Origin of the sequence: Pseudomonas sp. WP18 (assembly GCF_036689585.1) — a bacterium.
Lineage (GTDB): Bacteria > Pseudomonadota > Gammaproteobacteria > Pseudomonadales > Pseudomonadaceae > Aquipseudomonas > Aquipseudomonas chlororaphis_E.
In genome coordinates, this window is sequence record NZ_CP144758.1 from 57,672 (window position 1) to 114,852 (window position 57,181).

Here is a 57,181-nt window from a genome sequence, read left to right on the forward strand (position 1 = left end):
GAACACCGCCGGGCGCCAGGTGGCGTTGGGCAGCCTGCTGTACAAGCTGATCGGCCTGCTGCTGATCATCCCGGTCCTCGACCCATTGGTGGGGTGGCTGGACAGCCTGGACTTCAGTCCCCAGGAAACGGTGATCGGCTTTCACCTGCTCTACAACACCGTGCGCTGCCTGGTGTTGCTGCCCAGCGTCGCGCCGATGGCCAGGCTCTGCGCCTGGTTGCTGCCGGAGCGACCCGAGACCAACGGCACGGCCAAGCCCCGGCACCTGGACCTCACCGCCCTCACCACACCGAGCCTGGCCTTGGCGAATGCCGCCCGGGAAACCTTGCGTATCGGTGATTTGATCGAAGCCATGCTCGAAGCCATGCTGGACGTGCTGCATGGCCAGCAGACGGCGGTCACCCAGGACGTGCGGCGCATGGGGGATGACGTCGAGGTGCTGTGCGGCGCCATCAAGTTGTACCTGGCGCAGATGCCCCGCGAAGACCTCAGCGAACAGGACAGTCGCCGCTGGGCGGAAATCATCGAGCTGGCGATCAACCTGAAGCTGGCCAGTGACCTCATCGAGCGCATGCTGCGCAAGGTCCAACAACAGAAAACCGCACAACGCCGCTCGTTCTCCGACGTGGGCCTGGAAGAGCTGGCCGGGCTGCACAGCCAGTTGATCGCCAACCTGCGGCTGGGTCTGTCGGTGTTCCTCAGTGCCGACCGGGAAAGCGCCCGCCAGTTGCTGCGTGAGAAACGGCGCTTTCGGGCGCAGGAACGGCGAATGGCCCACGCCCACGTCAGCCGCCTGCAACGCAAGGTTTTGCAAAGCCTGGAGACCAGCGCCCTGCACCTGGAGCTGATTGCCGACATGAGGCGTCTGAATTCGCTGTTCTGCGGCAGCGCTTACGTGGTGCTGGAGACCGCTGAAATCGGTGCGCTGGCGGCCGATGAAATATCGGACATCACCCATTCGCCTTGAACATCTGGCGCATTGTCCAGTCAGTAGGATTGGACTGTCAGTCGCAGGAAGCCGTTTATGCGTGGTCTGTTATTCGCCCTTTTCTTGCTCGGCGCCTTGCCTGCAGTTGCCCTGGACCGGTTTCAGGTCGAGGGCTACGCCTTGCCCAACGGGATGCAACTGGTGCTCAAGCCGGGCAGCGAGCGCGGGCATGTGGCCATTCGCCTGGTGGTCGGCGTAGGCCTGGATGACTTCAGCTGCGCCGATAAGGAACTGCCGCACCTGCTTGAGCATTTATTGTTCAGCGGCGTTGACGAAACGGGCGAAGGCGGCCTGGAGGAACGCATGCAGAGCCTGGGCGGCGAATGGAACGCCTTCACCAGCAACGCCGACACCACGTTCGTCATCGAGGCGCCGGCCAGCAATCAGCGCAAGGTCCTGGACCTGCTGATGGCGTTGCTGACCCGCACCCGCATCGACGAAAAAGCCCTGGAGGCGGCCAAGCGCGTGGTGGAGCGAGAGGACGGCGGCCATTACACCCACCTGCAACGCTGGCTCGACCGCCAGGACCTGGGACACAAGGCCAGTAACCAACTGGCAGTGGAAATGGGCCTGCGCTGTGCGGAACGGGCCGAGGTCGAGCACCTGACCCTCGCCCGCCTCGAGCACGTGCGCAAGGCCTGGTATGCACCGAACAACATGACGCTGATCGTGGTCGGCGACCTCGATCGGCTGCTGCCGGCCTACCTGGAGCGCACCTTCGGCCAACTTGAACCGGTCGAACCCAGCCAACACGAGCCGCTGCCGCAGATCCGCTACAGTGCGGTCACCAAGCGCAACCTGATCCACGGCCTGGTCGGCAACGGCGCCAAGCTTCACTGGCTGTTCCCCGAGCCGGTGCTGGACGAGCAGCACGACGAAACCTTCGACCTGCTCAAGGATTACCTGGACTGGGCGCTCTATCGCCAACTGCGCCTGGCCCGCAGCCTGTCTTACGGGCCGTGGACGGAGCGCGAGGTGTTCGGCGGCGTCGGTTTCTTCAGCTTGAACGCGGACCTGGCCCGCGAGGACCTGCCCCAGGCCGAGGAAGCGCTCGAAGAACTGCGCCAGAACCTGCTCAAGGACGGCCTGGACCCCGCCAGTTTCATGCGCATCAAGCGTGCGGCCATCGCGCATCAGTCCTGGGCGGTCCAGGGCAACAGCGCCCTGGCCGATTACTACTGGGGCGCCCTGGGCGACTACGAGGACGGCCGCTTCGCCAACCCGGCGCTGCGCTTGCAGTCGGTGAGCCTGGACCAGGCCAACCTGGCCCTGCGCGAACTGCTCAAGGACCCCGGCTACCTGCGCATCGAGAAGCCGTTGCTCAGCGATGATGAGTTCGTGTGGGGCGTGGGCGCGCTGCTGGCGGTGTTGGTGCTGGGGCTGGTGGCGTGGCGATTGCGCCGCCGGGCTTGAAACTGTTTCCAATGCCACGCGGGTCAGATGAAAGGCTGGCGACGCACACCATGATCCTCGCCACACCGCCCCCTGGACGATACTCTGTCAGGGATATTTCCTACGACTTACTGTGAAACCGCCTAATGCAAAGCCTGCCTCGTTTTATCCAGCGCATCCTTGAACTGATGAAGCGCTACCCAGGGGTCATTGCGCTCGGCGGTTTCATCTCCGGCGTCGGCAGTTTCATGCTGGTGGACCGCCAGCAGGGCCTGGCCACCTGGATCGCGGTCATGATGCTGGTGAGCTGGCTCTGGCTGATGGTGGAGAACAGCATGACCCGGCTGTTCACGCGGATTTTCAAGCGGGAAATCCCCCAGCCGCTGTTGCGCTACGCCACGCAGATGATTCACCAGGAAAGCCTGTTTTTCGTCCTGCCGTTTTTCTTCATCACCACCACCTGGAACAGCAGCCAGCTGATTTTCACCAGCCTGCTGGCGGCGGCGGCGCTGATTTCGATCACCGATCCGCTGTACTACAAATGGCTGGCACCCCGGCGCTGGGCGTTCCTGGCGTTGCACACCCTGACGCTGTTCGCCGCCCTCCTCACCGCGTTGCCGGTCATCCTGCACCTGACCACCGACCAGAGCTTCAAGCTGGCGCTGGGCATTGCCATGCTGTTGTCATTCCCCAGCCTGGCGTCGATCTTTCCGATCCGCACGGTGCGCAACGCCTTGGCGATCCTGTGCATCACCCTAGGCATCGGCGCTGCCGGCTGGGTGCTGCGCTCCTGGGTGCCGCCGGCCACGTTGTGGATGACCGAAGTGGCGATCAGTACCCAGGTGGAGGATCGCACCCCCGGCGCCAGCCTCAAGGAAGTCAGTGCGGAACAGATTCGTGGCAACGGCCTGTACGCCTACACCGCCATCAATGCGCCGCGAGGCCTCGATGAGCGGATCTATCACGTCTGGCAGTTCAACGGCAAAGAGGTGGATCGCATCGCCCTGGACATCCACGGCGGGCGCAAGGAAGGCTACCGTGCCTGGACCCACAAGCAGAATTTCCCGGACAACCCGGCGGGCAAGTGGCAAGTGCGGGTGCTGACGGAGAATGGGCAGATGATTGGGGTGCTGCGGTTCAATGTGACGGGGTCGGCAGGTGGTTGAACATCGTGGCGAGGGAGCAAGCTCCCTCGCCACGATGAATTTCACCGGACTTGCGCGCTGGCCTCAGCCAAAGAACCAGTAGCAGACCCCGATCGCCGACAAGACCCCGGCCAGTTCCGCCAGCAGCGCGCAACCCACCGCATGGCGCGCCCGCTGGATGCCGACCGCGCCGAAATACACCGCCAGCACGTAGAACGTGGTCTCGGTGCTGCCCTGGATAGTCGCCGCCACCAGCGCCGGGAAGCTGTCCACCCCTGAGGTCTTCATGGTTTCGATCAGCATCGCCCGGGCGGCGCTGCCGGAGAACGGCTTGACCATGGCGGTCGGCAGGGCATCGACGAAACGCGTGTCCCAGCCGGCCCATTGCACCAGATGGCGAATGCCGTCCAGGCCGAAATCCAGCGCCCCGGATGCCCGCAGCACGCCGACCGCGCAAAGCATCGCCACCAGGTACGGCAGCAGGTTCTTGGCGACGTCGAAGCCCTCCTTCGCCCCTTCGACGAAGGCCTCATAGACCTTGACCTTGCGCAGCGCCCCCACCACCAGGAACAGGATGATCAGGCCGAACAGCGTCAGGTTGCCGAGGATCGACGACAAGCCCGCCAGCGCGGTGGCCGACAACGTGGCCAGCAGCGCCATGAAGCCGCCAAGGGCCAGCGCCCCCGGCACCAGGTAAGCCAGCACCACCGGATCCCATAGGCGCAGGCGTTGCATGAACGCCACCGACAACAGCCCCGTGAGGGTCGAGCCCGTGGTGGCGATCAGGATCGGCAGGAACACCAGGGTCGGATCCGGCGCGCCTTGCTGGGCGCGGTACATGAAGATGGTCACCGGCAGCAGTGTCAGCGACGAGGCGTTGAGCACCAGGAAAAGGATCTGGGCGTTGCTGGCGATGGTCGGGCTGGGATTGAGGTCTTGCAGGGCGCGCATGGCCTTGAGGCCGATGGGGGTGGCGGCGTTATCGAGGCCCAGGCCGTTGGCGGCGAAGTTGAGGGTGATCAGGCCGATGGCGGGATGGCCGGCCGGTACTTCCGGCATCAGGCGCAAGAACAGCGGCCCCAGGGCCTTGGCCAGCCAGTCGACGATGCCGGCCTTTTCGGCGATCCGCAAGAACCCCAGCCACAGCGTCAGGGTGCCGAACAGCAGGACCATCACCTCCACCGACAGCTTGGCCATGGCAAAGATGCTTTCCACCATCGCGGCGAAGATCCCGGCGTTGCCGCCGATCAGCCACTGTCCCAGCGCCGACACGGCTGCCACGATAAAGAAGCCAAGCCACAGGCCATTGAGCATCGGTTAATCCCCTCGGAAGATGCCGCGAATGATAGCGGGGCTGGCAGAAACGACAAACCCCGGAGTGCTCCGGGGTTTGTGTTAATGGCTTTGACCTGGCATGCCCTCAGCGGCTGGAGGTTTCACCCGCCGGCAGCGGCTCTTTACTGCGCCAGTGCGGCAGGGAGTTCCAGTAGCGCTGGCCCTTGGCGTCGTCGTACATGCCTTCCCAACGGGCGATCACCAACACGGCCAAGGCGTTGCCGATGACGTTCAGCGCGGTGCGGGCCATGTCCATGATGCGGTCGACACCGGCGATGAAGGCCAGGCCTTCGAGCGGAATGCCCACGCTGCCCAGGGTCGCCAGCAGCACCACGAAGGACACGCCCGGCACGCCGGCGATGCCTTTGGAGGTCACCATCAAGGTCAGCACTAGCAGCAGTTGCTGGCTGATGGACAAGTCGATGCCGTACAGCTGCGCGATGAAGATCGCCGCGATGCTCTGGTACAGCGTCGAACCGTCAAGGTTGAACGAATAGCCGGTTGGCACCACGAAGCTGCAGATTGCCTTCGGCGCGCCGTAGGCTTCCATTTTTTCGATCACGCGTGGCAGCACGGTTTCGGAACTGGCTGTGGAGTAGGCCAGCACCAGTTCGTCCTTGAAGATGCGCATCAGCTTGAGCACCGAGAAGCCGAACAGGCGGGCGATCAGGCCCAGCACCACGAAGGCGAAGAACGCGATGGCGACGTAAACCAGGATCACCAGTTTCGCCAGCGGCAGCAGGGAAGCGAAGCCGAAGTTGGCGACGGTCACCGCGATCAGTGCGAAAACGCCGATCGGGGCGTAGTTCATGATCATGTGGGTGACCTTGAACATGCTTTCCGACACGCCCTGGAACATCTTCACCAGCGGCTCGCGCAGGTCCGATTGCAGGCTGGACAGGCCCAGGCCAAACAGCACGGAGAAGAAAATGATCGGCAGCATCTCGCCACGCGCCATGGCGGCAAAGATGTTCGATGGGATCAGGTTGAGAATGGTCTCGATGAACGCGTGTTCATGCTGGACTTCCGCCGCCGTGGCCTGGTACTTGGAAATATCCACCGTCCCCAGGGTGCTCATGTCGATGCCATTGCCTGGCTGGAAGAAGTTGGCCAGCAGCAGGCCGACGACGATGGCGATGGTGGTGACGATTTCGAAGTAGATGATGGTCTTGAGGCCGATGCGCCCGAGTTTCTTCGCGTCACCGACCCCGGCAATGCCGACGATCAGCGAGGAAATCACGATCGGGATCACGATCATCTTGATCAGACGGATAAAGATATCGCCCGCCGGTTGCAGCACATTGCTGATCCACCAGGCCTTTTCGGCACTGAAATGGTTGAGCAGAGCGCCCAGTGCAATCCCGAGGACCAGACCGATGAGGATCTGCCAGGCGAGGCTTAGCTTTGCCTTCTTCATATCATTACCCTTACTTCAGTTGGACTCGGGCAGCGGCATGGACGATAAACATCCACGCATCTGCCCCCGTATAAGGTCACCCCGAGCGCGCTAGCGGCTTACTGGCAGGCGAAAAAAGGCGCAACTATTGCGATGCGGGATAGGCTCGTCTAATGCCGTAAACGCCTACCCTATGCCGAATCGGCATGAGATTTTCTAAACGAAACCCGCGTCCCAACCGGTTCGCGTAGGACATTTGTGCAGGCATAAGCGCCGTGAACCGGCCATTTCAGCGTAGCCGGGCTTCCTCCATAAGGCTTGTAGAACCGATGAGAGGACCGCGGCCAGACACGTGCTGCAAAAGAAAACTGCTGCCGCGCTTCTCCGATATACGGTCGGAAGCGGGAAATGACTGGAGTGTCTGGAGACAAAATGCCGCAGTCGCGGGCCGGTGACGGGACTCCATCCACCAGCCGCTCTGGCACAGGCATTTTATAAAAGCGAAGCCCTGCGCAGGTTCGCCAAGTCGCCTGGACTTTGCGAACCTGCGTCGTAGCTTTTTCCTGACCCGGCCCTTTCGCAGGCACCCCTTGTGCCCGTAGGTCACTCCGACTCGATCAGCCAGAACGTCCCAGCCCCCTGGTCATGCATCGGCCCTCTTCGGGCTGTGCAGAAGGGAAAGGCAGGGTTGCCTTTCCCGTTTTCAGATTCAGTACCAGTTCGGATCTTTCTTGAGTTGTTCCATTAACAATTTCTGCATACCTTCATCGGGCTTGCCGAGGAAACGGTAGTCGGCATGTCGGGTCGGCGACTTGTCGGCCGGCAGGCCGGCGGGCACTTCCACCAACATGGCGTAGGCTTCGTCCTTGTCAAAGCTGAAGGCGACGATCAGGCGTTTGCTGCGACAGGTCGCCTGGGTCTCGCACAGGGGGCCGACCAGGTACTTGTCGCCGTCTTCCTCGACCGCGTTCATCTGCTCGGCATCGCCCGATAGGTTCATCACCCATTCCGGCAAGCGCTCTTCTTTCTTGACCACGTGCTGCCAGGTCTCGCGGTACTGCGGGTCGGCGGTCAGTAGTTCATTGGCGCGCATCTGCCCGTCATTGGCAGCCATTGCCACGGCACTGCCGCCCAGCAACAGGGCGGCGGCCAGTCCTTTAAGGGAAACGCTCATGGTCAGCCTCGGCCGCGACGGCCAAAGAAGAAGGAAGCGATGAACATCACCAGGAATACGACAAAGAGAATCTTGGCGATGCCCGTGGCGGTGCCTGCGATACCACCGAAGCCCAGTACGGCGGCGATGATGGCAATGATCAGGAAGGTAATTGCCCAGCTCAACATGGTGATTCTCCTTACACTTTTCTATTTAGTTAGGGTCTGGCGGTTGATGGTTCCGGTGCGACAGACGACCGGTCCATCGGGGTTAAAACACCCAGCGCTCCTGACGGGGCAGGTCGGCCACAGGCTGGGCCTGGTCGACGTCCATCATGCGCATCGAAGCGGCTGCTTCTTTCATGCTCGTGCTGCTGACGGCGCTGAAATGGGTTTGGGGAGCACGTTGAATCGACACATGCGGCGTTTCGGGCTGTTGGCTTTCTTGCCAAAGCATCCACTGCTGACCGACGACGAGCGTGATCAGCAGCGCCAGCGCGGCCCACAAGCCCTGTTGGATATGCAGGGAAGTCATGCGAAACGAGGCGGCACTTTGACGATTCATCCTGAAATTCCTCCCAGCCGGGTGTCGTGATCGGGTTACGGCGCTGGAACGCCATGTTGTTCGAGATATTGCAGACGTCATGCCAGAATTTTTAAACGAATAAAATCGTTTAAAATCAATAAGTTATGAAATGTAGAAAAGAGGCTAGAGGCGCATCCTGCACGATGGCCCCGGCGGGAGTCGTGCGTATTGCACGAACGGAAGAGGGGAGGCGTTAGATTCTTTTTGAATTGCCCGTCGCAAACCGCTGTCGGAATGAGCGAGCCGAGCCCCTCGAAACCGGCGAAACGGAAAAAAACGGACTCAAATCAATCTTTTAGCCAACTGACGTCCACAGGGTCCCTCTCGGTGGGTAATATTCCCTCGGAAACGACCATGCAACTTGCCCGATTTTTCTGACACTAACCATCATCATTCATTAAGGAGCGTAGGAAAAATGGAATCCGCCACTGAGCACCAAGGCCGCATTCTGCTGGTAGACGACGAGTCTGCCATCCTGCGTACCTTCCGTTATTGCCTGGAAGACGAGGGCTACACCGTCGCCACCGCCAACAGTGCGGCCCAGGCCGATGCGCTGCTGCAACGTCAGGTGTTCGACCTGTGCTTCCTCGACCTGCGCCTGGGGGAAGACAACGGTCTGGATGTGTTGGCCCAGATGCGTATCCAGGCACCGTGGATGCGGGTGGTGATCGTCACGGCCCACTCGGCGGTCGACACGGCCGTGGACGCGATTCAGGCCGGGGCCGCCGATTATCTGGTCAAGCCCTGCAGCCCGGACCAATTGCGCCTGGCGACCGCCAAGCAGTTGGAAGTGCGCCAGTTGTCGGCCCGCCTTGAAGCCCTCGAAGGGGAGGTGCGCAAGCCCAAGGACGGCCTCGACTCCCATAGCCCGGCGATGAAGGTGGTGCTGGAGACCGCTCGCCAGGTGGCCAGCACCGACGCCAACATCCTGATTCTCGGTGAATCCGGCACCGGTAAAGGCGAGCTGGCCCGGGCGATCCACGGTTGGAGCAAGCGCGCGAAGAAATCCTGCGTCACCATCAACTGCCCGTCCCTGACCGCCGAGTTGATGGAAAGCGAGTTGTTCGGCCACAGCCGTGGGGCGTTCACCGGGGCCAGCGAAAGCACCCTGGGACGAGTCAACCAGGCGGACGGTGGTACGCTGTTTCTCGACGAGATCGGCGATTTTCCCCTGACATTGCAACCCAAGTTGTTGCGCTTCATCCAGGATAAGGAATACGAACGGGTTGGCGATCCGGTGACCCGTCGCGCCGATGTGCGGATTCTGGCGGCCACCAACCTGAACCTTGAAGACATGGTGCGCGACGGGCGTTTCCGCGAAGACCTGCTCTATCGCCTGAACGTCATTACCTTGCACCTGCCGCCGCTGCGCGAGCGCGCCGAAGACATCCTGACCCTCGCCGATCGCTTCCTGGCGCGCTTCGTCAAGGAATATGCACGCCCGGCCCGGGGCTTCAGCGACGAAGCCCGCGAAGCGCTGCTTGGCTATCGCTGGCCTGGCAACATCCGCGAACTGCGCAACGTGGTCGAGCGCGCCAGCATCATCTGCCCACAGGAAAAAGTCGAAATCAGCCACCTGGGCATGGCCGAGCAACCAGTCAACAATGCCCCTCGCATCGGCGCGCCGCTCAGCCTCGATGAATTGGAAAAGGCGCACATCGGTGCGGTGCTGGCCACCGCCGACACCCTGGACCAAGCCGCTAAGACCCTGGGTATCGACGCCTCCACGCTGTACCGCAAACGCAAGCAGTACAACCTGTGAGCGACACCCTATGAAACTGGCGATGAAGCTGCGTACACGGCTGTTCCTCAGCATCTCGGCGCTCATTACGGTGGCGCTGCTGGGGTTGGTGCTGGGCCTGGTCAGCGTGATGCAGATGGCCCATACCCAGGAGCAATCGGTACGCAACAACTTCATCCTGCTGGACCTGGGGCTCAAGCTGCGCCAGACCCTGGGCGACCAGTTGATGATCATGCTCGACGACAAGCCCGACCTGGCCGCCCTGGAGGTATCCAAGAAACAGTACCTGGCGTTGATCGACGAGGGCATCGCCCACGAGCGGAGCCTGGACGAGGTGCCGGACAACTTCAGCAAGGCCAAGGCCGACTACCTCGACTTCTACGAGGCGTTTACCGCCTCTCGCCAGCAACCGAACCCGCTTTCCGCCATTCAGGAGCTCACCGATAAATTCAACGTGCTGCGCAACGGCCTGATCGAGAGTTATCGGCAGGCCCTGAACAACATCAGTGAAACCCAGACGCGTGCCCGCGAGCGGGCATTGTTGATCTCCGGGCTACTCGGGCTGGTGGGGCTGGCGGTGTTGATCATCGGTTTCGTCACCGCCCACGGCATCGCCCGGCGTCTCGGGGCGCCCATCGAGGCGCTGGCCGCGGCCGCGGATAATATCGGCCAGGGCAATTTCGAAGTGACGCTGCCGACGTCTTCCGCCGCCGAGGTCAACTTGCTGACACGGCGCTTCGGCATCATGGCCCAGGCGTTGCGCGAACACCAGGCCACCAATGTCGATGAGTTGCTCGCCGGCCAGCAACGCCTGCAAGCGGTGCTCGACAGCATCGATGACGGGCTGTTGATGATCGACCGGCAAGGCCGCCTGGAACACCTCAACCCGGTCGCCCAGCGGCAACTGGGCTGGGATGAGGAGCGCCTGGGCCAGGGCCTGGGCGAAGCATTGGGCCGCCCGGACCTGGATGACGAGCTGCAATTGGTGCTGCGTGGCGGGACGCTGGAGCGTGCGCCCGAGGACCTGAGCATCGAAGTGGACGGCGAGTCGCGGGTACTGACCTACAGCCTCACGCCGGTGAGCCATACCCAAGGCCATATCCTCGGCGCGGTGATGGTGCTGCACGACGTCACCGAGCAACGCGCCTTCGAGCGGGTCCGTAGCGAATTCGTGTTGCGTGCTTCCCATGAACTGCGCACGCCGGTGACTGGCATGCACATGGCCTTCGGCCTGTTGCAGGAGCGTCTGCATTTCCCAGCGGAGTCGCGCGAGGCCGACCTGCTCGACACGGTCACCGAGGAAATGCAGCGGCTGATGCAGCTCATCAATGACCTGCTGAATTTCTCCCGCTACCAGAACGGCCTGCAAAAGCTGACGCTGGCGCCGTGTTCCATCGAAGAGCTGCTGGAAGCGGCCCGGATGCGGTTCGCCGAGCAGGCCAGTGCCAAGGGCATCGAATTGCTCGTGGCGATCCAGGGCCCGCTGCCGCGCCTGCATGCCGACGCCGCACAGTTGGAGCGGGTGCTGGATAACCTGATCGACAATGCCATGCGGCACACCGGCGACCATGGCCAGATTCGCTTGCAGGCCCGCCGCCACGGCGAGCGGGTGATTATCAGCGTCGAAGACAACGGTGAAGGCATTGCCTACGGCCAGCAGGGACGGATCTTCGAACCTTTCGTCCAGGTCGGACGCAAGAAGGGCGGTGCCGGCCTCGGCCTGGCGTTGTGCAAGGAAATCGTCCAGCTCCACGGCGGTCGCATGGGCGTTTACTCCAGACCGGGGCAGGGCACGCAGTTCTACATGGCGTTGACGGTCTGACGGGCTTCAGGCTTCGTCGTCCAGGCGCCGGCCGAGCAAGCGTCGCCCGCGGGTAATCAGCTCGATCAACTGCACCGCACTGAGTGCATGGGCAAACAGCCAACCCTGACCGAACTTCACGCCCTCGCTGCTCAAGTAGGAGGCTTGGGCTTCGTGCTCGATGCCTTCGGCGATCACCTTGAGCTGCAACGCGTGGGCCATGCGGATGATGTGCGGGGCGACACCGCTGCTGGCGGCATCGTGGCCCAAGGCATCGATGAAGGCTTTGTCGATTTTCAGGCAATCCACCGGCAAGGTTTGCAGGTACGCCAGGCTGCAATAGCCAGTGCCGAAGTCGTCGATCAGCACTTGATGCCCGTTGTCGCGTAACGACTGCAGGTTGTCCCGGGCCACCAGCACATCGATCAGCCCGCGCTCAGTCACCTCGAAGGCAATCTGCCGGGCCGAGACCCGGTGCAGCGCCAGCAGGCGGGCGATCACTTCGCCGATTCGCGGCACCATCACGTCGCAGGCCGCCAGGTTGACCGAGATGTACAACTGCGGATTGGCCCGCAGCAACTGGCCCAGCTGATCGAACAGCCGTTGCAGCACGAAATCGGTGATCTGGCGGATCTGCCCGGTGTCTTCGGCCATCGGGATAAACAAGTCCGGGCTGGTCAGGGTGCCATCCGGCCGGCGCCAGCGCAGCAGGGCTTCGGCGCCGACGCAATTGCGGCTGTTGAGGTCGAAGATGGGTTGGTACAACACCTGCAATTCACCGCGCCGTATCGCGCCGTGCAGCTCGGCGTCCATGGACTGTCGCTGGCGGGCCAGCAGCAAGACCTGGACGCCGATGCCCAGCCCTAGCAGCAGGCTGATAGGCAACATCCACCAGGCGTTGGATGGCATGTTGAAACCCTTGCGCGGGGCGATCAGCACCAACTGATATTCCGGGTTATCGGTCGGCATTCGGTAGATCAGCCGGGTTTGCGTCACTTGCAAGGCATTGCGGCCTTTCGGCGGCCAGGGCTCCGTGGGCGGCCAATGCTGGTTGGTGCCCAGCACCGGAATGGCCCGCTTGCCGTGATCCAGGACCACCAACAGGCTTCCGCCCGGCGGCAGATCGACCACATCGGTCAAATGCCCGCGAGAGGTGGCCACCCGAAAATTACCGCGCCCCAGCATCAGTGCCGCGCGGTCTTCGTCAGGTTCGGTGGTGGTGTTGAGCCAGTAGCTGTAGGTCGGACCGCGCAGGTCGGGCAGGCGGGTTACCGACAATCCGCTCTGGAGAGGCCGGTTCGAACACGCGCCGCTGCCGTCGACATACACCGCTTCATAAACGAAGCGGTAATTGAAGCTCACCTGCCGCAAGGTCGCGATCATGTCATCGCTACAGCCCCGCAGCGGCTGGTTCTGCAGGTCATCGAGGCCTTCACGCAATTGCCCGAAAAGTTGTTCCAGCCGTTGCAGGAAGCGCTCGCCCTGGGCGTTCATCTGGTCGCTTTCACGCTGCTGGATCTGTTGGACGACCACAAACAGACTCCCGGCCAGCAACAGCAGCGTACTCAGGGCAGCCGCCATCGTCGCCAAGAAAAGAGGGCGATGGAGCCAGCTCTGCAACGTTTCGCGGGCAGCCGTCATCATGGGTAATCCTAAAGGTCCCAATGAGTTATAGCTGCTGTTTGGGATTTGGCCCTGTTCGTCAGACGGGCGTCATTATTTTGTCTGGTTGAGCACCTGCAAGATCGCCGCGCTTTGCGCGTCGGGCACGCCATCGAAGCGGGTCGGCCGGTAGTGCATCTGGAACGCGGCCAGCACGTGGTGAGTGGCCACGTCCCATTCGCCGGTCTGGGGCGTCGGGTAGCCCAGGCGCGCCAATTCGGCCTGGAACCAGCTGGCGCTGGGCAGTTGTGCGGCGAAGACGACCTGTTGGCGCGCGACGGCCTGTTCGTCAGGCCAGAGGCCCAGGCCTGCCTGGGCCAGGCGCTTCCAAGGGAACAGCGGGCCCGGATCCAGCTTGCGCAGGGGCGCGATGTCGCTGTGGCCGATGATGGCGCGTGGGTTGATGCCATTGCGTTGGATGATGTCCTTGAGCAACACGATCAAGGCCTGCACCTGGGCTTCGCTGTAGGGGTACCACAGGCGACCGGTAGGGGTGTCGACATAACCGGGGTTGACGATTTCGATGCCGATGGAGCTGGAGTTGAGCCAGGTGCGGCCTTCCCACTCGCTTTCCCCGGCATGCCAGGCCCGACGGTTTTCATCCACCAACTGATAGACGGTGGCGTTCTTATCGTCGCCGACCAGGTAGTGGGCGCTGACTTCGCCATGGGTCAGCAGGGCCAGGGAGCGTTCCAGGGAGGCCGAGGTGTAATGCACCACTACGAATTGGATGCGGCTGTCGTGATTGACCGATGGATGGCTGGTGTCGAGCCGAGGGCCGCTGGCGCAGCCGGCCAGGAGGAGCAGGGAAATGATGAACGGAGCGAATTTCATGGCAGGAGACGTTACACGTTGAAATTAATGCAACAGTGTAACGTATCGTTGCGCGATGAGCCGGGCCCGGCCGCCGATTAAACAAATTGGAACAATTGCCTTCAGCCCAGCTCCACCCGATTACGTCCGGCGCTTTTCGCCCGGTACAGCGCCTGATCGGCTCTTTTAAGCACAGAATCGCTGTGTTCTCCGGGTTTGAACGCCGTCAGCCCCATGGAAACCGTCACCGTGACAGGCTCGCCCTTGAAGTGGAATGGGCAGGCTTCGATGGCAGCACGCAGGGCCTCGGCCAACTGGGTCCCGGCTGTCAGGGGCGTGTCGGGCACCAACAGGACGAATTCCTCGCCGCCGAAACGGGCGATGAAATCGCTGCTGCGCAGGCGTTTGCGCAAAACCGAGGCAATCAGTTTCAGCACCCGGTCACCGGCCAGGTGGCCGTAGTTGTCATTGATCCGCTTGAAGTGGTCGAGGTCGAGCATGGCCAGCAACAAGCTGTTGCCGTGCTGTTGCCACTCGGCCACTTCCTTTTCAAGACGCTCGCTCCAGGCTGCACGGTTGGGCAACCCGGTGAGTGGATCGATCAGCGCCTTGAGCCGCTGCTCTTCCAGATTCTCGCGAACGATCAGGGCATCCTGTTCCATCAGCGCTACGCGCTCGGCGAGACTTTTCAGGCGCGCCGAGACTTCCTGTTCACGCTGCTCGCGTTGCTTCTGGTGCTGGTCCATCGTCCCCAGCAGGCCTTCCAGGTGGTTCTCAAGCACCTGCTTGAGGCTTTCCAGGTCATCGGCCTGCTGGACGCTGCTTTGCAGGCCATCGACGTGCTCGCGAATCTGGATGTCCATGTCCCGGGAAACCGAGAGATTTTCCGCATGGTCTTCGCTGGCGGCCAGCAAGCTGTTTTGGAACGCCTCCAGCCGATCGTTGAGGCGCTGCAGGTAGGCTTCGAATTCGTGCTGGCCGCTGTCGGTGATCGCCAGCATGAGCACCGCCAGATCGTCGAGAATCGGCAGTAACTCGTACCAGTTCAAACCGTTTTGCAGCTTCTCACGCATTGCCTCGGCTTGCGGTCGGTGCCGCTCGGGCAGTGTCAGGTCACCGAGCAGGCCCAGCAAGGTGTCTTCAATGTGCCGGGCCACCGAGCTGTAGGACGGTTCCGGGGAGTCGGGCAGGGCGTATTGGGCATCGGCCGCCTCGACAGCGGCCTCGGCGGCGTTGGCCTCTGCCTGTGATTCTGGCTCTGTCGCAGGAAGAGGCGCTGGCGTCTGCGGCAGCAGCTCATCGGGGTTCGCAGGCGTCGCTTGCGGGGTAGGCGGTTCAACGGTGGCCGGCTCGGTGGTGTCGTCCGGTTCGCTGGCCGGCTGCGGCTCTTCGGGTGCTGGCGCCGGAACAGGGGGCGCGGCAGGCGCCACGGGGTCAGCTTCCGGCGCAGCGACGGTTGCCGGTTCAGGCCGTACTTGAGCGGCAGGCGCGGGCTCTGCCGAGGGCGCTGGTTCCGAGGTCGGTGTGGGGGCGGGCTGCGGTTCCGAATCCGGCTCGACAGGTGCTATATCGGTCGCGCGGCGCTGCGGCGTGGGTGCGGCCTGCGCGACGGGGGCCGCGTCGACCTGGGCAGGCTCTTGCGGCGCATCCTCGTGGCCCTGGCCGCCAAACAGCCGCTGCAGCAGGCCGGGACGATGGGCTTCGGCAGGGGGTTCCAGCGCGCTCAGGGCCTGGCCTTGCAAGGTGCTCAGCTCGCTCAGCAACAGCGGGATCTCTCGGGTCTGGCCGACCCGGTCGTCCAGTCGCTTGGAAAATTTCTTCAGGGGCCGGCTGACGTCCTTGGGCAGCGGCAGGGTCTGCAACTGCGCCACCAGGGCCGTCAGTGCAGCGCTCATCTGCTCGACCCGGGTCTCGCGGCGCTGTTCGGAGTCGAGTACGGCTTTCTCCAGGCGCGGCAGCAGGGTGGCAAGGGCCGCATCCATGTCGTCGGTGCGGATCGCCTCACGCATTTCCTTCATGCATTCGTCGACCGCCCGGTCCGAGCCTTCGGCGGCCAAGGTGCTGCGGACCAGGCCGCGACGCAGCAAGTCGAGCCGGGCATCCCAGCGGCGCTCAAGCTTTTCCTGCTGTTCGAGACTCTTGAGGTACTTCTCTCTCCAGCGTTCGGCGTCGTCGCTCATTCATCGGATCCGCGAGGGGCCGGACTTAACGCAGGGAAGGCGTCGGCCGTGAGCGAACCCGGCAAACGAATCTCGACCGCGACCGGCAGGTGATCGGAAATGGGTTGGGCCAGCACCTCGACGCGTTCGAGGGTCAGGGTGGGGCTCAACAGGATATGGTCCAGGCAGCGCTGGGGGCGCCAACTGGGAAAGGTCGCTTGCAGTTGCGGCGCAAGCAGGCCGAGATCGCGCAGGGGCGAGGTTTGCAGCAGGTCGCTGGCGTGGGTGTTCATGTCCCCCATCAGCACCTGGTGCTTGTAACCGCCGATCAGCTCGCGGATGTAGGCCAGTTGCATCGTCCGGGTACGTGCGCCGAGGGCCAGGTGCATCATCACCACGATGAGCGCCTCCGGGCCTTCGCCGAACCGCGCCAGGATCGCCCCGCGCCCTTTGGGGCCAGGCAGCGGATGGTCTTCGATCGCCCACGGTCGCAGGCGACTCAGCACGCCATTGCTGTGCTGGCCGAAACGTCCGAGGTTGCGATTGAGTTGTTGGTACCAGTAGGGGAAGGCACCCAGTTGCGCCAGGTGTTCCACCTGGTTGACGTAGCCGGACCTCAAGCTGCCGCCATCGGCCTCTTGCAAGGCCACCAGGTCGAAATCCTTGAGCAGGTCGCCGATTTTCTGCAGGTTACCGGCGCGCCCGGTGTGGGGCAGCAGATGTTGCCAGCCGCGGGTCAAGTAATGCCGATAGCGCTCGGTGCTGATGCCGACCTGGATGTTGAAGCTCAGCAGTCGCAGGCGGCTGTCGGCGGGCAGGCCCGTGGAGGCGACATGATGTTCGTTGACCCGCGGTTCATGCAGGCCAACGAGGCGTTCGGTACTCCAGCGGGCCATGGGCGTGGGCCGCGCTTAGTTGGCAACTGCCTTGGTCGTCGCCCGTTCCTTGGCGATCAACTGGTCGGCCAGTTGCAAGGCTTGTTCCGCACCGCCGGCAGAGCCGATGTCGAAGCGATACTTGCCGTTGACGATCATGGTCGGTACGCCGGTGATCTCGTACTTCTTGGCCAGCTCCTTGGCTTTGACGATCTGGCCCTTGACGGCGAAGGAGTCGAAGGTCGCCAGGAATTTATCCTTGTCTACGCCCTGGGTTGCCAGGAAGTCGGCCATGTCATTCTTGTCGGTGAGTTTTTTGTGTTCTTTCTGGATCGCGTTGAAGACCGCCGCGTGAACCTGGTGCTCGACGCCCATGGCTTCAAGGGTCAGGAACATCTGGCCGTGGGCGTCCCATGGGCCGCCAAACATGGCCGGAATGCGAACGAAGTTGACGTCCTTGGGCAGCTTCTCGACCCATGGGTTGATGACTGGCTCGAATGCGTAGCAATGCGGGCAGCCGTACCAGAACAGCTCAACCACTTCGATCTTGCCAGGCGCTGACACCGGAACCGGGTTAGTCAATTCAACGTAAGGGGCCTTCGCCTCGTCGGCGGTGGCTTGGGCTGCCATGCCGAACAGGCTGGCGACGACGAGCGCGGCGCTGGTGATCAGATTACGCATGCTTTACTCCTGGACAATAAGGGGGCCTCGCGAGGTGTGTTTCTCAGACAGACCTTGGCGGGTTCAGTTTCGCTAGTGTAACGGCAGCGGCCACAAAAAAGGGCGGCCAAAGCCACCCTTTTGATGCTTGCATCGACAGATTAATCGAGCGTTAACGTTACAAGCGGTGTACACCCCTCATAACGTCGCCCGAGGACCTTAGTGCAGGCCCTGGATGTAGCTGGCGACGGCGGCGATGTCTTCGTCGCTCAACTTGCGAGCGATGGTACGCATGGTCATCGCGTCGCCGTCGTTGGCGCGGCCGGCTTCTTCCTTGCGGAAGTCGGTCAGCTGCTTGGCAACGTACTGGGCATGCTGGCCACCCAGGTGTGGGAAGCCGGCAGCGGCGTTGCCGGCGCCGTTAGGCGAATGGCAGCCGGTGCAGGCTGGCAGGCCCTTTTCCAGGTCGCCGCCGCGGAACAGCTTCTCGCCACGGGCCACGAGTTTTGGATCGGCTGCCCCGACGCTGCCTTTCTGGCTGGCGAAGTAGGCCGAGATGTCCGCCAGGTCCTGATCGCTCAGGTTGGTCAGCAAGCCGGTCATCTCCAGCACCGTGCGCTTGCCGGACTTGATGTCGTGCAGTTGCTTGTTCAGGTAACGCTCGCCCTGGCCCGCCAGTTTCGGAAAGTTGGGCGCCATGCTATTGCCATCTGGACCATGGCAGGCCCCGCATACCGCCGCTTTCGCCTGACCGGCAGCGGCATCGCCAGCGGCGTGGGCTACACCGGTCATCCCCAAGGTCAACAGCAGACTCACGATCAGTTTGTTCATCAGCTAATCCAACTACGGCTAAGGGTTAAAGAGTTATGGACCGGGATCACTCGCTCATCCACTGGATGATTGCTCGGTAATCCTCGGCACTGCAGTCCATGCACAAACCACGCGGCGGCATCGCCTTGAAACCCTGGGTCACGTGTTGCACCAGCGTCTCCATACCTTTCGCCAACCTCGGCGTCCAAGCTTCCTGGTCGCCCTTGCGGGGCGCTGTGGGGAGTTGGCCGGAATGACAGGCACCACAAACACGGTTGTACACAGCTTCCGGATCCTGTGTAGCCTGAGCGCTGTAAAGCGGCATCAAGACACCGGCAGCTAGCAGCCATTTCGTCATAAAACGACCTTTTCAGGGTTGAGAGCGAGCTGCGTTCTAGTGCGCAATTTCGGTCGATCGCTCCCGTGAGCTTCATCCTACGCTGGGACAAAGCGCACACAAAATCTGCGGCATTATATACTGGCGTCACTGAAACGGAAACGACACAGCTTGCCGCGTCCATTCCCGACGCCGCTCACATCGGAAATCCCATGCAACTGAAGAACCCCATCCTTGGTCTGTGCCAACAGTCCACCTTCATGCTCAGCGCCGCCAAAGTCGACCAGTGCCCTGACGACGAAGGCTTTGAAGTGGCCTTTGCCGGGCGTTCCAACGCCGGCAAGTCCAGCGCGCTGAACACCCTGACCCATGCGAGCCTGGCACGCACCTCGAAAACCCCAGGTCGCACGCAGCTCTTGAACTTCTTCAAGCTAGACGATGAACGCCGTTTGGTCGACCTGCCTGGCTACGGCTACGCCAAGGTGCCGATTCCGCTCAAGCAACACTGGCAGCGCCACCTGGAAGCCTACCTGGGCAGCCGCGAGAGTCTGAAGGGTTTGATTCTGATGATGGACATCCGCCATCCGATGACCGACTTCGACCTGCTGATGCTGGACTGGGCCGTGGCCAGCGGCATGCCGATGCACATCCTGCTGACCAAGGCGGACAAGCTCACCTACGGCGCGGCCAAGAACACCTTGCTCAAGGTGCAGTCGGAAATCCGCAAAGGCTGGGGCGACGCGGTCACCATCCAGCTGTTCTCGGCGCCCAAGCGCATGGGCCTGGAAGAGGCCTACACCGTGCTGGCCGACTGGATGGAACTGGCGGACAAGGGCAGCGAAGCGGCCGAATAAGCCAAATCGCAGGCAAAAAAAACCCCGGACTTCGTATGGGGAGGGGGAAGTTCGGGGTCCAAGTTCCGGACCGCTAGGGCGGGGTCCAGATATCTGCCAACACTTAACACAACATAGGAGCATTGAAGGGCTTCACCAGCCATTCAAAATCTCTGAGTGGCAATTCACGGGTTTAGTTCAGATTATTTTTGGAAATAACCGTAGGGCTTTTCCGAACTTAAACGTTTTTGCCGGTTGCGCAGTGCTTTCTGTGGCGAGGGAGCTTGCTCCCGCTTGAGCGCGAAGCGCTCACAAAATGTTGGGGGCGGCTGCGCCACCCAGCGGGAGCAAGCTCCCTCGCCACAGGCTGTTCTAGCGCCACCGGCAGACCTATCAGTGCGCCTCGTCCCAGTTATTACCCACGCCCACTTCCACCAGCAGCGGCACATCCAGCGTGGCGGCGGCGCTCATGTGCTGGCGAATTTCAGTGCTGACCTGGTCGACCAGGTCTTCGCGCACTTCCAGCACCAATTCATCGTGCACCTGCAGGATGACCCGGGCGTCCAGCCCTGAGTTCGACAACCAGCGGTCCACGGCCACCATGGCCTTCTTGATGATATCGGCGGCGGTGCCTTGCATCGGCGCGTTGATCGCCGTGCGCTCGGCGCCTTTGCGCAGGGCCGGGTTCTTCGCGTTGATGTCCGGCAGGTACAGCCGGCGGCCGAAAATGGTTTCGACGAAACCCTGCTCGGCCGCCTGGGCGCGGGTGCGCTCCATGTACTGCAACACCCCGGGGTAGCGGGCGAAATAGCGGTCGATGTAGGCCTGGGATTGCTTGCGGTCCACGCCGATCTGTTTGGCGAGGCCGAATGCGCTCATGCCGTAGATCAAGCCGAAGTTGATCGCCTTGGCGCTGCGACGCTGGTCATGGCTGACGGCTTCCAGCTCGACGCCGAATACTTCGGCGGCCGTGGCCCGGTGCACATCCAGATTGTTGCGGAACGCATGAAGCAGGCCTTCGTCCTTGGCCAGGTGCGCCATGATCCGCAGTTCGATCTGCGAGTAGTCCGCTGCCAGCAGCTTGTAGCCTTTGGGCGCGATGAACGCCTGGCGAATCCGGCGGCCTTCGGCGGTCCGGATCGGAATGTTCTGCAGGTTCGGGTCGATGGACGACAAACGCCCGGTCGCCGCGACGGCTTGTTGATAGTTGGTGTGCACGCGTCCGGTGCGGCTGTTGATCTGCTCCGGCAGGCGGTCGGTGTAGGTGCTCTTGAGCTTGCTCAACGAACGGTACTGCATCAGCACCTTGGGCAGCGGGTAATCCTGCTCGGCCAGTTCGGCGAGCACGGCTTCGGCGGTGGACGCCTGGCCCTTGGCGGTTTTGCTGAGCACCGGCAAGCCGAGTTTTTCGTACAGGATCACGCCCAGTTGCTTCGGCGAGCCGAGGTTGAATTCCTCGCCGGCGATGGCAAACGCCTCACGCTCCAGTGCCACCAGCTTCTCGCCCAACTCAACGCTCTGTACACCCAGCAGGTTCGCATCCACCAGCGCGCCCTGGCGTTCGATGCGCGCCAGGACCGGCATCAGCGGCATTTCGATGTCATTCAACACCGTGCCCAGGCTCGGCGTGGCGGCGAGTTTCTCCTGCAAGGCCTGGTGCAGACGCAAAGTCACGTCGGCCCCTTCGGCGGCATACGGGCCGGCCAGTTCCAGGGCGATCTGGTCGAAGCTCAGTTGCTTGACCCCCTTGCCCGCGATGTCCTGGAAATCGGTCTTGCTCTGGCCCAGGTACTTGAGCGCCAGGCTGTCCATGTCATGGCGAGTCGCGGTGGAATCCAGCACGTAGGATTCGAGCATGGTGTCGAAGGCGATGCCCTGGACGAAGATGCCGTTGTTCTGGTCCCCGCCGATGGCGCAGTTCGCCAGGATGTTGGTTTCGAACTTGGCGTGCTGGCCGATCTTGAGCTTGTTGGGGTCTTCCAGCAGCGGCTTGAGGGTCTTGAGTACGGTGTCGCGGTCCAACTGCTCGGGCACGCCCATGTAGGAATGGGTCAACGGAATGTAGGCCGCTTCAAACGGCGCCACCGCGAACGACAAACCGACCAGTTGTGAATGCTGGGCGTCGTTGCCGTTGGTTTCGGTGACGAACGCGAACAGCGGCGCCTTGTTCAGCTTGTCGAGCAACGCCTCGAACTGCGCCTGTTCAAGAATGATCTCGTACTGGGCCTCGGCGGCGCCGGGCTGTTCGTCGCTGACTTCGACGATCTCCTGGCCAGCGCGCTTGGCGTCCCGCTGGTTTTCCTCGAACCAGCTCTTGAACTCCAGCAGGGTGTAGAGCTCGGCGAGTTTCTCGTGGTCCGGCTCGCCCATCTGCAGGTCGTCCAGGCCAACGTCCAACGGCACGTCGGTCTTGATGGTTGCCAGCTCGTAGGACAGGAACGCCATTTCCTTGTGCTCTTCCAGCTTGGCGGGCAGGGTCTTGGCGCCACGGATCGGCAAGGTGGCGACGATGTCCAGTTGTGCGTACAGCTCGGTCAGGCCGCCGTTGACGCCCACCAGCAGGCCGGACGCGGTTTTCGGCCCGATGCCCGGCACGCCCGGGATGTTGTCGGAGGAATCGCCCATCAACGCCAGGTAATCGATGATCTGCTCCGGAGCGACGCCAAATTTCTCCTTAACGCCAGCCACGTCCAGCGCGCTACCGGTCATCGTATTGACCAAGGTAATGTGCCCATCGACCAACTGCGCCATGTCTTTGTCGCCGGTGGAGATCACCACCGGGCGATTGGCCGCCGCGCTGCTGCGGGCCAGGGTGCCGATCACGTCATCGGCCTCGACGTTGTCCACGCACAGCAGCGGGAAGCCCAGGGCCTTGACGCTGGCGTGCAGCGGCTCGATCTGCACGCGCATGTCGTCGGGCATGCTCGGGCGGTTGGCCTTGTATTCGGCGTACAGCGCATCGCGAAACGTCCCGCCCTTGGCGTCGAACACCACGGCGAACGGGCTGTCCGGATACTGCTTGCGCAGGCTCTTGAGCATGTTCAGCACGCCCTTGACCGCACCGGTGGGCAGGCCTTTGGAGGTGGTCAGCGGTGGCAGCGCGTGGAAGGCGCGGTACAGATATGAAGAACCGTCCACCAGGACGAGGGGGGCTTGGCTCATGAGCACGATCAACCTTTTCGGCGGGTCCGGGGCTAGAATAGCGGGACCGTTGACGACAAAGGGACAAGGTTATCATGCGCACACTCAATCGCCTGTTACTGGCTGGCTTGTTTGCAACCGTTCCATTGGCCGTCATGGCCGCGGACGATGCCCCAACGCCAGAGCCGGAAGTCACGATCCGCACGGAAGGGGACAAGGTCATCCAGGAGTACCGCCAAAACGGTTTCCTGTACGCGATCAAGGTTACGCCCAAAGGTGCGCCGCCGTATTTCCTGGTGCGCGCCGACGGGACAGATGCAAACTTCATCCGCTCGGACCAGCCGGACATGTTGATTCCGTCCTGGAAAATCTTCGAGTGGAAGTAGTTGCCTAACTTTAATCGGCGCCGCTGCACCGCGGCGCCAGAACTGAGCAGTTTTTAACCATGTCTGTGTTTACCCCCTTGGCCCGGCCCGAGCTGGAAACCTTTCTCGCCCCTTATGGGCTCGGCCGCCTGCTTGATTTCCAGGGGATTGCCGCCGGTAGCGAAAACACCAATTTCTTTATCAGCCTGGAGCGGGGCGAGTTCGTCCTGACCCTGGTTGAACGCGGCCCGGTGCAGGAAATGCCGTTCTTCATCGAACTGCTCGACGTGCTGCACGACGCCGACCTGCCGGTGCCATACGCCTTGCGCACCACCGACGGCGTCGCGCTGCGGGAACTGGCAGGCAAGCCTGCGCTGCTGCAACCGCGCCTGGCGGGTAAGCACATCAAACAGGCCAATGCCCAGCATTGCGCCCAGGTCGGCGAATTGCTGGCGCACCTGCACCTGGCCACCCGCGACAACATGATCAAGCGCAAGACCGACCGCGGTCTGGACTGGATGCAGGAAGAGGGCGCCAAACTGCTGTCGCACCTCGACGCCGAGGCCCGCCGGTTGCTGGAAGCCGCGCTGGAAGAAATCGCCCAGCAAAAGGTCGGCATCCTGGCGCTGCCCCGCGCCAACATCCACGCTGACCTGTTCCGCGATAATGCGATGTTCGAAGGCACCCACCTGACCGGCTTGATCGACTTCTACAACGCCTGTTCCGGGCCGATGTTGTATGACGTGGCCATTGCCCTGAACGACTGGTGTTCGGACGACGACGGCGTGCTCGACGGCCCACGGGCGCGAGCCTTGCTGGGCGCTTACGCGGCACTGCGACCGTTCACCGCCGCCGAGGCCGACCTCTGGCCGACCCTGCTGCGCGTGGCGTGCGTGCGCTTCTGGCTGTCGCGCTTGATCGCCGCCGAATCCTTCGCCGGGCAGGATGTGCTGATCCACGACCCGATGGAGTTTCAGCAGCGGTTGGCGCAGCGGCAGGCGGTTCGTGTGATGCTGCCGTTTGCGCTGTAGGCAGATGGGGCATCTGCTTTAATCGACTGGGCCTTGGAGCATTCAAGGCCTGTAGGTCGAGGGATGCTTCGAGTCAGATCATGGAGTCGACATCCAGCGCATAGGGTTTGCCAATGGAGTAGCCATGGGCATTTCTGAGCCCATCACCTTCGGCGTCCCGGGTCGGTGTAGGTGCCCATTGCACCATCCGCCGGTTCTGCGGGTGCGCCTGCCAACGGGTCAAACTTTGCGCCAACTGTTCGGGGCGCTCCGACACGCTGCCGTACACGTCTCTTTCACTGACCGACGCGGTGCGTAAAGTCGCCAGGCGAGCGTGCGTGGTGCGTAGTTTGTCGATCTCGTGGGTAAGTGCGTCGTTAATGGGAATGTGGCTGCGCCCGTTGGGAGCACCCTGTTCCATCGCACGGGTTTCGCTGCGCAGTTGCTGGGTAATCCGTGCCAATGCGTTGGCCACCCATTCATATTCTCGCTTTGTCACCAATGTGTCTCCGGCTGCTTGCGCTTGCTGCCAGCGACGCAGCGTTGCCCAGCACGCGGGAATGTAGCCCGGGACCATGAAGTGATTGCCGGTATGGACCAGTTGAGCCAGTAACGACGGGCGATCCGGCAAACCATGGCGGTGCTGTAAGGCCACCTGGCAGGCGGCTTGCTGGGTGATGGTGTCGCAACTGGGGGTCCATAGGATCGAGGACTTTTCCTGGCGACCGAATTCAACCGGTAGGAAATGTCGCAAGGTGCCGTGGTGCGCGTAGTTTTCGCCTGTCCAGTTGGTGATGCCCGCCACGAACACCGAAAGTCCAACCGGTACGTTGACGAAAGTCAGTGCTGCACCTGTGCCATAAACGCCTGCCCGGGTGTTCATCCAGCTTCCGGGAACGCTGGGTATCGGGTCGTTGTGGTTGACCATGCGGTGGTGCGCAAGGGGCTCGGCATTTTTTGTGAAGGTGGCATCAGCCGCACGGGGTGCGCCGTAAGTGTAGAGCTGGATGCGGTAGTCAAAGCCTGCTCGGCGACGCAGCATTTCAGAAAGTAACAGGGCTACGGCACCGCCCAGGCTATGACCGCAAATCAATAGCTGTTGCCCGGTATGGAACCGGTCCAGATAACTTGTCACAAAGGCCGCCGCTTTTTTGGCCGCGCCATAGAATCCGCGATGTACTTGGCCATCACCCTCTTCAAATGGCACTTGAAGTGCATCGGCATCGCGCAAACCGTCAGCGAGCATTTCCGATGTACCGCGCACGGCAATCAGGATCACTTCGTCATGGTGGGTAATGAACGCTTGAGTATCAGTAGCTTCCTTGCCGAGCGTACGATCATCCAGAAAATGGACCTTGGCAGGGTGCTCCTGCTCTTCACCCAATTTTGGGTCGTTCACCGCATAGAGTTCGATGTCGAACGGCACGATCTCCAGGCGTTTGGAGTAGGGAACATCTTCGTACAGCGGGTAGTAGCAGGGTTCTGGTTGCTCTGGGCCTAGCTTCCAGAGCTCCTCGGATTTGGCCAGGCCATCCGCGAACCAGTTGCCGACGCTGGGTTGGAGAGTGAAGCTTATCGGCGTGTTTATCGGAGGTTGGTCGGGTTTCTGGCCGAAGGGGCAATAGCTCAGTGTCGACATGAGGGCCAACTGATACAGGTTAAGCGCGCAGAATTCAGGAGTCAGTGATAACAAGGGCCGCAGGGCTCGCAACGGGCGCACTTCCAAAACCGTATGTTTTTCCGGCATCAAGGCCACGCCGAATTTGCCATGTTCGCCTAGCAGTCGTGCGGGGCCGCCGCGCAGCGGGTAATGACGATATACCTCGGGAGGCAGGTGAGCGGCGTGTTTGACCAGATGACGTACTTCCACCTGAAAGAAATCGTCCGCACTGGCTTGTGCAGGGTTTTCTCGGGTTCGGGTGGCATTGTTGTTCAGGTGACGGGTTTGTTCGGCACGGACTTGGAGTTCGGTGATTTCCAAGGGGTAGTGATCCCTGCCTTGAAGCGTTAAATAGAGCTCTTCGGGACCTCGATATTTTTGCTCAAAGATCAGGGCAACCGGTCCCGCATGGTGGTCATTGATCCTACCCATGCCGTTGGAGTCCAGGTTGTCCGTGTATTTTTGCCCTTCTGAATCGATTGCGACGTAAGTCAGTCCGGCGTAAGGCTCGCCAGAGCCGAACTCATCGACGAGTTGAAATCCAGTCCATTTTCCCTTCACGGGGCAGCTCAGAATGCGACTGCCCAGCCGGGATTCCAATTCCAATTGCATTGATGTCATGGTTGATGTCCTTATTCACTGCACCCTGGATAGAGGGTGCATTTCTGTCCGTCCGGCATCTGAAAGCCACTGAAGTCCTTGTGGTTTCCTAAACAGAATGCGTATGGATCCTCGAAGCTCTTGCCGAGGCAGCGCTTCCAGCCGTTAGGAAATTTCACCCAGGTGTCGCGCATGTAGGGCCGTTCCTCTTCCGCCAAGTTGATCCTCATCCTGAGCGTCTTGCCCGGTAGTTGATCCAGGGTATAAGCGGAGAACGGGCGACCAACTTGCAGCTCGCCTTGCGCATTGGTTTCCTTGCAGTCGAGGATCTTGACGATGCGACGCCTGGGCCCTGCGGTGCGGAACAGCCACTGGCATTGACCATAAAAGACACTTTCACCCGTTTCGCTGAAAGTGCCCTTGTATTGCGGCTCCAGCTCATCACGTATGGCAACGGTTGCGGCATCCCCGCTGATATCTCCCCAGTCGTCTCCGTAGGCCGAATTGATTTCGAGCTTGATCCTGTAAATCACCAGCTGGCAGCCGCTGACCCTTCGATACAGGGCGATTTTCGAATCTGGTTGGTAATGCTTTCGCCAGTGCAGGTTGTACCCAACTTCGGTATTTCTTCCACCCGGTACAGTGCAGGTTTGTCCTTTGGCAGGGACATATACGGCAATGGCCTGATAAGCAAAGTCAGGTGGCAGATCAGCGGTGAATGTGAAGGTATTGGATGGCTTGTAGATGCAGCCAGCCGTGATCGCCAGGCCCAAGCCAAGAATCGTTATCGGGAGGATCGTCATAGCGGTGCGCCTCCTTGCCAGAAGTCCGCCATCGATCGAACCCGGTCAAAATGCTCGTCGGGATCTTCGCCAGGACGTACGTGCCAGTACGGCGGCATCGGTTCGAGTGTGCGCAGGCGTTGGGTCAGCAAAAATTCCAACTGCCCAGGCGCCTGCCAGTTCCACGTTTCGGCCAGATCGAGTACGGATTGCAACCAGGTATCAGCGGCCTGCTGTTCGGCGAGTTCGGCATAGGCCTGGAGATGCTCGGCCAACAGAATCCGGTGTGCATTGAGCCGGCGGGCCTCCATCGCTTGCGGTCGTGGGAAGGGCACCTCTAACCAAAGCGGTGAGTCTGGCACCGGGTGCTTACCGGGGGCCGGGTTATCGACATTCTTCCAGCGCGTGCCCTGCCAGTAACATACGCTGATTGCTGGCCCGAGATAGGCGGGATAGGCCTCAAGGGGCAGGTGTTCAAGTGCCCGGCTCAATACCCGATTGTCATGAAAGCGATACAACGCCTGATGAGGGCGCGTTCCGACAATCATTCGCTCACGCCAGTGTTCGACCAGCCGGAAGAGGCTTCCCTTGGGCAGGCTGGCCAGCCATCCCCAGTGACTTTCTGGGCGCCTGAGCAGTTCGCTGACGTTCGGGTCGTCAGGTTGATCGAAACCAAAGACAAAGGGGCCGGCATCGTTGAGGTCGCTGGCCTCGGTTTGGCCATAGACGCTTAGGTACTGATCGGGTCGGCTGTTCTTGAGAAAGGCCTGGCGTGCCGGGCCCTCATTTTCCGAGTCCAGGACAACGCACAAACTGTGGCCAAGGTGTTGGTGCTCACTCAACCATTGATGGGGATAGGTTTGAGTCATGCGGCGACGGCTTCCGTACAGCAAATCCCTTCGCGGCAAGTCTCGCAAATCGGACAGAAGTCCAATCCCAGGGCTTTACTGGCGCTCATCAAGGCGCGCTGAGTAGGGGCGAGCGATCGAGGTGACTCTATCGGTGAAACAAGGGGGAGCGTTGTACCGTGCGTGTGTGATGAGGCGGGCGCAGCGGTTATCGGTGCTCCGCCGATCTGAATTTCACTGCTGCTGTAGATGCCGCCGTGGCCTATGACGATGTGCTGACCTCCAGCATTCAAACTCAGGGTCGTGCCTGCGTGCAGAACCAGATGAGCGCCTGCCTTTATATGCACTTGCTGGCCAGCTTCGACGATCAATGTTTGATCGACGTGGGTATGTCGGTTGGCCGCGTGCAGGTGATCGTCCCCCTCCACCCGGATCGTGCGGTTGGAGGCCGTGGTTCGATGTTCTTCGGCACGTAGCACGGTGGTGCTGTTGCCCATGACGGTTTCCAGCCTTTCGTTGCCCACTTCCAACCGGCTGTCATGTTCAATCTTCTGTTCCATGTCGCGCTGGGCCCGCAGGTAGATCAATTCCTGCCCTTCGCGGTCTTCCAGATGCAGCTCATTGAACCCCTTGCCGCCCGGCGAACTGCGGGAGCGAAGCACCGTGCGCGTCTTGAGTTCGGGCAGGGGGTAGGGCAAAGGGTTACTGCTGTTGGTCAGACATCCGCTGATCAAAGGCTTGTCGGGGTCGCCTTCCATGAAGGTCACCAATACTTCCATCCCCACTCTTGGAATCGTCACGGCGCCGTAACCGTTGCCTGCCCAATTGGACGCGACGCGCAGCCAGCAACTGCTGCCATCGTCCAGAGGATCCGCGCGATCCCAGAAAAACCTGACCTTGACCCGACCGTAATGGTCGCAGTGGATGTCTTCGCCCTTGGGACCGGTAACCACGGCGGTCTGGCTACCCGCTATACAGGGTTTTTGATAGACACGTCGTGCGCGAAAGATCACATCCCAAGGGGTCGCGACGAAGCGATTGCGATAACCCTGGTCGAAGTCTCCGGCGTGCGTGGAGGGGGCGCCAGCGGCGCCTTCTTCCAAGACTTGCGGCTGCCTGCCTTCGTGATGCACTTCCGTCAGCAGCCATAGATCATTCCATTCCTGGCGAGGATGTTCACTCAGCATCAGGAAGTGTCCGGCCGCCAGCGTGGGCTGACCACTGTGGCCTTCCGCCTGCTGGTAGTCGGCGCGATGGCGTTCCAGGCTGCGCCTGCTCAGCAGTCGACCTCGTTTATCCCGGGTAAAATTGCCGGGATAATCATAGTCCTCCAAGTTTGGTTGGACGCTTTCGTGGTCTGGCTGCCAGTTATTTTCCATTAGAACCGAGGCTTTTTCGAAATCGTAGTCTCGACGCCGGACTTGGCTGGTCCGGGTTTCCAGTCTTAAAGCAAAACGTCGTATCACCGGTTCATCGGCGATCATGCCGCTGTGCTGTTTATAAACACCAAGGTGGTCGATTCGGGGAAACACAGTCTGGTCATCGCCAAATACCAGGTGATGGCTCGATTCACTGTGCTGGAAATGATAGTGCAAGCCCTCTTCTTGACACAGGCGCTCAATGAAGTGCAAGTCTGATTCTCGGTACTGTACGCAATAGGCGCGGGGCGCGTAGTGTTCACTCAAGTGAAAGTGATGGGCATCGGAAAGAATGCCATGTTCCTTGAGGATCGATGTGATGATTTGCGGGACGCTGAGGTGCTGGAAGATCCGTTGATTAATGCGATGTGCCAAGTAGAAAAGTTGGGGTTTGAGTTTTACCTTGTAATGAGTGAGCCGCTTGCCGGAGTCGACTTGTGCAGCGCGGTAGATGAGTCCGTGCACACCGCATGTCTGTTTTTCTTGTTGGCCGAATGTAAGAAATGCCTGTCTATGGAGCAGTTTCTCAAGATCGATGTCCTTTCGCTCACTGACGAGTTCTACATCGAACGAATAGGGCTGGCTGATAGCCTCTCTACCTTTGAATGTATGAACTTGAAATTCAGGTTCAAGGCCAGTGATGGCGATTCGGGATTTTGAACGGGCATGGAAGTGAGACATCGATTCGTCCTTGGGTTTGCAGTGACTCCTGAGGACATTGAAGCAGCCTTGAAGGACAAAAACCTCAATAGATTAAAAAAAAGAAAAGTATGTAGGAAATTTCTCTTAACCATAAGTTTTGTCAACTTGTGTAATGATTTAGCTTTATTGATGGTTGACGTGGAGTTCGACTTGGTATCAGTGATGTGATCTGGGTTGGGTTTTTACTGTCTGTTTGTCTTTTTCGTTTTGTTCCAAGTAAAAACCGAAATTTCCTACTTTTTTATTTGTTGAACCTTGGCATGCTCTGCTGCGTTCGAGTGGAGGGTAGCTGCTGGGGTGTAGTGGCAGTTGTCACCCACGTTATCTGAAGTATCCATTGTTTGCTTATGGATAGCCTGCGTCCTGAATAGTCGGACCATAAACCGAATTCATCTAAACAGAGTCGTGAATGTCGTACTCAGGAAAACTTTCCGCCCATTACCTGGCTCTCGCCAAGTCGCCTGTGTCCAAGGACAGTTTTGCGGGTGCGGACGTGCGTTTTTCCAATGAGTACGAAGCGTTGGAAAGCGAGTTGATCAAATCTCGATCGATGTATGAGCACGATCAAGTCGATTGGCTGAAGGTTCTTGAACAGAGCGAATCGCTACTGCGCCGGCAGTCGAAGGATGTACGGGTCGCTGTCTGGCTGACATGGGCGCTGTATCAGCGTGAATCTTTCCAGGGGCTGCTGGCCGGCCTTTGTCTCTTGCATCACCTTTGTAAAAGCCATTGGGCCGAGATCCATCCCGCCAAGCTTCGAACCCGTGCCGCCAGCATCAACTGGCTGGTGACGCGCTTGGATCAGGTGCTGGGGGATAACGTGGCATTCAAGGAGCAGATGCCGTTGTTCCATCATCTGGCGGCTCAGCTTGAAGGACTCGACGCGGTTTGCAGCGCTTATCTGGGCGACGAGGCGCCCTTGCTGTTACCACTTTGCCGGCGAATCAAACACATGATCCAACGAGTCGCCCAGCACCAGCCGCAACCCGGTGTCATCCATGCGGCAGTTGCCCAGGTGAAACAGACGGCCGCTCAATTGCTTGCCTGCGAGACTCCGATTGAAAGCGAAAAAGAGGCTTGTAGAACCCTGCGCGTCCAGCAGGAAGGTGCCCGTTCACTGTGTGCCTGGTGGCTCAAGCAAAAAGCAACCGACGCTCGGGCCCTGCGGTTGAATAGGGCCTTGTTATGGCTCTCGATCGATGTAATGCCTGAGCGCAACGCAGAACAGGTTACTCAACTGCGTGGCGTACCGATGGACAGACTCAAGAGCTATCAGGAAACCTTCTTGCAGGGCCGCTATGCGGACCTGCTTGTTCAAGTCGAAGCCAGTCTGGCCAAGGCTCCATTCTGGTTCGATGGTCAAAGGCTCGCCTGGGAATGCCTCCAAGGCTTGAATGCCGAGCAGGCCATGCGGGAAGTGGAAGTCCATTTTGCGCAGTTCATCCAGCGCCTGCCGGGTGTATTGGAACTGCGCTGGCATGACGGCGTGCCGTTTGCCGATCCGGCGACTCGTGGTTGGATCGCCGCCCATGTGATGCCTCACTTGCAATGCTCCAATGCCCCGCTTGGCATCGATGTCGTCAACAGCGACGCGCCGTGGGACCTGGCCCTCGAAGAGGCGCGGTCGATTCTGCATGAGGATGGCCTCAAGCCTGCTGTCCAGTCACTCAGGCACGGCATGCGAAGCGCTCTTGGCGCCCGTGAGCGATTTCTCTGGCGGTTCGCAATGGCTCGCTTGTGCATATCGGCCAAGAAATACGAACTCGCCAAGATCCAGCTCGAAGCACTGGATCAGAACCTTCAGCACGCCGACTTGAATGGGTGGGAGCCCGATCTTGGGCTTCAGGTACTGCACCAGTTGCATCACTGCTGTGAGCTTCTGCCACAGAGCCACGCCGTACGTGAGTGCAGGAACGAGACCTATCGCAGATTGTGTTACCTCGACCTGGAACGGGTCATTGAATAGGCCTGCGGGTCAAAATCTTAAGGAAAAAACCATGGCCAAAGATGGCTCTGTAGCGCCCAAGGAACGTATCAACATTACGTTCAAGCCCACGACTGGCGGGGCTCAGGAACAGATTGAACTACCGCTGAAATTAGTCGCAATGGGTGATTACACCCACCGTGCAGACGAGCGCAAGGTTGAGGATCGCAAGCCGATCAGCGTCGACAAGATGACGTTCGATGAGGTCCTGGCCAAGCAAGAGCTGAAGCTGACGCTGAGTGTGCCGAACCGTTTGCTGGAAGAAAGCGAAACAGAAACGTTAGTTGTGCAACTGAGCGTTAATTCGATGAGGGATTTCAATCCGGCCAGCCTGGTCGAGCAAGTACCTGAGCTCAAGAAACTGATGGAGCTGCGCGACGCGCTGGTAGCTCTCAAGGGGCCCCTGGGTAACGCACCTGCATTTCGAAAAGCGATTGAGGGCGTGCTCGCCGTCGATGAGTCCCGGGCTCGTGTGCTGAGCGAGCTGGGCCTTGAAGCTGACCCCATTAGCCAAGGAGGCTAACCCCATGAGCAGCAGCGTAGCGCAGCAGAAAAACAATGAAGCAGTCGAGTACAGCCTTCTCGACAGCATCATCGCTCAAACCAGTCTTTCTCCGGACGACGAGGCCTACGACATCGCCAAGCGCGGCGTCTCTGCATTCATCGAGGAATTGCTCAAACCGCAGAACAGCGGTGAACCGGTCAAGAAAGCCATGGTTGACCGCATGATCGCCGAGATCGATGCCAAGCTCAGTCGTCAGATGGATGAGATTCTGCACGACCCGGAGTTCCAGGCCTTGGAGTCCTCTTGGCGCGGTTTGCAGTTGCTGGTGGATCGGACCAATTTCCGCGAAAACATCAAGGTTGAAATGCTTAATGTCTCCAAGAGTGATCTGTTGGACGACTTTGAAGACTCGCCGGAGGTCATGCAATCGGGCTTGTACAAACATATCTACACCGCAGAGTACGGTCAGTTCGGCGGGCAACCAGTAGGGGCGATCATTGCCAACTACTTCATGTCGCCAAGTTCGCCGGATGTGAAGCTCATGCAGTATGTATCCAGCGTTGCGTGCATGGCCCACGCGCCATTCATCGCCGCTGCCGGTCCTAAATTCTTCGGTCTGGAAAGCTTCGCCGGCCTACCGGACCTCAAGGACCTGAAAGATCACTTCGAGGGCCCGCAATTTGCCAAATGGCAAAGCTTTCGCCAATCGGAAGATGCGCGCTACGTTGGATTGACGGTGCCGCGCTTCTTGTTGCGGACCCCTTATGATCCAGAGGAGAACCCGGTCAAGTCGTTTGTGTACAAGGAGACCGTTGCCAATAGCCACGAGCACTATTTGTGGGGCAATACCGCGTATGCATTCGGCTCGCGTCTGACCGACAGCTTCGCCAAGTTTCGCTGGTGTCCCAACATCGTTGGCCCACAAAGCGGCGGCGTGGTTGAAGACCTGCCTTTGCATCATTTCGCAAGCATGGGTGAGATCGAAACCAAGATCCCGACCGAAGTCCTGGTGTCCGACCGCCGCGAATACGAGTTGGCCGAAGAGGGTTTCATTTCCCTCACCATGCGCAAGGGCAGCGATAACGCCGCGTTCTTCTCAGCCAATTCCGTTCAGAAACCTAAGCTCTTCGGCAACAGTGTCGAGGACAAGCAGGCTGAGCTGAACTACAAACTGGGCACCCAACTGCCTTACATGATGATCGTCAATCGCCTTGCTCATTACCTGAAGGTTTTGCAGCGGGAGCAGTTGGGATCGTGGAAAGAACGCATGGATCTGGAGCGTGAGCTCAATAACTGGATTCGCCAGTACGTGGCTGACCAGGAAAATCCAAGCGCCGAGGTCCGTGGTCGTCGTCCATTGCGTGCGGCAAAGATTGTTGTAAGCGATGTGGAAGGCGAACCAGGCTGGTATCGCGTTGGCTTGAATGTGCGCCCGCATTTCAAATACATGGGAGCCGATTTCACCCTGTCGCTGGTTGGCAAGCTGGACAAGGCGTAAGCACGGGTCATGGCCTATGGCAGCCTTTTCGAGCGCCTGGCTGGCGAAGCCCAGATGCGCAACGGTTTGAATGTCGAGGCTTGCACTATGGCATCCGTGGCCGCTCATCTGGCCAGGATGCTCAGCGTCCGCGCAGGCAGTGTGCGGACGCTATCCGATTACGGGCTGCCGGATCTCAATGACATGCGCTTGAGCCTGCATGATGCAAAAAGCCAGGCCCGCCGCGCGATCGAAGCCTTCGTTGAGGCTTACGAGCCTCGTCTCAGCAATGTTTGTGTCACTTCGATGCCGGGTCATCACGGCCAGCTGAGGTTGTCCTTCAGCATCGAGGGCTTGCTGGATGTTAAGGGTTTCAAGCGACAGGTTAGTTTTCTCGCGTGCCTGGATGGCGGCGGTCAGGTCAAGGTCAGACAAGGATAGCGATGCATGGCATTTAACCATTACTACCAGAGCGAGCTGACGGCGCTTCGTCAGCTGGGTCGACGTTTTGCCGATCGAAACCCGGCGCTGGCTCCTTTTCTGGGGCAGGCTGGACGGGATCCGGATGTCGAGCGCCTGCTGGAGGGATTTGCTTTTTTGACCGGGCGACTGCGCGAGAAGCTCGATGACCAGTTGCCGGAGTTGAGCCATTCGTTGATGCAGCTGCTGTGGCCTAACTATATGAGGCCATTGCCGGCCTTCAGTATTCTGCAATTTGATTCATTGTCGCGTTCCGGACCCGCACTGCGGGTAGAGCGCGATACACCGGTTGAAAGCAAGCCGATCCAAGGTGTGCGATGCCATTTCCGGACGTGCTATCCAACCGATGTCCTGGCCCTGGACCTGACCCGTTTGAGTTACTCGGTGAAGGGTACCGGCTCGCTGCTGAGCCTGCGCTTGGAGATGCCTTGCGACGGCCACTTGGGTGAAGTGCAGTTGAGCCGTTTGCGCCTGCACTTCACGGGCGAGCGGTATATCAGCCAGATGCTCTATCTCAGCCTGGTACGTAATCTTGAAGGCATTGAGCTGGTCCCATTGAACGGTGCCGGCGAGCCATTCAGCGCCGTGGATGGCAATCCGATGACGTTCAGGATTCCGGCTGAGCGTGTCCAGCCGGTGGGATTTGCGGAGGAGGAAGCGTTGATCCCGTATCCGCTGAACACCTTCCGCGGCTATCGCTACCTGCAGGAGTATTTCGCGTTCCAGGAAAAGTTTTTGTTCGTCGACGTGATTGGCCTGGACGTGATCAGCACGTTGCCAGTGGACCGCCTGAAACAGGTGCGCGGTTTGGACCTGCGCTTTGATATCCGCAAAAGCGGCATCGAGCGCATGCGCCCGACGCTGGACAACGTGAAGCTTTACTGCACGCCAATCGTCAATCTGTTCAAGCATGACGCTCAGCCGATCCGCCTGGATGGCAAACAAGACGAGTATCCGTTGCTGCCGGCCGGTTATGACCTGGAGCACTGCTCGGTCTATTCAGTCGACAGCGTCATTGGCTGGCGGCCTGGTGGCCTGGGGTATCAGTCCTATGTGCCGTTCGAGTCGTTTGAGCATGATTCAAGTTTCGACGTCCCCACTGGCCGTCCGTATTACAGCGTTCGCCAGCGCCCCTCGTTGTTGAACAGCGGCCTCGATACCTGCCTGGCCTTTGGTATTCAACCAGCCCAGGCCTATGAAACGCTGTCGATCGAACTGACGTGCACCAACCAGGACCTGCCACGCCAGCTCAAGCCCGGCGATATCGATCAACCCGGTGAGAGAACGCCGGAGTCTCTCAGTTTCCGCAATATCGGCCCGGTTACACCCAGCTTCGCGCCGCCACTGAACCGCAATTACCTGTGGAAGCTGATCAGCAACATGTCGCTCAACTACCTGTCGCTGGCGGACGTCAATGCGCTCAAGGTAATCCTCGAAAGCTACGATTTTCCGCGTTACTACGACGAGCAAACCGAGAAGGTCAGCAAGCGTCTGTTGGGCGGTCTCAAATCGATCAGTCACCTGCATGTCGATCGGCTGCACCGGGGGCTGCCGGTTCGGGGTGTACGTACCGAACTGACCGTCGACCCACAAGGTTACATCGGCGAAGGCGACCTATTTGTCTTCACTTCGGTTCTCAACGAGTTTTTTGCGCTCTATGCCAGCCTCAATTCGTATCACGAACTGCGGGTGAACAGCACACAGGGAGAGGTGTATCAATGGTCACCCCGCATGGGCCAACAGCCGCTTCTATGAACGTGCTGACACGAGGAATACGCGAGTACTCGCTGTTCCAAGCCGTGTTACTGGTCCTGAATCGGCTGCGTGAGGCCCATCCGGGCCTGGATGATGAGGCGCTTTACGATCAATTGGAATTCCAAGCCAATCCAAGCCTGGGTTTCCCGGCCAGCGATATCGATCGCGTGGAGTTTTTCGAGGAGCAGGGGAAGGTGCGCGCACGTATGCGCTTGAACCTGCTCTGTCTGATAGGTGCAGGTTCGCCTCTACCGGCGTTCTACGGCGAGCAAGCTTTGGGTGAGGAAGGCGGAAATTCGACTCGCCAGTTCCTCGACATATTCCACCATCGTCTTCAGCGACTGATGCTGCCGATCTGGCGCAAATACCGGTATTGCACAAGCTTCCAGAGCGGAGCTCGAGACCCCTTCTCCGAGCAGTTGTTTGCCTTGATCGGACTGGGTGGCGAAGAAATCCGCAAGGCCAGCCAACTGAACTGGAAGCGCCTGCTGCCGTACCTGGGCTTGTTGAGCCTGCGTGCTCGCTCGGCGGCGCTGATCGAGGCGGTGCTGCGTTACTACTTCAAACACGCCGAGCTGGTTCTGGAGCAGTGCATCGAGCGTCGGGTGGAGATTCTCGACGAGCAGCGCAATCGGCTGGGGAGTGCCAATAGCCTGTTGAGCAACGACTTGGTGCTCGGTCAGCGGGTGCGCGACCGAGGCGGCAAATTTCGTATTCATATCTGTGAGCTGGATTGGCAACGCTTCCACGAATTCCTGCCCATTGGCCTCGGTTATCGACCGCTGTGCTCGTTGGTGCGATTCACGCTGCGCGATCCCCTCGAGTACGACATCCGCCTGGTCCTGCGTCAGCAGGAAATACGAGCCCTGTGCATTGGAGAACTGAACAGTTGTCGCCTGGGATGGACCAGTTGGCTGGGGCATGAGCGCGCGGACGGCGTGGTGATCCTCGGCAGTAAAACTCATTAGGAAATGGATGACATGATCAACGTAGATCTTCAGCGACTCATACAGGCATTGGATGCCGAAACCCGGGATGATCTGGAGCGTTCTGCCGAGCATTGTGTGGCGCGTGGTGCCGATAAAGTCCTGGCGGAAGATCTGCTGCTGAGGTTGTTGGAGCGGCCCCGAGGCCTGCTCGAACGCGCATTACAAGATGCTCAGGTAAACGCCCAAGAGCTGTCTGCCACCTTGCAACCGCGGATGGAACATAGCGCGTCCTGTAATCCGGTGTTCGCGCCAGAGCTGGTGCAATGGTTGCAGGATGCGCTGTCGGTGGCGACGCTTGAACTTGAGCAAGAACTGATCGACCAGGCGGCCTTGATCCTGGCATTGCTCCGTAACCCCGCTCGCTATACAGGCCGCTCCTGCAGCATTTTTTTGGCCCGGTTGAACACTGATCGGCTGAAGGATTTCGCCCTTTCACTGCAAATCCGGTCGCGCGACTGTCCGTCCATTCAAGCGGCAGGCTCCTCGCTGGAGCGCTTTACCCATAACCTAACCCGGCAGGCCCGTGAGGGTGGCCTTGACCCGGTGCTGTGTCGGGACGGCGAGATCAGGCAGATGATCGACATTCTCGTGCGACGGCGCAAAAACAATCCAATCGTGGTGGGAGATGCGGGCGTCGGCAAGACAGCCATTGTCGAAGGTCTGGCGCTGCGTATTGCAGCCGGAGAAGTGCCATCCGTCCTGGAAGATGTTGAAGTGCTTTCGCTGGATATGGGGTTGCTACAGGCCGGCGCCAGTATAAAAGGCGAGTTCGAGCGACGCCTCAGGGGCGTGATCGACGAGATCAGGACATCATCCGGCTCCATCATCCTGTTCATCGACGAGGCCCACACCTTGATCGGTGCCGGTAGCAATGCTGGTGGCTCGGATGCAGCCAATTTGCTCAAGCCCGCCTTGGCCAGGGGGGAGCTGCGTACTATCGCGGCTACCACGTGGGTCGAGTACAAAAAATACTTTGAAAAAGACCCGGCACTGACCCGTCGCTTTCAACCAGTGCAACTGCATGAGCCGACAGTCAGTCAAGCGGTGACCATTCTGCGCGGTCTCGCCCCGGCCTATGAGAGCAGCCACGGTATCTACCTGCGCGATGATGCGGTGGTCGCGGCGGCTCAATGGTCGGCCCGTTACCTGACCGGACGCCAACTACCCGATAAAGCCGTCGATGTGCTCGATACCGCTTGCGCTCGCGTGCGTATCAGCTTGGCCAGCGCACCGCAAAACCTTGAGCGGTTACGCAGCGAACTGGCCGAAGGTGAGCGTCAGCGCCAGGCGCTGCGTCGCGACGCCGAAGCCGGCCTCTCGATCGATGCTCAGGTCTTGGAGGCACTGGAGGCGCGCCTGGATACCGTCGAAACCGAGTGCCAGGCGCTGGAAACTCAGTGGACCGAGCAACGCATCCTTGCGGAGCGTCTGCTGTCGCTGCGCCGCCAACTGATCGGTGCGCGGGAAACCGTGGCTGATCAAGCCCTGAGCATCGAGACTCTGGAGTCGGCATTGCGCGAAACCCGCGACACCCTGGTGGCTGCACAAGCCCGGGAACGTCTGGTCAGCTACGAGGTTTGCCCGCGTCTGGTGGCTGAAGTCATCAGTGCGTGGACCGGCATTCCCCTGGCGCAGTTGGCGCAAGAGCATGATGTAAACATCGCCAGTTTTGCGACTGACCTGCGAGCTCGCATACGGGGTCAGGAGCAGGCCGTTCAGGCGCTTGACCGCGTAGTCCGCGCCGCCGCTGCCGGCCTGAACAAACCCGACGCTCCGGTGGGCGTGTTCCTGTTGGTGGGGCCGAGCGGCGTCGGCAAGACAGAGACGGCCCATGCGCTGGCCGACCTGTTGTATGGCGGTGATCGTTTTCTAACCACTTTCAACATGACCGAGTTCCAGGAAAAGCACACGGTTTCCCGACTGATCGGTGCGCCACCCGGCTATGTCGGTTTTGGCGAGGGTGGAATGCTGACGGAAGCCGTGCGGCAAAAGCCCTATTCAGTGGTGTTGTTGGATGAAGTCGAGAAGGCCGACTCGGATGTGATGAACCTGTTTTACCAGATCTTCGACAAAGGCCTGGCCAACGACGGCGAGGGTCGAGAGATTGATTTTCGCAACACGCTGATCCTGATGACGTCGAACCTGGGCAGTGAGCGGATCACTGAACTGTGCGAGAGCGGCGCGCCGCCGAGCACAGAACGCCTCGAGGCGTGCATTCGCCCAATCCTCGGCAAACATTTCAAACCTGCACTGTTGGCACGCATGTGTGTCGTTCCCTATTACCCGGTTGGCGGATCAGTCCTGCGTGAATTGGTGGAGCTCAAACTCGATCGCTTGGGCGAGCGGCTGCGTCGTCGTCAGTTGGGCTTCAGCTATTGCGCGCGTCTCGTGGATCACCTGGTAGGACACTGCACTCGCAGCGACAGTGGCGCGCGGCTGATTGACCGTTTGCTCGATCTGCACTTGATGCCGCTGGTGGCCGATCGGCTGCTTGTTTCCAAGGCGGCCGAGGAACCCCTGCGGCACGTCCACGCGATGCTCAACAGCGAAGCCAACGTAGCGTGTGAGTTCACTTGAGGTGAGTGTCATGTTCGAGAGTGTTCCGCAACCGCTTGCCTATGCCCAGGCGCTTCTACTGCAGTTTTCCAGTCTTTCGCGCCTGGAGGACGAGGCTGTGCTGGTGGGGCATTTCATCCAAGGTGCTGCTCGACTTAGCGGGTGTGAACTGGCCCAGTTGTACTTGCTCGATGCAGCCCGTGATCATTTGGGGTTGAACGCCGAATGCCTGGAGGGGCATCTGCAGAACCGTGATCAGACAAATCTTCCCTGCGACTACAACCACGAGCCACTTTTGCAATTTGTGCTGCGCCAGAACCGTGTCGTATGCCTCGATGCGTTAAGCGACAGCCTCCATGAAACCGGATTTCTGCCAGGCCGGGCTACGCCGTGGCAATCGATGCTCTGCATCCCTCTCGTCAACTCCCGAGGGACCGCTGATGGTGTATTGCTGTGTGCCAGTGAAAACCACCTCGACCTCCATGGGTTTGCCGAGTCCCTGGGGCATCTTGGAACGTTTGCGCTGGGCCAACTCCGCCTGTTGCAACGCCTGCGTCGTTCCGTCGGCGAACTCCAATCCATCAATCGAAACCTGCCGAGCGCCAATGACTACGGCCTGATCGGTAAGAGTGCCGCGATGCGCAAGACCTGTTCGATGATCAGTAAGGTCGTGCACAGTCCTTTTACCATCCTGCTGCGGGGCGAGACCGGTACTGGCAAGGAGGTAGTGGCCCGCGCCATTCATGACGCCAGTCAGCGTCGGGCCAAGGCACTCGTTGTGCAGAACTGCGCAGCGGTGCCCGAAAACCTGCTGGAAAGTGAGCTTTTCGGCTATCGCAAGGGGGCTTTTACCGGGGCTGATCGGGACCGTGTCGGGCTGTTCGATGCCGCCAACGGAGGCACGTTGTTACTCGATGAGATCGGCGACATGCCATTGTCCCTCCAGGCGAAACTGCTGCGAGTGCTGCAGGAAGGTGAGATCCGTCCGTTGGGGTCCAATGAAACTCACAGCGTCGACGTGCGGATCATTGCAGCTACCCATCGGGACCTGAAGCAGTTGATGAAGGAGGGCAAGTTTCGCGAGGACCTGTACTACCGCCTGGCCCAGTTTCCGATCCAGTTGCCCTCATTGCGCCAGCGTGATGGGGACATTATCGAGCTGGCGCGACACTTTGCCGACAAGGCTTGTGCACTCTTGCAGCGCGATCCGGTGAGCTGGTCGGATGCGGCGCTTGACCATCTGAGCGCCTACGGTTTCCCGGGAAACGTACGCGAACTCAAAAGTATCGTGGAAAGAGCTGTGCTGTTGTGCGAGGGCCACGAGCTGCTTGTCGAGCATTTCGGGTTGCGCATCGAGAGCCCGGTGGAGCGCGGTCGTGTAAGTCTGCGAGAGCGGATGATGCAGATCGAGCGAAATCTTTTGATCGATGGTTTGCGCGAATTTGGCGGCAACAAGGCTCGTACCGCCCGTGAACTGGGCCTTCCACTGCGCACTCTGCTTTACCGTCTCGAGCGCCTGAACATTCAGCGCGGTGATTTCGATGACTGATCCTTTCCTTGTCTCGACGTATCCATTGCCGCGTCACCCATTAGCCCTGGAGCCATTTCCATGCGTGTCTTTTCCTGGTCCGCATTTGCTTTGTCCTGCGTCATGTCCTGCAGCCTTGCCGGGTGCAACAGCAATTACACATTCAACGACAGCGTTTATCGCCCTCTGGGTGATCCACAAGCGCTCAACCGCGGCAAATGAGCCGAGGAGCTTCTATAGATGGAACTTGTTCTCGAGATGCTGAACCCCGGCCGACCTGGCGCCGTACGGCATTGCCGGAAAGCTTTCGGGCCGGCCGGAGGTGTCATAGGCCGAGGTGAGGACTGCGACTGGATCATCCCTGACTGCCAGCGCGTGGTGTCCAAGCAGCACGCATTGGTGAGCTTTCGTGAAGGTGTGTTTTGCCTGACCGATCTCAGCGCCAACGGTACGATCGACCGCGAGAGTGGCCTGCCCCTGCCCAAAGGCAAGCCGGTGCGGATAAAGGACGCTAATACCTACATCATGGGGGATTTCCAGATCCGGGTGCGGCAGGTCTGCGGACTCACTCGTAGCATTGCCGAACCAGGCCACCTGGCGTCGGGCGATCGGCTGATCCCGGATGACGCGTTTCTGGATCTGGACCCACTTAAAGCTCTCGATCAACAGGAGCGTACCTCCCTGGACATCGATGAGCTGATAAATCCTGTTGCACGAACGCGCAGCAGATTCGGGAGCTTGAACCCCGCTCGTCTCGATGTAGAAAACCTGTTGTTGCCGGAACTGGTCGAGGCTCCGGCCGATATTGAGTTCAAGCGCCATCCGCCAAGCGACTATCCGGATGACAGTTTCTGGGGACGCTTCGGCCACGCGTTGGGCATGGACCTCAATGACCTGGATAAGGCAGCCCGTGAATCCCTGGCGATCACAGCTGCGCAATGGTTCCAGCGAACTGCCCAGGCCTATGAAGAGCAAGCTCGCCTGATTTCCTCCCCGCCTATCGATCGCCACGGATGACGACCATGCCCCGTTTCACGATGTTCTTCTGCAGGACGCTTACAGCTTTTGTCGTAACGCTTTTGTTGAGCGGTTGCGCCGTCTGGTCGCCATTCTCGACGATGACCAAACTCAATCTCACACTGGCCGCCAGCGACCAGCTCAATCCCGACCTCAATGGGCGGCCGTCGCCAGTGGTGGTTCGGTTGTTTGAACTGAGGCAGCCGGTTGCGTTTGAGAACGCAGACTTCTTCAGCCTCTATGAGCGCGCGAGGGAAACGCTGTCGCCCGATCTGGTGGACAGTGAAGAATTGGAGTTGCGCCCGGGCGACAGCGTCGAGCTCAGGTTGGGTCTTACCGGCGATGGTCGTTACGTTGGCCTGCTCGCGGCGTACCGAGACCTGCCGCACGCGCGATGGCGCTACACATTACCGGTTGCGCCGGCGCAGTTGACCGAGGCGAGCCTGATCCTCGCTCAAGACGGGATTACCAACCCTCTGGCCAAGGTGGATGACCAATGAATCACGATAAGGTCGTCTGGCAGGAAGGCATGCTCCTGCGCCCGCAACACCTGCAGCATAACGATCGTTACTTCGATCACCAGTTGAAGGTCCGCACTCGGTTGTTGAGCCGTTATGCGTGGGGATTCCTGGGGCTGGAAATCGATCTGCAGTTTCTTAACATGGGCCAACTGGTGGTCAGCCAGGCCAGCGGGATCCTGCCGGATGGCAGTCTGTTCGAGCTGGGTGGTCACGCCGAACCGCTGGTCCTGGAAGTCCCTTCCAATACCCGCAATACACCCATCTACCTCGCTTTGCCCCTGGTGACCGGTAATCACATCGAGTCCCGTCGTCCGGAACAGTCCGACGTACTGGCGCGCTACACCGTCTACGATGCACAGGTGGCTGACTCCAATGCCGGAGAAACCGGCGCAAGCCAGATCAGCTGTGGTCGTCCGGACCTGCGTCTGCTGTTGGGAGAGCAACAGAGCGATGACGCGTTCGTGAAGCTCAAGCTGTGTGAGGTACTCGACACCACGGCCGATGGCGTTATCAGGCTCGATCCGGACTTCGTGCCGACCTTCATCCAGGCTGCTTCATCGCCCTATCTGCTGTCTTGCCTCAAGGAAGTCCTCGGCATGCTCGCCCATCGGGGCGATAGCCTCGCCGAGCGAATCGGCGCCCATGGCAAGGCGGGTGGCGCCCAGGTGGGTGATTTTATGATGTTGCAACTGATCAACCGCAGCGAACTGTTGCTACGTCATTATCTGGACCTGGAGCATGTGCATCCGGAAACGCTGTATCGAACGTTGCTGGCGCTGTTGGGCGAACTGGCGACATTCTCCGGTGACAGTAAACGCCCCTCGTTCAACAACCGTTATCAGCACAGTAACCAAGGCATGTGTTTTCGTCACTTGATGCAGGCGATTCGTCAGGCGCTGTCGATGGTGCTCGAGCAGCATGCAATCGAGTTGCAAATGCAGGCGCGTCAATACGGCATCACCGTTTCGCCGGTGAAGGATCTTTCGCTTCTGGACTCCGCCTCGTTTGTGCTGGCGGCAAGTGCTAACTGTGACAGTGATGAGCTGCGTCATCGACTGCCGTCGCACCTCAAGATCGGTTCGGTGGAACGTATCCGCCAGTTGGTCAACCTGCATCTGCCAGGCATCAGGATCAGACCTCTACCGGTAGCGCCGCGACAGATCGCATTTCATGCCAACAAAACCTATTTCATTCTCGAACCGGGCACCGAAGACCTGGCTCTGTTGAGGCGCTCAGCAGGCTTTGCATTCCATGTTTCTGGTGATTTTTCCGAACTTGAACTGAATTTTTGGGCCATCAGGAATTGAACGACATGGAGAAGGAAAATCCTCAAGACGAAGCGACAGTCTTGCTCGACCATCATGGGCAGCGCCCTGCTTCGGGCCCCTTGACCGATGCTGTCGCGTCGCCGCGCATGGAGCACCTGCAGGAACGAATGATCTATGCGGCGCAATTGCCGCCGTCCCAGGTATTCAATGCCAGTCTCAACCCGTTGGTGGCAGCGGCCTCCGAATTGTTATCGCAAGTGGTGCAGCTCAAGTACGGTCAGGAACGTGGGGACCTGCTGGCACTCAAGCGCGAGTTGTGCCTGGACCTGGAGCGGTTCGAGGCCCGAGCCTTAAAGGCGGATGTCGAGAGCACGCAGTTGATCGCTGCACGCTATGTACTCTGCACCGTGATTGACGAGGCGGTCGTCACCACGCCCTGGGGGCAGGGCAGCGACTGGTCGAAGCTGAGTCTGCTCAGCACGTTCCACAATGAAACCTTCGGTGGCGAAAAAGTCTTCCAGTTGATTGATCGATTGTCGAAGAACCCCGTCAAGCACCTGCCGATGCTTGAGTTGATGTATCTGTGCCTGTCCCTGGGTTTTGAAGGCAAATACCGGGTTCAAGCTCGCGGGGTGCTTGAGCTCGAAGGCCTGCGCGATACCTTGTACCGGCTGATTCGCCAGGTACGCGGCGACGCCCCGCGCGAACTGTCACCTCACTGGGAAGGCGCAGGTGGCATGCGTCGCCGTCCAATGCGCATTGTCCCGGTCTGGGCGGTGGCGGCCTTTACGGTGTTGTGCCTGGGCGTGATGTATTCGAGCTTCGCCTGGGTACTGGCCGAGCAACGCCAAAGCGTGCTGCAACCTTACCAACTGCTGGAACCGGTCACCGCCAAGCGGCTGCCTTGAACAGGGATGTGTCATGAAATTGCTTTACAGAAAAATCGATACCTGGGTTCGTCAAACCTGGGTCTGGTCGCTGCTGCTGGTGCTTTGTGCGTCGCTGCTGGTGTGGTTTGTCGGCCCACTGCTGGCAATCAATGACTACAAGTTCTGGGCAAGCCCTGTCGCCAGGCTGCTGAGTGTCAGTGTACTTACACTGGGGTGGGGCCTGGGTATGGTCTTCGCTAATGGGCGTGTCGGTTCGCCCGCGACGGTTCAGGAAAGCAACACTGATCAGTCACGTGGCTCGCATCGCACAAGGCTCGATAACGAGCGGCGCGAAGTGCGCTCGCGCTTCAGTAAGGCGCTAAGAACGCTAAAGTCCGCAGGTTTTTATCCTGGCCAGGGTCAACGCTGGCGCAACGATCTGCCGTGGTACTTGCTGGTAGGTCCGCCCGCCAGCGGCAAGACCAGCCTGCTGGAAGGCTCGGGCCTGGAGTTTCTCGACCGAGGTGAGCGTGCTCCGCCCAGCGATACGTCGGGTACTCGATATTGCGAGTGGTATTTCACTGAACACGCGGTCTTGGTCGACACAGCCGGGCGCTTTCTCACCCAAAGCAACGGCGATGTCGACAGCAGCGCGTGGACCGTGCTGCTTGAGTTACTGAAAAAACGTCGCCGGAGTCGGCCATTGAGCGGTGTGCTCTTGATGGTTCCGACCGAACTTTTGCTGCTGGGCGGCGAGGGGGAGGTAACCGCTCTGGCTCGACAGATCCAGGGCCGGCTACAGGAACTCAGGCGACGGCTGCACGTCGATGTACCGGTGTATCTGGTCCTGAGCAAAGCGGACTGTGTGCCTGGTTTCAATGAGTTTTTCGATTCGCTGGCTCGCGAAGAGCGCGACCAGGTGCTTGGAGCCAGTTTCAGTCGAGATCACCATGCAATCGACGTGACCGAGTTGCGCGACAACTTCGAAGCGTTGCTGCAGCGGATCAACAGCCAGGTCCTCCTGCGCATGCATCAGGAGCGCGATACCCGGCGTCGTAGCTGCATTCTTGATTTCCCGCACCAACTTGAGCAACTCGGCGGCAATCTTTGCTTGCTGGTCGAGCAGGCATTCACCGGAAGTAATCGTTGCCTGCGTGGCTTCTATCTAACCTGCGCCCCACGCCCCAGCTTGGCCATGAAACCGGACGTTGGGCTGGGAAATTCTGGCGCTTGGGCCAGCAACGCCCCGTCTGGCGATTCGCCTCGATTCATCCGTCACCTGGTCACTCGGGTGATCTTTCCAGAGGCCGATCGGGTCGACCTCGATCAGCGTGAGCGCCGCCTTATCAACTGGGGGCAGCGGACTTCGTACCTTGCCGGATTGATGGTCCTTGGCGTATTTGGGGTGTTGTGGGCGAACGGTTTTTCGACCAATCACGAACGCCTGGAAAGCTTGCGCGCATTGGCGCAGCGCTGGGATCAGCAGCAATCGACTGCTGTGACAGACGATGACTGGGTCGCGATGCTTCGATCACTTGATACCCGTTTCGAAGCCACCCAGGTTTTTCCACCCTTAACGGCAGTGCCCTTGTATGAACGCATTGGTTTGTACCAGGGTAAAGCCAGCAATCAAGCGGTGACCGACGCGTATGTGCGGGAATTGCAGGCTCAACTGCTGTCCAGGGTCGCATTGCGATTGGAAGAGCATATCCGTGACAACCGTCATGATCGCGAGCAATTGTTCAACAGCTTGCGCGCGTACCTGATGCTGAATCTGCGCGAGCGTCGTGACACCGAGTGGCTCAAGGACCGGTTGGGCAAGGATTGGTCTCTTCGCTACGCTGGCGACACTGTGCTTCAAGAGGGCTTGAATAGTCATTTTGCGCGTTTATTGGAGCAGCCCTTCTCCCTTGCGCTGGACGAGTCGCTGGTGGCACAGGCAAGGGAAGTCCTGCGCAGTGAATCCCTGGCCGTTGTCGTGTACAGGATGTTGCATGAACAGGCCAGCCATCTACCGCACTATCGGCTCAGCCATCATCTGGGTTCACAGGGCGCGTTGTTGGTCGGCACCGATCATGTGATTCCTGGCTTCTACACCCGACAGGGTTTTGAGCGGTACTTTTCGACTCAAGGGACGGTCCTGGTCACTGAACTCTTGCGAGATAACTGGGTGCTGGGTGATGGCGAAAGTCTCAGCCACATGGACATGCGTCGCCTGATGGCCGAGCTGGAACAACTGTATTTTCGCGACTATGCCGACCGCTGGAGTGAAGCGATCGGTCGAGTGACCTTGCAGCCGATGACCGGCACTGGGACAGGAGCCGAGCAGCTCGCAGGGCTGGCTTCGGCGCATTCGCCCATTTTGCAGTTGCTGGTGCAGGTGCGTGAAAACACACGGATCCAGGTGGGGGCCGAACGAGTAGTCGCTGTGGCGCAAACGGCAGGGGAAGGCGGCTCTGTTGAAAAACTCGCTGTGGCAGTGGGGAAAGCCGCTGATTCCCTGACCGAAAAGCTACCAGACACTGCACGAAAATCCTTGCAACGACGTTTCGAACCACTGCATCGGCTGCTGGACGCGGACAACGGCCCGACTGCTGATCTGAACCAGGCCTTGCGGGCTCTCGATGACCTGCAGTTGCAGTTGGCGAGCCTGGCCCGAGCCGGTGCGCCGGAGCACGCCGCGTTCGAGTTGGCTCGAGGCCGCATGGGAGGGCACCGTGATGCATTGAGTCACTTGCGCAGTGCGTCAGTTCGGCTGCCGCGTCCGGTTAGTGCCTGGTTCAACGGGCTGGCCGAGGACAGTTGGCGCTTGGTACTCAGTGATTCGTACCGCTATCTGAACCAGCGCTATCAGAGCGAGCTGTACAGCTTTTACGGCAAGGCGATCGACAAACGGTACCCGTTCAACGCCCACAGCGTCAGTGACGTGGCACTCGATGATTTCCGGGAGTTTTTCAGGAGTGATGGCATTGTCGATCAATTCTTCGAACGCTACCTACGGCCTTTCGTCAGTGGGACTGCGGGGCACTACAGGCTGCGCAGCATCGATGGGCAAAGTTTGCCGATGTCCAGGGGCTTTCTCGACCAGATGACGACGACGGACACTATTCGCCGCAGCTTCTTCGCGCATAACCCGACTGAACCACAGGTGCAGTTCACACTTGAGCCCTACACCCTCGATCCTACGGTGAGCCGCTCTGAATTCAGCTTTGGCGGCAGGACGCTCGAGTACCGCCATGGTCCGATCCTGCCCCGGACGTTCACCTGGCCCAGCGACGAGCAGAACGGGCGAACGGCTTTGGTGTTGGAAAAAATGGTCGGGCGAGGCGTGGGCATCGAAAAGAATACCGGCCCCTGGTCGCTGTTTCGCATGTTCGACCTGATGCCAACCGAATACCTGAGCGGGCGCGATGTGGCTGTGCTCAAGGCCGATTTGGGCGGATTACGTGCGAACTACCTGCTGACAAGCCAGCGCACACCGAACCCCTTCGACATGGCTGCATTGCGGACATTTCGAATGCCGGTGCAACTCTGATGCAGACCGATGGCCCCTGGCGCAGTGCAGCGCGCACGGATACCGGTAAGGTCCGGACGCGTAATGAGGATGCCTTTCTAGAATGTCCGCAACAGGGGGTATGGGCCGTTGCCGACGGAATGGGCGGATACAGGGGCGGTGACATTGCCAGCCAGCTGATTGTTGCCCACCTGGCCGAGTTACCGATGCATCCAGACCTCTATGAACGCGCCAGTGCAGTGCGTCGCTGCTTGCGCTGGAGCAATCGGCGGCTTAGCCAGGAGCTGACCGTCACCGAGCGTCATCCCGGTATGATGGGCAGCACGGTGGTGGTGCTGCTATTGGAAGGCAACCATGGCATCTGCATCTGGGCCGGCGACAGCCGCTGCTACCTCTGGCGCGGCCGGCGGTTGTATCAGCTGTCCAAGGACCACTCCCTGCAACAGCAACTCATCGACACCCAACGCATCAGCCGCGCCGAGGCCTGTGCGCACCCCGCGGGCAAGGCACTGACCCGTGCGGTGGGCGCCGAGCAAGAATTGACGCTGGAGACATTGGAACTGGCGGTGTATCCCGGTGATACGTTCTTGCTGTGCAGTGATGGCCTGTATCAAGGCCTTGGCGCAGAGGCCTTGGGCGGCGCGCTGGGGCTGGCTTCACCGTGTTCGGCGGTGGAGCGGTTGTTTGACGAGGTTCTGGGTGGCGCGGCGCGGGATAACCTTACGGCGGTGGTGATCCGGCGGTGAGTGTACAGGGCGGCCAGCACACCTATTTCGCCTTCGCCGATGCCCCGCCGGCGGTGGTCGCGACCGAACGCGACGCCAGCCAAGCGCCGCGGGTCCTGGCCGGGCGTTTTCGTCTGGAGCGTTTACTGGGGGCGGGCGGCATGGGGCTCGTGTACCGCGCTCGGGATCTGCTGCACGAACAGTTCGGTGACCCCGCGCCCTACATCGCGCTGAAAATGCTCAGCGAGCCCTTCAACGCATCCCCCGACGCCAGTGCGCTGCTGTTCAGCGAGTTTGCCCTGAGCCAGCATTTGCATCACCCGAACGTGCTGCGCCCGTTCAGTTTTGAAGTGGACGCGATCCACCGGCAGGCGTTCATCACCATGGAGCTCATGCGCGGCCAGACCCTCGACCAGCTGCTTTGCGAGCGTCCGCAGGGCGTGCCCTGGCGCGAGTTACAAGCGATTGCCGTGCCGCTGCTCGATGCCTTGGCGTATGCCCACGGGCGGGGTGTACTGCACGGCGACGTGAAGCCCAGCAATGTCATGTTGGGTGAAGCACAACTGCGTTTGTTCGATTTCGGTTTGGGCCAGGCACAGAGGGGGCCGTTGACGCGCTTGGCCAACCTTGACCGCAAACGCCTCAACGCCTGGACACCCGCCTATGCCGCGCCGGAACTGCTGGAGGGGTCGGCCCTGTCGCCGGCGGCCGACATCTATGGCGTGGCTTGTTTGTTGTACGAGCTGGCCAGCGGTAGCCACCCGTTTCGCCGCTTGCCGTCCACCCAGGCCCGCGCTGCCCGCCTGGAACGCCAACTCAAGGCACCGCGCAACCTTCCCGGGCGCTGTTGGCCGGCGCTGCGCTTGGCCTTGGCGTTCGATCCGGGCCGACGGGCTATCCGTGCGGCGCAATTGCGCGATGTTTTCAGCAAGGGGAGGTTGTGGTGGTGAGGGGGCGGCGTTGATCGCTTTCGCGAGCAGGCTCGCCCCACAGGCGCAGGCGTGAGGATTAGAGCGGCTTGCTGCCGATGCTCACGCCCAGGGTATGACTGGCGTCGGGCAGCAGCGTCACCACGTCATTCATGACATTCGCCGTTTCGATGCACAGCATGCGCTGCCAGCCGTCGTCGGCCATGTCACTGAAGGCCTTGGCGCGTTCGGTCCAGGGGTTCCAGATAACCGCCGAGCGCGAGCCGCGGCTGGTCAGTTCGATCCGTCGTTGCCAGTGCGCATCGACGATGCTCAGTGTTGGCGGGGTATCGAGGTAGATGCGATCGGTTTCGCCGGCAAAGTGCAGGTCGCCGGCCTGGGTGACGGTTTTCCAGTCGTCCAGGGTTTCGATATAGCTCAGGCCGTCGACGCCTTGGACATGCACGTTGCGCACGTCGCTCACGGCGAAATAGCTGTGCAGCGCCTGGCTGAGGCTGACGGTTTCGCTGCCACGGTTGTGGCTGGTCAGGCTGATGTGCAACTGCTCGTCCATTTCGATGGTCAGCGTCAGGTCCACCTGGTGAGGCCAGCCCGGCAGGCCGTTCTCGGGGTAAGGCAGCACGAACTCCACCTTGAGGCGTTCGCCCTGGGCCTCGATGCCTTGCAGTTCCCAATCCATCGTCCGCACCAGGCCGTGGGCCGTGGCCGGGTCGTTGCTCACGCGCATGGCTTGCACGCTGTCGGGGTTGCGTGTCAGGTTGCCGAACCATGGCCAGCACACCGGCACGCCGGCGCGGATGCTCTTGCCGGCCTTGAACGTCGCTTGGTCGTTGAGCCAGATCAGCGGCGGCTGGCCGTCCACTTGATAGCTGAGGATATGCGCGCCTTGCTGGGCCACCAGCAACTCGGCCTGACCGTGGCGGATCCGCCAAGCGTTCAGTTCATCCAGTTTGACGGCTTCGACGTTGGGCGTGGACATGGGGCAATCTCGCTCTGGAACAGGGGCTACGATGGACCGCAAAACGGCCGCCGCGTTTAACGCGCGCGTGGCGGTACCGAGCGGGTGCGTCCACTGCCGTCGATGGCGACGAAGACGAACACCGCCTCGGTCACTTTACGCCACTCGCTGGACAGCGGATCGTCGCTCCAGACCTCAACCATCATCTGGATCGAGCTACGGCCGATTTCCAGTGCCTGGGTATAGAACGACAGCTGTGCGCCCACGGCCACGGGCACCAGGAAGGCCATGCGATCGATCGCCACGGTCGCCACGCGGCCGCCGGCGACCTTGCTGGCCATGGCGGTGCCGGCCAGGTCCATCTGGGACACCAGCCAGCCGCCGAAAATATCGCCAAAGCCGTTGGTCTCGCGCGGAAGCGCGGTGATTTGCAGGGCCAGGTCGCCTTGCGGGATTGGATCTTCTTGTTCGAGCTCTATCATGCCGAGGGGCCTCTGACCCGTAACGCTGTCTGGTGCTTCAGGTGAATAGCCGTCCTTGTAAAAAACGATTCAGCCCGAAGAGGCTACGTTCATCACGTTTTTCGTAAAGGCGTGCCAAAGGGAGACTCTGCGAAACCGGCTGGTTCTGTCTGGCCCTACACCGCCAACGACGTTTTCGCACAGCAACCCCTTACAGAGTGTTGCAGGTTGCGAGTATATCGGGCGATAGACGTAGAGACGACCACCCGGTGCTGTTTTCGACTGTCAATTACGCGCCTCTATGTGCTTTTTCGAACAATTTGCTATGGTGCCGAACCTGCCCAGGCCCCAACTATCCTCCGGCCGGCAGAATCGACTATAAGAGAAGCCCTTGCCATGACCACTGCGCCTTCGAGCACGGCGACGCCCGCACAACCCGCACGTCCACTGACTCGCAACGATTACAAGACTTTGTCGCTATCTGCCCTGGGCGGTGCGCTGGAGTTCTACGATTTCATCATTTTCGTGTTCTTTGCCACCGTGGTCGGCAAATTGTTCTTCCCTGCCGAAATGCCCGAGTGGCTGCGCATGATGCAGACCTTTGGCATCTTTGCCGCCGGCTACCTGGCCCGGCCGTTGGGCGGGATCATCATGGCTCACTTCGGCGACCTGCTGGGGCGCAAGAAAATGTTCACCCTGAGCATTTTCATGATGGCCGTGCCGACCCTGATCATGGGCCTGCTGCCGACCTACGCGCAGATCGGCATGTGGGCGCCGATCCTGCTGTTGCTGATGCGCGTGATCCAGGGTGCAGCCATTGGCGGCGAAGTGCCAGGCGCCTGGGTATTCGTATCCGAACACGTGCCGGCGCGCCATATCGGCTATGCCTGCGGCACCCTGACCTCCGGCTTGACGGCAGGCATTCTGCTGGGTTCGCTGGTCGCTACCGCGATCAACAGCCTTTATACGCCCGTGGAAGTGGCCGATTACGCCTGGCGGATTCCGTTCCTGCTGGGTGGCGTGTTCGGGCTGTTCTCGGTGTACCTGCGCCGCTGGCTGCACGAAACCCCGGTGTTCGCCGAGTTGCAGTTGCGCAAGGCCCTGGCCGAGGAAGTGCCGCTGCGCGCGGTGCTGCGCGACCATCGCGGCGCCATTGTCGTGTCGATGCTGCTGACCTGGTTGTTGTCCGCCGCCATCGTGGTGCTGATCCTGATGACCCCGACCGTGCTGCAGACGGTCTACCACTTCGCACCGACCACCGCGTTGCAGTCCAACAGCGTGGCGATTGTGATGCTGACCATTGGTTGCATCCTCGCCGGCGCCCTGGCGGATCGCTTCGGCGCGGGCCGTGTCTTTGTGTTCGGCTGCGCCGCCTTGCTGGCCAGCTCCTGGACCTTCTACCACAGCCTGGCCGAGCACCCTGATTGGCTGTTCCCGCTGTACGCCCTGACCGGGCTGCTGGTGGGCACCATCGGCGCGGTTCCCTACGTCATGGTCAAGGCGTTCCCGCCGGTGGTGCGCTTCAGTGGCCTGTCGTTTTCCTACAACGTGGCCTACGCCATTTTCGGTGGCTTGACCCCGATGGTCGTCAGCCTGCTGCTCAAGGAAAACCCGATGGGGCCGGCTTACTATGTGGCGGTGTTGTGTGGGCTGGGGATGGTGGTGGGGGCCTATCTCTGGAAGAAGGGGCGCTAGGTTGGCGTATAGGTTGACCGACTTCGCGAGTAGGCTCGCCCCCACGGATGCCGTGCAGCCCGCTCGCGAAAAGGCCCGTTCAATCAGCCGATGTCTTCGGCGCTGCCAGGGCCTTCAACGCCGCTTTACGCGCCTCGATAGGCAGCCTGCCAAGCTTCTCGACCGCCGAATAGAACGCCTCCCAGTCTCCGTCTTGCTGCCTGTACAACGCCGCAAACGCCGGGACCCATTGGTCGTACAGGCCGAACGGCAATAAGCGGGCGTTGTTCATGGGCGCATAGACCCAGGCATCGTAGCGCTTGTCGCCCGCCCACTGGCTGTCGCGCAGGTGTTCGTAGTCGCTGCGCAGGCGTTCGAATGCCTGTGCCTTGCGCTGGCGCATTTGCTCGGCTGGCAGTGGCTGGGCGTAGAGGGTCTCCAGCCGTTGCCGGGTGTCGAGCACCAGTTGGGTGAATTGGTCGCGCTGCTGCATCCGCTTGCCGTTGTCCGGCGCCAGGCCGCGGCTGGCGCGCCATTGCCGGGTGCCTTCCTGTTCGACGAAGGTGGCGAAGGACTCATTGAACTCGGTGTCGTCCTTTACATAGAACCGCTGGTGCGCCAGCTCATGAAAAATCAGCGTCGCCAGGCGCTCGTCGCCCCAGTGCATCATCGAACTCAGGATCGGGTCGTTGAACCAGCCCAGGGTCGAATAGGCCTCCACGCCGCCAATCGCTACGTCCATGCCCTGCAAGCGCTGCAAGGCCGCCTCGCCACGGGCGGCGCCCTGGCTGTAGTAGCCGCGGTAGGCCACGCAGCCGGCGATGGGGAAACAATGGGTTTGCGGCGCCAGGGAAAACTCTGGCGTGGCGAAGACATTCCAGACCACGAACGGCCGGCCAATGTCGGCGTACAGGCGATAGCTCTTGTTGTCCGGCAGGTGCAGGTGGGCGCTGGCGAACGCGCGGGCCTCGCGGGCTTGGGCCAGGTGCGTGCGTAATTGGGCATCGCGCGTGGGGTCGGCAATCACCTTGTCGATCGGCTCGCGGGCTTGCAGCAAGCGCAGTTGTCCGCCGACCAACTGGCTGTAGTAGCCAACACTGGAGCAACCGTTGAGTAACAAAAGCAGGAGGCCTGGAAACAAAACCCGGAAAACACGGTCGAGTAACCGATGGCTTGAACGCGGCCTGATCAATTGGAATCACCTTGGGAGAGTCTGCCGACAAGACTATCTCGCTTGCCTGGAGCTTCGCTATGCGCGTGTTGATGCTGACAAGTGGCCTTTTGCTGCTGACCGGTTGTGCCGGGCTGCCGGACCCCGATCCGTCCCAAGCGTGGATTGACCTGGGAAGCCATCAGGACACCGCGTTGCAAGCGTTGGAGGTCGACGACAAGACGTCCATCGACAAGCGTTATTTCGAAGTGCAGCCTGGCAGCCATGAGCTGACGGTGCGTTATCAATTTGCCGTCGAGCCCGGCAACATCGGCCCGGATGCCGAGCCGCTGTGGCGTGATTGCCGGCTGAACGTCAAGTTCAAAGACTTCAACGCTGGCCAGCGTTACCAGTTGCAGGCCGGCAGCATTGGTTTCCGGCCGTGGGCCAAGCTCTACGATCAACAGCGCAAAGTGGTGGGGCAAGGTACGCCGGCAGGCTGCCAGCAAAGCTGATCGGCGCTATGCTCAGGGCCTGATTATCCAGGACGCTGAACATGCGCGCTCTTATACCGATACTGACGCTCATTGCTCTGGGCGGCTGCGCAATGACCCCGCTTCCCCCGGTTGACCCGAACATGGCCTGGGTCGATTTCGCCATGCCATCGCCGGGTGGCAAGGTCCTGATGGCGCAAAGCCTGGATGGGCAACGCTTGCGGGATGGGCGGTTTTTCCAGGTGTCACCAGGCAGCCACGAACTGGAAGTGCGCTTCGACTTCGAGGTGTTCGGTGGTGGCGGGTTGGGGATGTTTTCCGAACCGCAAGAGCGGCTGTGCTACCTGACCGTGCGCTACGATGGCTTCGAGGCCGGCCAACGCTATCGCCTGGAGGCCCGTAACCTGGCCTATAGCCCAAGCGCCAGGCTATACAACGCCAAGCGAGAAGTGGTCGCCGAAGACCGACAAGCCCATTGCCTGATGTAGCGCGGCTAGCGGTCGTTCTTCTGGTAGATGATTTTCTTCGTGCCGTTTTCGCACGTCCCCACCACCATGTTCTGGTCGTGGACCTCATCATTGGTGACGATTTCCAGCGTGTAGGACGTTACGCCCTGCGCCTGGATCTTGGCTTCGATCTCGGCCTTGAGCTCTTCGCACGGTTTGGGCGCCGCGAGGGCGGATGTGGCAAAGGCGCAACCAATGACCACCACGGCAAATCGTTTCATGCTCGAAATTCCTCATGGCAGCGCGCACTGCCTGTGCGCAGACACTGCATACCTTCATTCGACCACAGATTGCTGATGGGGTGACAGGGTAAAAAGACCGCAGCCTGCGGCGGCCCAGAGGCTGCGATCTTCGGTTTGTCAGCTCACCAGGGTCGCGTCCAGGGTGATCTTGGCGTTCAACACCTTGGAAACCGGGCAACCTTCCTTGGCCTTGTTGCTCAGTTCTTCGAACTGCTGCTGGCTGGCGCCGGGGATCTTGGCCTTGAGCGTCAGTTTTACCGCGGTGATCGCAAAGCCGCCATCGACCTGATCCAGGGTGACGTCGGCGTTGGTGTCGATGGCGTCAGCCTTGAGCCCGGCTTCGCCGAGAATCATCGAAAACGCCATGGAGAAGCAGCCAGCGTGGGCCGCGCCGATCAGTTCTTCGGGGTTGGTGCCCTTGCCGCCTTCGAAGCGGGCCTTGAAGCCATAAGGTGCTTCGCGCAACACACCGGTTTCAGTGGAGATGGAGCCGATGCCGGTTTTCAGGTCACCTTCCCAGTGAGCCGATGCTTTCTTAATGATAGCCATGTCTGCCTCCTCAAGGTCCGGCGCGAGGTTTCGCGTCCGTGTTTGTCATTACCAGGGTTGTGAGGATAGACCGGCCAGGAAAGTTCATCCTGTCGATTAGTTGACCAATTTAGTAGGAAAATTCATTGTTGCTATTGAAACTCGGGTATATGCCCACATTGCATAGCACACACCTTTAGAAACGGCAGGCTTTCGCCCTTAGGAAAGCCCGGAACGCCGTTGGAGACCCCGGCCCATGAAACAGATGTCCGAAGTGAAATTCTCAACCCTGGACCTTGTGCCCGTTCGCGCCGACGGCAATGCCGCCCAGTCCCTGCGCAACTCCCTGGACTTGGCGCAGCACGTGGAAAAATATGGCTACACCCGCTTCTGGGTGGCCGAGCATCACAACATGGATGGCATCGCCAGCTCCGCGACGGCGGTGCTGCTGGGTTACCTGGCGGGAGGCACTTCGACCATTCGTGTCGGTTCCGGCGGGGTGATGTTGCCCAACCATGCGCCGTTGGTCATTGCCGAACAGTTCGGCACATTGGAAAGCCTCTACCCCGGGCGAATCGATCTGGGCTTGGGCCGGGCGCCGGGTTCCGACCAGATGACGGCCCGGGCGCTGCGTCGCGAGCGCTCCGGCAGCGCCGACGACTTCCCTGATGACGTGGCCGAACTGATGCGCTATCTCGGCCCGCGCACGCCGGAGCAGCGCATCATTGCCATGCCGGGCACCGGGACCAACGTGCCGGTGTGGCTGTTGGGTTCCAGTCTGTTCAGCGCGCAACTGGCCGGTGAGCGCGGTTTGCCCTACGCCTTTGCCTCACATTTCGC

50 protein-coding genes (2 of these 50 only partly in view) are annotated in these 57,181 nt (G+C 60.4%); 28 read left to right on the forward strand and 22 right to left on the reverse strand.

Translation table 11 applies throughout. The annotated features are described in order from the left end of the window. The 3 genes from V5F23_RS00275 to V5F23_RS00285 form a co-directional block, all read left to right on the forward strand. Window positions 1–967 carry the 3' portion of a Na/Pi cotransporter family protein gene (locus tag V5F23_RS00275; RefSeq protein WP_212803216.1) on the forward strand. It extends 692 nt beyond the left edge of the window, so the window shows 967 of its 1,659 coding nt (coding positions 693–1,659); its start codon lies off the left edge, out of view; the stop codon is at window positions 965–967. Window positions 968–1,024: 57 nt separating this feature from the next. Beyond that, complete coding sequence (locus V5F23_RS00280) at window positions 1,025–2,401, forward strand: pitrilysin family protein (RefSeq protein ID WP_338497218.1); 1,377 nt, start codon at window positions 1,025–1,027, stop codon at window positions 2,399–2,401. A gap of 125 nt (window positions 2,402–2,526) precedes the next feature. After that, window positions 2,527–3,546, forward strand: coding sequence for a DUF5924 family protein (locus V5F23_RS00285; protein WP_047739343.1), 1,020 nt, complete (start codon window positions 2,527–2,529; stop codon window positions 3,544–3,546). 63 nt (window positions 3,547–3,609) lie between these two features. Here the strand turns inward: V5F23_RS00285 and V5F23_RS00290 are convergent, their stop codons facing one another. From V5F23_RS00290 to V5F23_RS00310, 5 genes are all read right to left on the reverse strand, one after another. Next, window positions 3,610–4,839, reverse strand: coding sequence for a spore maturation protein (locus tag V5F23_RS00290; RefSeq protein WP_042728901.1), 1,230 nt, complete (start codon window positions 4,837–4,839; stop codon window positions 3,610–3,612). 106 nt (window positions 4,840–4,945) lie between these two features. Further along, window positions 4,946–6,277, reverse strand: coding sequence for a glutamate/aspartate:proton symporter GltP (gene gltP, locus V5F23_RS00295; protein WP_042728900.1), 1,332 nt, complete (start codon window positions 6,275–6,277; stop codon window positions 4,946–4,948). A gap of 688 nt (window positions 6,278–6,965) precedes the next feature. Continuing rightward, window positions 6,966–7,430 (reverse strand): inhibitor of vertebrate lysozyme family protein, encoded by a 465-nt coding sequence (locus V5F23_RS00300; protein WP_042728899.1) that lies wholly within the window; start codon window positions 7,428–7,430, stop codon window positions 6,966–6,968. Between the two features lie 2 nt (window positions 7,431–7,432). After that, window positions 7,433–7,597 (reverse strand): DUF1328 domain-containing protein, encoded by a 165-nt coding sequence (locus V5F23_RS00305; RefSeq protein WP_003177151.1) that lies wholly within the window; start codon window positions 7,595–7,597, stop codon window positions 7,433–7,435. Window positions 7,598–7,679: 82 nt separating this feature from the next. After that, entirely contained in the window at window positions 7,680–7,973 is a 294-nt protein-coding gene (locus tag V5F23_RS00310; protein WP_047739342.1) for a hypothetical protein, read from the reverse strand. 436 nt (window positions 7,974–8,409) lie between these two features. Here V5F23_RS00310 and algB point away from each other — a divergent pair, with 436 nt between their 5' ends. Both algB and V5F23_RS00320 read left to right on the forward strand, forming a co-directional pair. Continuing rightward, on the forward strand, window positions 8,410–9,756 hold the full coding sequence (gene algB, locus V5F23_RS00315; protein WP_042728897.1) for a sigma-54-dependent response regulator transcription factor AlgB: 1,347 nt from the start codon (window positions 8,410–8,412) through the stop codon (window positions 9,754–9,756). A 10-nt stretch (window positions 9,757–9,766) separates the two neighbouring features. Continuing rightward, window positions 9,767–11,557, forward strand: coding sequence for an ATP-binding protein (locus tag V5F23_RS00320; RefSeq protein ID WP_042728896.1), 1,791 nt, complete (start codon window positions 9,767–9,769; stop codon window positions 11,555–11,557). A 6-nt stretch (window positions 11,558–11,563) separates the two neighbouring features. On the opposite strand, the gene V5F23_RS00325 is transcribed toward V5F23_RS00320, so the two are convergent. From V5F23_RS00325 to V5F23_RS00355, 7 genes are all read right to left on the reverse strand, one after another. Then, window positions 11,564–13,177, reverse strand: a complete 1,614-nt coding sequence (locus V5F23_RS00325; RefSeq protein WP_042728916.1) for an EAL domain-containing protein — start codon at window positions 13,175–13,177, stop codon at window positions 11,564–11,566. 75 nt (window positions 13,178–13,252) lie between these two features. Beyond that, the gene (locus tag V5F23_RS00330) at window positions 13,253–14,032 is read right to left on the reverse strand and encodes an N-acetylmuramoyl-L-alanine amidase (protein ID WP_042728895.1); all 780 of its coding nucleotides are present in this window, start codon (window positions 14,030–14,032) and stop codon (window positions 13,253–13,255) included. A 101-nt stretch (window positions 14,033–14,133) separates the two neighbouring features. Next, window positions 14,134–16,191 carry a GGDEF domain-containing protein gene (locus V5F23_RS00335; protein ID WP_123579315.1) on the reverse strand — a complete coding sequence of 686 codons (2,058 nt, stop codon included), beginning with the start codon at window positions 16,189–16,191 and terminating at the stop codon, window positions 14,134–14,136. Further along, on the reverse strand, window positions 16,188–17,066 hold the full coding sequence (locus V5F23_RS00340) for an endonuclease/exonuclease/phosphatase family protein (protein ID WP_047739339.1): 879 nt from the start codon (window positions 17,064–17,066) through the stop codon (window positions 16,188–16,190). Before V5F23_RS00340 ends, V5F23_RS00335 begins: the two co-directional genes overlap by 4 nt. Before the next feature lie 15 nt (window positions 17,067–17,081). Further along, window positions 17,082–17,726, reverse strand: coding sequence for a thiol:disulfide interchange protein DsbA/DsbL (locus V5F23_RS00345; protein ID WP_042732759.1), 645 nt, complete (start codon window positions 17,724–17,726; stop codon window positions 17,082–17,084). Between the two features lie 198 nt (window positions 17,727–17,924). Further along, window positions 17,925–18,536, reverse strand: coding sequence for a c-type cytochrome (locus V5F23_RS00350; protein WP_042732760.1), 612 nt, complete (start codon window positions 18,534–18,536; stop codon window positions 17,925–17,927). A gap of 46 nt (window positions 18,537–18,582) precedes the next feature. Continuing rightward, window positions 18,583–18,873: a c-type cytochrome gene (locus V5F23_RS00355; RefSeq protein ID WP_003177141.1), complete on the reverse strand. Its 291-nt coding sequence runs from the start codon at window positions 18,871–18,873 to the stop codon at window positions 18,583–18,585. Window positions 18,874–19,064: 191 nt separating this feature from the next. On the opposite strand from V5F23_RS00355, the gene yihA reads away from it, so the two are divergent. Further along, window positions 19,065–19,706, forward strand: coding sequence for a ribosome biogenesis GTP-binding protein YihA/YsxC (gene yihA / locus V5F23_RS00360; RefSeq protein ID WP_042732761.1), 642 nt, complete (start codon window positions 19,065–19,067; stop codon window positions 19,704–19,706). A 372-nt stretch (window positions 19,707–20,078) separates the two neighbouring features. Here yihA and polA read toward each other — a convergent pair whose 3' ends face one another. Further along, window positions 20,079–22,847 carry a DNA polymerase I gene (gene polA / locus V5F23_RS00365; protein WP_047739338.1) on the reverse strand — a complete coding sequence of 923 codons (2,769 nt, stop codon included), beginning with the start codon at window positions 22,845–22,847 and terminating at the stop codon, window positions 20,079–20,081. A gap of 74 nt (window positions 22,848–22,921) precedes the next feature. On the opposite strand from polA, the gene V5F23_RS00370 reads away from it, so the two are divergent. Both V5F23_RS00370 and V5F23_RS00375 read left to right on the forward strand, forming a co-directional pair. Then, a complete protein-coding gene (locus tag V5F23_RS00370; RefSeq protein ID WP_034149452.1) occupies window positions 22,922–23,212 on the forward strand; it encodes a DUF2782 domain-containing protein in 291 nt (96 codons plus the stop codon). Between the two features lie 59 nt (window positions 23,213–23,271). Then, on the forward strand, window positions 23,272–24,222 hold the full coding sequence (locus tag V5F23_RS00375) for a homoserine kinase (RefSeq protein WP_042728888.1): 951 nt from the start codon (window positions 23,272–23,274) through the stop codon (window positions 24,220–24,222). A gap of 73 nt (window positions 24,223–24,295) precedes the next feature. On the opposite strand, the gene V5F23_RS00380 is transcribed toward V5F23_RS00375, so the two are convergent. From V5F23_RS00380 to tssI, 4 genes are read right to left on the reverse strand one after another with little or no spacing between them, the layout of a single operon-like run. Then, complete coding sequence (locus V5F23_RS00380; RefSeq protein ID WP_042728887.1) at window positions 24,296–26,482, reverse strand: lipase family protein; 2,187 nt, start codon at window positions 26,480–26,482, stop codon at window positions 24,296–24,298. Window positions 26,483–26,493: 11 nt separating this feature from the next. Continuing rightward, window positions 26,494–27,264, reverse strand: a complete 771-nt coding sequence (locus tag V5F23_RS00385) for a hypothetical protein (RefSeq protein ID WP_042728886.1) — start codon at window positions 27,262–27,264, stop codon at window positions 26,494–26,496. Then, window positions 27,261–28,112, reverse strand: coding sequence for a DUF4123 domain-containing protein (locus tag V5F23_RS00390; RefSeq protein ID WP_042728885.1), 852 nt, complete (start codon window positions 28,110–28,112; stop codon window positions 27,261–27,263). The genes V5F23_RS00385 and V5F23_RS00390 overlap by 4 nt, the downstream gene beginning before the upstream one ends. Beyond that, the gene (gene tssI, locus V5F23_RS00395; RefSeq protein ID WP_338497223.1) at window positions 28,109–30,190 is read right to left on the reverse strand and encodes a type VI secretion system tip protein TssI/VgrG; all 2,082 of its coding nucleotides are present in this window, start codon (window positions 30,188–30,190) and stop codon (window positions 28,109–28,111) included. The genes V5F23_RS00390 and tssI overlap by 4 nt, the downstream gene beginning before the upstream one ends. A 430-nt stretch (window positions 30,191–30,620) precedes the next feature. Here tssI and tssA point away from each other — a divergent pair, with 430 nt between their 5' ends. From tssA to V5F23_RS00475, 16 genes are read left to right on the forward strand one after another with little or no spacing between them, the layout of a single operon-like run. After that, entirely contained in the window at window positions 30,621–32,177 is a 1,557-nt protein-coding gene (gene tssA / locus V5F23_RS00400) for a type VI secretion system protein TssA (protein ID WP_338497225.1), read from the forward strand. 31 nt (window positions 32,178–32,208) lie between these two features. Further along, window positions 32,209–32,718: a type VI secretion system contractile sheath small subunit gene (tssB, locus tag V5F23_RS00405; RefSeq protein ID WP_338497227.1), complete on the forward strand. Its 510-nt coding sequence runs from the start codon at window positions 32,209–32,211 to the stop codon at window positions 32,716–32,718. 4 nt (window positions 32,719–32,722) lie between these two features. After that, a complete protein-coding gene (gene tssC / locus V5F23_RS00410) occupies window positions 32,723–34,198 on the forward strand; it encodes a type VI secretion system contractile sheath large subunit (protein ID WP_047739334.1) in 1,476 nt (491 codons plus the stop codon). Window positions 34,199–34,207: 9 nt separating this feature from the next. Next, complete coding sequence (gene tssE / locus V5F23_RS00415) at window positions 34,208–34,618, forward strand: type VI secretion system baseplate subunit TssE (RefSeq protein ID WP_042728880.1); 411 nt, start codon at window positions 34,208–34,210, stop codon at window positions 34,616–34,618. A gap of 6 nt (window positions 34,619–34,624) precedes the next feature. Further along, window positions 34,625–36,412 (forward strand): type VI secretion system baseplate subunit TssF, encoded by a 1,788-nt coding sequence (gene tssF / locus V5F23_RS00420; RefSeq protein WP_338497230.1) that lies wholly within the window; start codon window positions 34,625–34,627, stop codon window positions 36,410–36,412. Then, on the forward strand, window positions 36,376–37,380 hold the full coding sequence (tssG, locus tag V5F23_RS00425) for a type VI secretion system baseplate subunit TssG (RefSeq protein WP_338497231.1): 1,005 nt from the start codon (window positions 36,376–36,378) through the stop codon (window positions 37,378–37,380). The genes tssF and tssG overlap by 37 nt, the downstream gene beginning before the upstream one ends. Before the next feature lie 12 nt (window positions 37,381–37,392). After that, the gene (tssH, locus tag V5F23_RS00430) at window positions 37,393–39,978 is read left to right on the forward strand and encodes a type VI secretion system ATPase TssH (RefSeq protein ID WP_338497232.1); all 2,586 of its coding nucleotides are present in this window, start codon (window positions 37,393–37,395) and stop codon (window positions 39,976–39,978) included. 10 nt (window positions 39,979–39,988) lie between these two features. Further along, window positions 39,989–41,506, forward strand: a complete 1,518-nt coding sequence (locus V5F23_RS00435; protein ID WP_042728876.1) for a sigma-54-dependent Fis family transcriptional regulator — start codon at window positions 39,989–39,991, stop codon at window positions 41,504–41,506. Between the two features lie 60 nt (window positions 41,507–41,566). Next, window positions 41,567–41,707, forward strand: a complete 141-nt coding sequence (locus V5F23_RS00440; RefSeq protein WP_080922034.1) for a type VI secretion protein — start codon at window positions 41,567–41,569, stop codon at window positions 41,705–41,707. Between the two features lie 18 nt (window positions 41,708–41,725). Further along, window positions 41,726–42,502, forward strand: coding sequence for a type VI secretion system-associated FHA domain protein TagH (tagH, locus tag V5F23_RS00445; protein ID WP_338497234.1), 777 nt, complete (start codon window positions 41,726–41,728; stop codon window positions 42,500–42,502). 5 nt (window positions 42,503–42,507) lie between these two features. Next, window positions 42,508–43,002, forward strand: coding sequence for a type VI secretion system lipoprotein TssJ (gene tssJ, locus V5F23_RS00450; protein ID WP_338497236.1), 495 nt, complete (start codon window positions 42,508–42,510; stop codon window positions 43,000–43,002). Further along, window positions 42,999–44,330, forward strand: a complete 1,332-nt coding sequence (gene tssK / locus V5F23_RS00455; RefSeq protein WP_123579323.1) for a type VI secretion system baseplate subunit TssK — start codon at window positions 42,999–43,001, stop codon at window positions 44,328–44,330. The genes tssJ and tssK overlap by 4 nt, the downstream gene beginning before the upstream one ends. A gap of 5 nt (window positions 44,331–44,335) precedes the next feature. After that, window positions 44,336–45,199 carry a type IVB secretion system protein IcmH/DotU gene (icmH, locus tag V5F23_RS00460; protein ID WP_042728874.1) on the forward strand — a complete coding sequence of 288 codons (864 nt, stop codon included), beginning with the start codon at window positions 44,336–44,338 and terminating at the stop codon, window positions 45,197–45,199. Window positions 45,200–45,212: 13 nt separating this feature from the next. Further along, the gene (tssM, locus tag V5F23_RS00465; RefSeq protein WP_338497242.1) at window positions 45,213–48,695 is read left to right on the forward strand and encodes a type VI secretion system membrane subunit TssM; all 3,483 of its coding nucleotides are present in this window, start codon (window positions 45,213–45,215) and stop codon (window positions 48,693–48,695) included. Then, window positions 48,695–49,420, forward strand: coding sequence for a protein phosphatase 2C domain-containing protein (locus V5F23_RS00470; RefSeq protein WP_042728890.1), 726 nt, complete (start codon window positions 48,695–48,697; stop codon window positions 49,418–49,420). The genes tssM and V5F23_RS00470 overlap by 1 nt, the downstream gene beginning before the upstream one ends. 53 nt (window positions 49,421–49,473) lie before the next feature. After that, on the forward strand, window positions 49,474–50,349 hold the full coding sequence (locus tag V5F23_RS00475) for a serine/threonine-protein kinase (protein WP_259697654.1): 876 nt from the start codon (window positions 49,474–49,476) through the stop codon (window positions 50,347–50,349). Between the two features lie 58 nt (window positions 50,350–50,407). Here the strand turns inward: V5F23_RS00475 and V5F23_RS00480 are convergent, their stop codons facing one another. Together V5F23_RS00480 and V5F23_RS00485 are read right to left on the reverse strand one after the other, a co-directional pair. Further along, window positions 50,408–51,307, reverse strand: a complete 900-nt coding sequence (locus V5F23_RS00480) for a D-hexose-6-phosphate mutarotase (protein ID WP_123579326.1) — start codon at window positions 51,305–51,307, stop codon at window positions 50,408–50,410. Between the two features lie 56 nt (window positions 51,308–51,363). After that, entirely contained in the window at window positions 51,364–51,768 is a 405-nt protein-coding gene (locus tag V5F23_RS00485) for an acyl-CoA thioesterase (protein ID WP_003177184.1), read from the reverse strand. 375 nt (window positions 51,769–52,143) lie between these two features. On the opposite strand from V5F23_RS00485, the gene V5F23_RS00490 reads away from it, so the two are divergent. Next, a complete protein-coding gene (locus tag V5F23_RS00490) occupies window positions 52,144–53,442 on the forward strand; it encodes an MFS transporter (RefSeq protein ID WP_042730559.1) in 1,299 nt (432 codons plus the stop codon). Between the two features lie 79 nt (window positions 53,443–53,521). Here V5F23_RS00490 and V5F23_RS00495 read toward each other — a convergent pair whose 3' ends face one another. Further along, window positions 53,522–54,613 carry an aminopeptidase gene (locus tag V5F23_RS00495; protein ID WP_338497245.1) on the reverse strand — a complete coding sequence of 364 codons (1,092 nt, stop codon included), beginning with the start codon at window positions 54,611–54,613 and terminating at the stop codon, window positions 53,522–53,524. Window positions 54,614–54,672: 59 nt separating this feature from the next. On the opposite strand from V5F23_RS00495, the gene V5F23_RS00500 reads away from it, so the two are divergent. Then, entirely contained in the window at window positions 54,673–55,086 is a 414-nt protein-coding gene (locus V5F23_RS00500) for a hypothetical protein (protein WP_042730557.1), read from the forward strand. 41 nt (window positions 55,087–55,127) lie between these two features. Further along, window positions 55,128–55,553, forward strand: a complete 426-nt coding sequence (locus V5F23_RS00505) for a lipoprotein (protein ID WP_042730556.1) — start codon at window positions 55,128–55,130, stop codon at window positions 55,551–55,553. Window positions 55,554–55,558: 5 nt separating this feature from the next. On the opposite strand, the gene V5F23_RS00510 is transcribed toward V5F23_RS00505, so the two are convergent. Both V5F23_RS00510 and V5F23_RS00515 read right to left on the reverse strand, forming a co-directional pair. Next, a complete protein-coding gene (locus V5F23_RS00510) occupies window positions 55,559–55,792 on the reverse strand; it encodes a DUF1161 domain-containing protein (RefSeq protein ID WP_047739321.1) in 234 nt (77 codons plus the stop codon). A 138-nt stretch (window positions 55,793–55,930) separates the two neighbouring features. Further along, window positions 55,931–56,362, reverse strand: coding sequence for an OsmC family protein (locus V5F23_RS00515; protein WP_042730554.1), 432 nt, complete (start codon window positions 56,360–56,362; stop codon window positions 55,931–55,933). Between the two features lie 235 nt (window positions 56,363–56,597). On the opposite strand from V5F23_RS00515, the gene V5F23_RS00520 reads away from it, so the two are divergent. Beyond that, on the forward strand, window positions 56,598–57,181 hold the 5' portion of the coding sequence (locus tag V5F23_RS00520; protein WP_123579328.1) for an LLM class flavin-dependent oxidoreductase. The gene runs 418 nt beyond the window's last position; 584 of the gene's 1,002 nt are visible here — the first part of the coding sequence; its start codon is at window positions 56,598–56,600; its stop codon lies beyond the right edge, outside the window.

Excerpts from the sequence above, each read along its gene's own strand:
- V5F23_RS00375 (WP_042728888.1), top strand. The coding sequence starts at position 23,272 with ATGTCTGTGTTTACCCCCTTGGCCCGGCCCGAGCTGGAAACCTTTCTC.
- V5F23_RS00290 (WP_042728901.1), bottom strand. The coding sequence starts at position 4,839 with ATGCTCAATGGCCTGTGGCTTGGCTTCTTTATCGTGGCAGCCGTGTCG.
- polA (WP_047739338.1), bottom strand. The coding sequence starts at position 22,847 with ATGAGCCAAGCCCCCCTCGTCCTGGTGGACGGTTCTTCATATCTGTAC.
- gltP (WP_042728900.1), bottom strand. The coding sequence starts at position 6,277 with ATGAAGAAGGCAAAGCTAAGCCTCGCCTGGCAGATCCTCATCGGTCTG.
- tssF (WP_338497230.1), top strand. The coding sequence starts at position 34,625 with ATGGCATTTAACCATTACTACCAGAGCGAGCTGACGGCGCTTCGTCAG.
- V5F23_RS00305 (WP_003177151.1), bottom strand. The coding sequence starts at position 7,597 with ATGTTGAGCTGGGCAATTACCTTCCTGATCATTGCCATCATCGCCGCC.
- tssA (WP_338497225.1), top strand. The coding sequence starts at position 30,621 with ATGTCGTACTCAGGAAAACTTTCCGCCCATTACCTGGCTCTCGCCAAG.
- V5F23_RS00510 (WP_047739321.1), bottom strand. The coding sequence starts at position 55,792 with ATGAAACGATTTGCCGTGGTGGTCATTGGTTGCGCCTTTGCCACATCC.
- V5F23_RS00355 (WP_003177141.1), bottom strand. The coding sequence starts at position 18,873 with ATGACGAAATGGCTGCTAGCTGCCGGTGTCTTGATGCCGCTTTACAGC.
- V5F23_RS00505 (WP_042730556.1), top strand. The coding sequence starts at position 55,128 with ATGCGCGCTCTTATACCGATACTGACGCTCATTGCTCTGGGCGGCTGC.
- V5F23_RS00390 (WP_042728885.1), bottom strand. The coding sequence starts at position 28,112 with ATGACTCAAACCTATCCCCATCAATGGTTGAGTGAGCACCAACACCTT.
- V5F23_RS00300 (WP_042728899.1), bottom strand. The coding sequence starts at position 7,430 with ATGAGCGTTTCCCTTAAAGGACTGGCCGCCGCCCTGTTGCTGGGCGGC.
- V5F23_RS00340 (WP_047739339.1), bottom strand. The coding sequence starts at position 17,066 with ATGGCCCGCTGGAGTACCGAACGCCTCGTTGGCCTGCATGAACCGCGG.
- V5F23_RS00370 (WP_034149452.1), top strand. The coding sequence starts at position 22,922 with ATGCGCACACTCAATCGCCTGTTACTGGCTGGCTTGTTTGCAACCGTT.
- V5F23_RS00480 (WP_123579326.1), bottom strand. The coding sequence starts at position 51,307 with ATGTCCACGCCCAACGTCGAAGCCGTCAAACTGGATGAACTGAACGCT.
- V5F23_RS00310 (WP_047739342.1), bottom strand. The coding sequence starts at position 7,973 with ATGAATCGTCAAAGTGCCGCCTCGTTTCGCATGACTTCCCTGCATATC.
- V5F23_RS00435 (WP_042728876.1), top strand. The coding sequence starts at position 39,989 with ATGTTCGAGAGTGTTCCGCAACCGCTTGCCTATGCCCAGGCGCTTCTA.
- tssH (WP_338497232.1), top strand. The coding sequence starts at position 37,393 with ATGATCAACGTAGATCTTCAGCGACTCATACAGGCATTGGATGCCGAA.
- V5F23_RS00380 (WP_042728887.1), bottom strand. The coding sequence starts at position 26,482 with ATGACATCAATGCAATTGGAATTGGAATCCCGGCTGGGCAGTCGCATT.
- V5F23_RS00490 (WP_042730559.1), top strand. The coding sequence starts at position 52,144 with ATGACCACTGCGCCTTCGAGCACGGCGACGCCCGCACAACCCGCACGT.
- V5F23_RS00485 (WP_003177184.1), bottom strand. The coding sequence starts at position 51,768 with ATGATAGAGCTCGAACAAGAAGATCCAATCCCGCAAGGCGACCTGGCC.
- V5F23_RS00515 (WP_042730554.1), bottom strand. The coding sequence starts at position 56,362 with ATGGCTATCATTAAGAAAGCATCGGCTCACTGGGAAGGTGACCTGAAA.
- tssI (WP_338497223.1), bottom strand. The coding sequence starts at position 30,190 with ATGTCTCACTTCCATGCCCGTTCAAAATCCCGAATCGCCATCACTGGC.
- V5F23_RS00280 (WP_338497218.1), top strand. The coding sequence starts at position 1,025 with ATGCGTGGTCTGTTATTCGCCCTTTTCTTGCTCGGCGCCTTGCCTGCA.
- yihA (WP_042732761.1), top strand. The coding sequence starts at position 19,065 with ATGCAACTGAAGAACCCCATCCTTGGTCTGTGCCAACAGTCCACCTTC.
- icmH (WP_042728874.1), top strand. The coding sequence starts at position 44,336 with ATGGAGAAGGAAAATCCTCAAGACGAAGCGACAGTCTTGCTCGACCAT.
- V5F23_RS00385 (WP_042728886.1), bottom strand. The coding sequence starts at position 27,264 with ATGACGATCCTCCCGATAACGATTCTTGGCTTGGGCCTGGCGATCACG.
- tagH (WP_338497234.1), top strand. The coding sequence starts at position 41,726 with ATGGAACTTGTTCTCGAGATGCTGAACCCCGGCCGACCTGGCGCCGTA.
- V5F23_RS00330 (WP_042728895.1), bottom strand. The coding sequence starts at position 14,032 with ATGAAATTCGCTCCGTTCATCATTTCCCTGCTCCTCCTGGCCGGCTGC.
- V5F23_RS00320 (WP_042728896.1), top strand. The coding sequence starts at position 9,767 with ATGAAACTGGCGATGAAGCTGCGTACACGGCTGTTCCTCAGCATCTCG.
- V5F23_RS00500 (WP_042730557.1), top strand. The coding sequence starts at position 54,673 with ATGCGCGTGTTGATGCTGACAAGTGGCCTTTTGCTGCTGACCGGTTGT.
- V5F23_RS00350 (WP_042732760.1), bottom strand. The coding sequence starts at position 18,536 with ATGAACAAACTGATCGTGAGTCTGCTGTTGACCTTGGGGATGACCGGT.
- tssE (WP_042728880.1), top strand. The coding sequence starts at position 34,208 with ATGGCCTATGGCAGCCTTTTCGAGCGCCTGGCTGGCGAAGCCCAGATG.
- V5F23_RS00470 (WP_042728890.1), top strand. The coding sequence starts at position 48,695 with ATGCAGACCGATGGCCCCTGGCGCAGTGCAGCGCGCACGGATACCGGT.
- tssK (WP_123579323.1), top strand. The coding sequence starts at position 42,999 with ATGAATCACGATAAGGTCGTCTGGCAGGAAGGCATGCTCCTGCGCCCG.
- tssJ (WP_338497236.1), top strand. The coding sequence starts at position 42,508 with ATGCCCCGTTTCACGATGTTCTTCTGCAGGACGCTTACAGCTTTTGTC.
- V5F23_RS00440 (WP_080922034.1), top strand. The coding sequence starts at position 41,567 with ATGCGTGTCTTTTCCTGGTCCGCATTTGCTTTGTCCTGCGTCATGTCC.
- V5F23_RS00345 (WP_042732759.1), bottom strand. The coding sequence starts at position 17,726 with ATGCGTAATCTGATCACCAGCGCCGCGCTCGTCGTCGCCAGCCTGTTC.
- tssC (WP_047739334.1), top strand. The coding sequence starts at position 32,723 with ATGAGCAGCAGCGTAGCGCAGCAGAAAAACAATGAAGCAGTCGAGTAC.
- tssM (WP_338497242.1), top strand. The coding sequence starts at position 45,213 with ATGAAATTGCTTTACAGAAAAATCGATACCTGGGTTCGTCAAACCTGG.
- V5F23_RS00285 (WP_047739343.1), top strand. The coding sequence starts at position 2,527 with ATGCAAAGCCTGCCTCGTTTTATCCAGCGCATCCTTGAACTGATGAAG.
- V5F23_RS00335 (WP_123579315.1), bottom strand. The coding sequence starts at position 16,191 with ATGAGCGACGACGCCGAACGCTGGAGAGAGAAGTACCTCAAGAGTCTC.
- tssB (WP_338497227.1), top strand. The coding sequence starts at position 32,209 with ATGGCCAAAGATGGCTCTGTAGCGCCCAAGGAACGTATCAACATTACG.
- tssG (WP_338497231.1), top strand. The coding sequence starts at position 36,376 with ATGGTCACCCCGCATGGGCCAACAGCCGCTTCTATGAACGTGCTGACA.
- V5F23_RS00325 (WP_042728916.1), bottom strand. The coding sequence starts at position 13,177 with ATGACGGCTGCCCGCGAAACGTTGCAGAGCTGGCTCCATCGCCCTCTT.
- algB (WP_042728897.1), top strand. The coding sequence starts at position 8,410 with ATGGAATCCGCCACTGAGCACCAAGGCCGCATTCTGCTGGTAGACGAC.